Source organism: uncultured Shewanella sp. (assembly GCF_947491715.1).
Classification (GTDB): domain Bacteria; phylum Pseudomonadota; class Gammaproteobacteria; order Enterobacterales; family Shewanellaceae; genus Shewanella.
In genome coordinates, this window is sequence record NZ_CANLKR010000026.1 from 1 (window position 1) to 57,671 (window position 57,671).

The window sequence follows — 57,671 nt, forward strand, 5'->3', positions numbered from 1 at the left end:
AGCCATGATGTGGACGGTACGGTGAGTGTGGAGAGTGTCGGCTACGCGGGCGCCGATGGGGTGTTAGTGCATAATGAAGATGGCTCGGTGACGTTCTCGCCCAATGCGAACTTTAACGGTGACATCACGTTGGATGTAGTGGTTGTGGATGATGATGGCGCGACGGCGAGCACCACGGCGGGGATTGAGACCTTGGCGGTGAATGATACGCCGGTGGTGGAAGGCAACTTGGCTTACAATGTGGATGAAGACGGCAGCATCACCTTTAGCCAAGAACAATTACTGGCCAACGCGAGTGATGTCGATGGTGATAGCCTCAGTGCGGCGAACCTCACAGTGGAAGGCAATGCCACGGTGACGGCCAATGACGATGGCTCGTTCACGGTGACGCCGGAGGCGGACTTTAACGGTGACATTGCGCTGAGCTTTGATGTGTCTGATGGCATAGAGGTGGTGGCTAGCGGCGTGGATTTAGCCGTGAATCCGGTTAATGATGCGCCTGTCATACAAAGGCAAAGTGATGATACCACTGATGCCGTGGTTGATCTTCCTGAGCCGCTTATTGATTTTGAGTCAATGGGCGTGGATACCGATGTTGGGGAGGGGCAGGAATTCTTTGATGGTGCTGAACAAATTAATAGCGGTGTTGCCTCAGATCAAACGGGAGAAACTTCATATACTTTAACAGCTTGGGTTCAGCCTGATGAGGATTCAGCTGGGCGAGAAATGATCATCTGCGGTGATGATATGGGGTACGATTTTAGTTTGCTTGCTAATAACGGACATGCTGCTGTATATACAGGTTCTGGAGTGGTTAGTTTATCGGATAAACTTCCTACTGATGAGATGACCCAGCTAACAGCGGTTTTTAACACTGAAACAGATGAAGTCAGTCTCTTTGTGAATGGTGAGGTAGCACTTACCTCTCCTATCACTTATGAAGGAAGTGGAGGAAATTGGACTCTAGGGGGGCATGCTTCAACAGAGCATTATCATTGGGATGATGCTGAAGACTTTAACGGCATTATTGCTGAAGCGAAAGTTTATGACGAGGTGCTAACGGAAACACAGATAAGCACATTGTATGATATGGGGTCGCAACCGGCTGAGGTTGATGATGTTAATGCCGTCAGTGACAAAGTACTTTTGGAGCCGAGCATTAATGAGGATGGTCTTTTCTCCCTTACTGATGCTGATATTTTAGAGCATGTGACTGATATTGACTCTGATGTAGTGACAGTGAGTGAAGTGAGTTACTCTGGTGATAATGGTGAGCTGATAATCAATGACGATGGGACTTATCATTTTCAGCCTCATGCTGATTGGCACGGTGAAGTTGAGTTAAATATTACCGTTACAGATGATGGTGGCTTGTCCGATTCTGGTCATGTTCGTTTTACGGTCGAGCCTGTCAATGACATTGCGCCAGTGCCGGCGCGGGAATTTGAATTTGATGAAGACGGCACTTTGGTGGTGAGTCAGGCGGATTTGATTGGCAGTATGACGGATGTGGAAGGTGATCACTTGACGGCGAGCGAGCTGGCCACCAATAACCCCCATGTGACAGTGACGGCCAATGAGGATGGCAGCTTTACTTTGAACGCCAGTGCCGATTACAACCATGCCGACGGCATTCCTATGACTTTTAGTGTCAGTGATGGCACGGATGTGGTGGATGGCCATGCGGCGCTGACCATTCATCCTGTTAATGACGTACCTGATGCGCCAGTTCTTACCATGAATGGCGAAGAAGATCAGGTGCTTGTGATTGACCCCGCTTTTATTATTGGACAGGTAACCGATATTGATGGCGATGATATTAGCCTAGAAAGGATTACGGTAAAACATCCAGAAAATGCAACGATACAGCAGCAAGCCGATGGAATGTTTCATATGTTAACCCCACCGGATTTCTTTGGGGCAGTGGCATTGGGTTATGAAGTTTCAGATGGAACGGATACTGTAGAAGGCTCAATCAATGTTGATGTCATTCCAGTTAATGATAAACCTTTTACTGAAGGGAATGCGCACCTTACGACAAAGGAAGATGACGCATTTACATTTAATGAAGCTGATTTATTGAACTTATTTGGTGATATCGATACTGATAACCTTGTGGTATCTCGGATTATTACTACAGAGGGGGAAGATGCTGGTGAGCTTGCCGATGATGGAAATGGAAATTGGACATTTACTCCGGCTCCAAATTTTGCAGGAACATCGGATATACAAGTGATTGTGAGTGATGGTGAGTTTGAAACGACCTTGGACGTGCCAATTTATGTTAGACCCATTGCCGATGGAGTTGTGATCACAACGGATCATGAAGGGCCATTAGTATTCAATGAGGATGAGGTGGGGCATTTAGGGTTAAACATGTTAATGATTGATGAATCAGAAACCTTGAGTAATCTCGTTATTACGGGCTTTCCTGTGGGTTTTGAGGTGTCAGACGGAGAGCACACTATTGTGATCACTTATCCTGGACAAGTGCTCAATGTCACACATTGGAATGTCGATGATCTTGCTTTAAATCCACCGCAAGATTATTCTGGGAACTTCTTTTTAACAGTATCTGCAACAACAGTTGATTATGGTGATGAGCCTTCAGAGCCTGAATCTGCAGAAACCTCCGTTCCATCTGGTGATTTCGAAACCGGACAAGATGAACCTTTGTTATTGACGACAGCAGAACTACTTGAAATGGCAGACTCCGTGGATGCGAATAATGAGGGAGATGTTCATATGGTGAGTTTTGCTAAGTCAAATCAAGGGCTGATTGAGGATAATCATGATGGTACATGGTCAGTGACTCCAGCTGAAGGTTTTACTGGAGAGCTTGATATTGTTTATGTGGTTGAACAAGACGGTATGCTACATGATGCGCAAAGTTCTATTGCCGTGAGAGGAGAAGAAGGCAGTAACCCAACGCCGACAGTCGATGCTATCGTAACAACTGATGTAGAAGAAGGTAATAAACTATTTTTTACTGATGAAGATATGCTGGCCCAATTATCTGATAATGATGAATTACATATCGAATCTGCATTTTTATCCTGGGGAGAGGGATTGTTGGAAGAACATGATGAAGGTGGTTATACCTTTACTCCAGCAGAAGGGTTTACAGGTGAAGCACATATTGCTTTTGTTGCATCAGATGGCGATAACAGTTTAGAAAGCCACTTCAAAGTTAATGTGCAGTCCACTTCAGAAGAACAATCCTTAGTCATTTCTGATGATGGTTCCATTATTGTCCCTATGACGCAAATTGCACAAGAGTTAGGATTAGAATCAGCTGATGTCGTTCATGAGATGCATTATCTCGGAGAACAAGGAACACTAATTGATAATGGTGATAGTGAGACTCATACTTTTTGGCCTGGACCAGATTTTAATGGGGAGTTAGCAATAGAGACCGTATTGCAAAATGGAGAAGTATCAGTTGTCGAGTTTGCGGTTCCATTAGAAAGTCAAACTGAAACCGTTACACATTCATCTAGCGTCACAACGGATGAGATGAGTGTCGAAACCCCTGATGGTGACGTTGCTCCCGACGTTCCCGCAGAGTCCGTAGATGAAGTGCAATCTGATGATCAATTAGAGCCTGATTTCACAGCTGCACCAGGCAGTGATATTAGAGTCAATGTACCTGATGAGGTTATGGAGAATTATGAGAATGTGGATCATGTGCTTATATCTAATTTGCCCAGTGATGTCTCAATAACCGATGGGTTAGAGCAAGCCGATGGCAGTATTATGATGGCAGGGGACTTGTCTCAGAGTATTGGGGTCCATTTAGGAGAGGACTTTTCTGGAGAGGTAGGGCTGCACTTTCAGGCGTATGATGAATATGATAGACCACTAGCTGATGCAAGTAGCGATATTAGTATTGAAGTGAGTGAAGAATATGCGCTTGATCCGAGTCAAACTGATAATGTTAACGGTATTGACATACCGGCAGAAGAAGCACAAGGGTGGACTCAAGCAGATGATAGTGATAGTGGTATCGATGCGATGGATGATAGTACAGGATTAGAGCAAGATCCTATGGAGAGTGGCTCATCTCAAAATGATATCGATGATAATTTAATCTAATATGATGTTTCTTTGATATTGTTGATTCAGCAATATAAAAAAAGCTCAGCACTTAAAGGCTGAGCTTTTTATTTTAGTCATCTACGAATAATGTTCCAATTATCATTTTTTAATTTTGTAAAAAATTGTTTTCATTTTTATCTCAATTTGTTATAAATTAAAACAACTGTTTAAATCTAACGTTTGAGAAATCTTTGTCATGAATCCATATAGCGCCCCTTTAGTTGATATGCAATTTTTACTTGAGCGAGTTTTTGACGCGCCAACCACGTGGTCATCTCTGCCTGAAATGATTGAACGAGTGGATATTGATACGGCTTTGGCTATATTGGCTGAGTCGAGTAAAATTAGCCGTGAGTTAATTCACCCTTTAAATCGCAGTGGTGATGAGCAAGGAGTTGTCCATAAAGATAACAAGGTTATTACGCCAGAAGGGTTTAAAACGGTTTATAAAGAGTATGCCGAAGGAGGCTGGGTTGGATTGTGTGGCGATCCAGAATTTGGTGGTATGGGCATGCCAAAAATGTTAGGTGTGTTGGTTGATGAAATGGCCTATAGTGCATCGAACGCATTTACATTATATGGGTCGTTAACAGCTGGGGCCGCATTATGTATCCATGCTCATGGCAGTGAACTCCTTAAGAATACTTATTTACCCTCTCTTTATAGTGGTGAATGGGCCGGTGCAATGGGGATGACAGAGCCACAATCTGGATCTGATTTAAAGGGGATCCGTACTAAAGCCATTCCTCAAGAGGATGGAAGTTATGCCATTAGTGGCAGTAAAATTTTCATCACAGGGGGAGATCATGATTTAACGGATAACGTGATCCACTTAGTATTAGCAAAACTGCCTGATGCTAAAGGTATCTCACTATTTTTAGTACCCAAAATAACGGTTGATGAAAATGGACAACTTGCCGAAGAAAATGGAGTCTCTGTCGGAGCTATTGAGCATAAAATGGGTCTTAAAGCATCATCAACTTGCGTGATGAATTTCGATAATGCGAGAGGTTACCTCATTGGTGAGCCTAATCGAGGTTTAGCATGCATGTTTACTATGATGAATTATGAGCGATTAGCGATTGGGATCCAAGGCTTGGGGACGTCACAAGCGGCTTATCAAATGGCATCTGAATATGCAAAAGAGCGCCTGCAAGGATTGGCAGCAGGTTCAAAGTCAAGAGAAAAAAGTGATCCTATCATTGTTCATGGCGATGTAAGGAGAATGCTACTCACAGTGAAGTGTTTAACAGAAGCGGGTCGAGCATTATCAGTGTATACCGGACAACAATTAGATTTAGCGAAATATGCACAAGGTGAGGTTCAAAGTAAAGCATTGCAATATGTTGGGTTACTCACGCCAGTCGCTAAAGCTTTTTTAACCGATCGTGGTTTAGATGCTGCCATTATGGGTCAGCAAGTCTTTGGTGGGCATGGTTATATTCGTGAAACTGGGATAGAGCAATTAGTCAGAGATACGCGTATCGCTCAAATTTATGAAGGTACAAATGGTATACAAGCTATTGATTTTCTTGGTCGTAAAGTAACGGGTGATAATGTAGAGGCTCTAAAATGTTTTATTGAAGAGCACCAAGCAAAAATGGATAATATGTTAAATGTTTCACCATATTATAAGAAACGAGTAGCTGACTTATTTGGTGCTTTACTGGATACTGCCATGAAAGTGAATGGATATAAAGTATCGTCTCCTGCTTTGGTTAATGCCTGTGCGGTCGATTTTTTAGATGCTTTTGGCTATATTTTATATGGTTACTTTTGGCTGGCGATGGCAGATGCAGCAGAAGGTCATTCTGATGAAGCATTTGAACAACAAAAACAATACCTCATGACATTCTATTTTGATAAAATGATAGCGAAAGCTGATTTTCATTTAAGTCAAGTTAATACCGGTGATAGTGCAACGATGCTCATGCCTGATTTTCTATTTTAAGATGGAGTGCTGATAGCGATTTATCTTTCACTGATTGATGAATGATAATTGTTATCAGCACGGCTTCATCGAGTCTGTTTTCTATTCTTATAGACCATTTTATTGATTGATGAGTAATTCAGAGAGTTTGGCGTTAAAAGGAATGGCTTTATTTCCTTTTAACGGAGAAACTATGCCATTTTCTAAACTGATCACGAGCAATAATTTTCCTGAGTGGGTTTTAATAAATCCTGCAAGATTATCTACGCCTTTTAGCGTGCCAGTTTTTGCAATGACTCGTCCTTTTAGTGCTTTTGAATTAAAGCCGAGGCGATGTTGTAATGTACCTTTTTCTCCAGATATCGGCAGAGCTTGCATCAGATAGTGAAATCGATTGTCATCGACTATTAATTGAAGCACAGATGCAAGTTGTGATGCGGTTAATAAATTATAGCGAGAAAGTCCAGAACCATCGACGATAGTTGCTTTATCTAAATTAATACCAAGAAAATTGAGTTCTGTTTTTAGTGCTTTTATCCCTTGTTCAAATAAATCTTTCCCATTGTACCTTTGCCCCATCTTTTTGACTAAACTATCTGCAATAAAGTTATTAGATTCAGATAACATCGTTTTAATAAGTTGACTTAATGGTTGTGATGAGTGAATAACCAGTGTTTGTAAGGCTTGGGTGTTTGTCTCTTTTTGAACAAATTGTCCTTTCAGTTCTATTCCTAATGATGACATCACTTTTGCTAAGGTTTGTTCTGCGTATTGTGTTGGATCTGAAATAGCAATTTGCAAATTAATCCCATTGGGTTTAGAGAAACAACCTGAAATATGAAATTGGTTTTCAGGTAATGAAGTGAGGTCAAGATCACATTTCTCCTTATTAGGAGCATAAATAGCATTATTGGTAATATGCACGGGAACGGGCTGTTCAAGATGTAGTTGCGCGACTGCAATGTCTTTACTAGGAGAGAGTTTGGCCTTAATGCAGTTTTGATCGATAGCAAATTGAGATAATGGGGCGGCATAACACAAAGACAAATCCTCCCAACTCCAGCCTGGTGCACGCAAGTGGCTGTCTTCTTTACTGAGTAAATAAAGATCACCTGTGATCGTTGTGAGTCCCATTTTTTTTATGGTTTTGAATAATGTGTAGATATCTTGGTGTGTCAGGCTAGGATCGCCATCAAAAGAGATGAATAGGTCGCCATTAAGAGTACCTTGAATGATAGGCGCATTACTATAAATGATCGTTTTAAAAGTAAAGTTGGTACCCAAATATGAATCGGCTGCAACGGCAGTGAGCAGCTTCATTGTACTTGCGGGTAAAAAATATTTCTTAGGATCTTTTTTGATTAACACCTTTGAAGTATGACTGTTAGGTGTAATGTCTTGGATCCATAAGGCAGTTTGTGAGCTCAAAGGTAACGTTTTATTGATTTGTTCTGTTAAAGGTTCGTTTGCCATAGACTGAGTGGTAAGCATGCCACTAAACAGGATAATTTTGGCGAATTTGTATGTTATAGAGGATGTTATTTTTCTCATATTTTATGCACTTAAATTGGTATATTAGTTTTGGTTGTCATCGTCTTTTTCCATCATTCGATATAAACGAAATGTGATGAAGAGGACTAACATGAGAAATAGAGGAAACAAAAAAATGCCTAATTGGGATTTAAAATGAAATAAAGCCCAGGCTGCTAAGAGCGAAATAAGTATGGAGAACAGTGCTTTCATAGTAATAGCTGCTATTTTAAGAAGACTTAAAGTATATGTTTTATTGCTTATAATACAGTTTACTTGAAAAGTGAACTTCTTTACGCTCTGAAGAAATAATTTATTGAAACTGTGTTTTTAATCACGCTAATAATGAACAAATGTATATGCTATTGGTGATGATTGATAAATGAATAGAATAAGTTGTTTCATACATGTGTTGTTTAGCCAAAGTGTTGTACTTTGGCCAGAACTAGAAGGGGACTTCATTGATTGATGGGCGTATCGAAGGGATAAAGATGTTATGACGCTTGGGCAGTTATGTGTTTCAAATTTACCATGCTCGAAAGCGCATCGGCTAAAGCTAATCTATCATGTAACCCAATGTGGTGTTTACTCCTTAAAGGATAAAAATACATGTTATTTTTCTGCGTTGGACTATCGGCATGACAGAGTATTTTATCGACTATTTCAACACCTAGTAATTGATGACACCAATCTAATTTATCTTTAACACTACAATGACTGATAGGGGAAGGTTCTTTGGTGAGGTTATCAATAAGAATGATTTCAGCTTTAGATTGAGCGAGTGTTTCTGCAAATTGTGGCAGTAATAGAGGAGGCATTATACTGGTTAAAAAACTGCCTGGGCCTAATATGATGAGTTCAGCTTCTTTTACCGCTTCACAGGCTTCTTTGGTTACAGAAACTTGTGGTTCCAGAGATAATGCAATAGGCGTATCAGTCATATTATCGACATTTAACTCTCCTAAAACACGGTTTCCTGATGCCTCGATGGCAACGAGGTGAGTCGGGTGCTCAGACATTGGGATAACGCTTGTTTCAATTTTGAGTAAGCGACGAATTAAATTCACTGCTTCAAGAGGGCGTACACATAATTCATCCAGTGCGAGTAAAATAAGGTTACCTAAATTATGCCCTGACAGTTCCATTTTTCCTGAAAATCGATATTCAAATAATAGCGTTCCCATTGAAGGACGCTCTGCGAGTTCTGAGAGGCAATTGCGTAAATCTCCCCAAGCAATACAATTCTGATCTGCGCGTAAACGGCCTGTTGAACCACCATTATCGGTCGTTGCGACAATGCCGGTGAGACGGTCGCCCAAAAATGAGAGAGATGAAAGGACACGTCCAAGTCCATGGCCTCCACCAATAGCGACTACATGTTTAAAGTGGTTGAGAGCATTATGTTTCATGAATGCCAAGCCTTTTGTGTATTTTTAGTCGTTTTTAAAACATAAAGAAAACACATTATACATGTTTGTTCGATGTTTTAGCGATGAAATCTTAACTAAGCTAGCATATAATAGGGTGAATTTGTCTATCTATTAATGTAATAGATGAGGTTAAAGTAAGGAGTAGACGTGAAAACAGGAAAATTAGGACGTATTACAATTGTATTGGGTTGTGTCATTATTCTGTTTGTTATAGTGCGCTTAATGTTTATTCCCTCTCTGTTAATTCAAGAGCAGGGAGCTCAAAAATTGGAGAAAAATGCGGTACCTGCTTCTAACATTCCTGATTTTGCAAAAATGACAAAGGTGAGTGAAAAAAAGGCGGCTTTCTTTAATTATTTAAGTCCCTTGGTGCATCAACAAAATGCGATTATCGGTGACGAGCGTCAGTTTTTATTGTCAATTCGTTCTGAATTATCACAAGGTAGAAGTTTGACAGAAGCTGAAGAATTTAGGTTAAATCAAATTACTGAAAAATATCAATTTACTTTGAGAAGTCTCACTATTCCCATTATTAATGCGTTATTAGTTAGGGTGGATACCATTCCAGAACCTTTAGTACTTATTCAGGCAGCGAAGGAATCAGGGTGGGGGAGTTCACGTTTTGCGCGAGAAGGGTTTAATTTTTTTGGGCAATGGTGTTATAAAAAAGGCTGCGGCTTAATACCTCGTTCAAGGAGTCAAGGACTTTCACATGAAGTGGCTGTTTTTCCAAGCGTTGAAGCTTCAATAGCTGCTTATATGCGCAATTTAAATACTAATGCCGCTTATCAGTTATTTCGTAAAATTAGATCCGAGTCTCGCTCTAAAGGAGAAACACCAACAGCCAACCAATTAGTTTATGGCTTAATCAATTACTCAGAGCGTCAACAAGCATATATTAATGAGCTACTTAGCTTATTACGACATAATAAAAAATATTTAGTGGATAATTATGAATCAAAACCAGCAGCATAAACGTTTTTTACTGATCAATCTGTTATTGGGGTTTTTTACACTGATGAGCATAGGGGCTTATGCTTCATCGTTTTCATTGGAATATCAAGGATTTTATCAAAGATTGAAAAAGGTGAATCAAGGGCATTTTCAATTGATTGAAATGGCTTTTTTAGTGCCGAATAAGCAAAAATGTCGCATTCAAAGTGGCAATATTACAACTGAAAAACATACATACCCCTTGTCTTATAATAACGAACAGCAACTTTACTTGCCTTATGATGCTAAGTTGAAGACGGACAGGGCATTAATTAATATGGATATTGCTGGTGACGTACAGGATTGTAGTATTATGATGCAAGTTCGTGTAAAGCATCCTAAAAATGCTTATGCCGCTGATGATGTGAAGCAAATTCAAAGCGAGATGAATACTCTTCTTAAGAGCATGCAAGGATTTCCAATGAAATACTTTTTCAATCCTATATCGGGATTGAATATTGAATTTGATGAACCAACCCAAGTTTCTATTGATGGTATTCAAGTCTATATGGGTGAACAATTTCATTTAGGGCAAGCAGAAATTGAGCGCTTATCTCGGATCATATTTAGTCATGAGCCTAAGTTGATTAGCCCTTGGTTTAAAAGTGATAAGGCGTAGTCAATAATGAATAAAGTATCTTTGTTGAATTGAGGATACTTTATTTGAAAGTCAATTTCGCTACCTACATTCTATTTTTTTGTTTTTAATATTCCCATAAAGAAAAAATAAGTCATCGGGCCAAAGTACTTGTCTTTTTTGACGCCTTTCTCTAAAAGGGGTATAAGAGTCGATATCTATCGAGTAAGGGATGAAAAATGAAAGTCACTTTTTCAGCATTTAACCTTCATAAAAGTCTATATTCAAAGCTGATAATCGATAATTGGAAAATTGATGAGGGCAGTTCTTGGGCAGTATTTGCTACTGATCAAGACGTCGGTTCATTACTATTGAAAGTTTTAACAGATAACTTAAAAAAATCAGATGATTATACAGGACATGTTAACAGGACAGCCAGTAAAGTCGCCCATGTGTCTTTAATTGATCAGCAAGATTTACTCGAATCAGAGCTTGCAAAAGATGATACAGATTTCCTTAATAGAGTGGATATTGGAAGCAATGTATATGAACTTATCTTTCAAGAATGTCAGAATGAGATGTTAACACAATCCCTATTGAAAGAACTCGATCTTGGGCATTTACAATCCCATGGTTTTAGACAATTGTCCTCGGGTGAAACACGGCGGATCATGTTGGCGAGGGCACTTGCTATGGAGCCTGATTTTTTAGTGCTTGATAATATATTAACTGGACTTGATATCGCACACCGACAATCAATATCAAGATTACTAACATCGTTATCTTCACGAGACAAAAATCCCATTCAGATGTTAGTTATTTTTTCGAGAGAGGAGGATGCACCAGAATGGATAGAAAATATTGCACTCTTTAGTCAAGGTGAATTTAAAGAAACCATGGTAAAGATGAGCTGGGAGCAGCATCCATTAATAAACCAAATAAAAGAACAGTCTGCTGTACAAAGTCAAAATATAGTCTCCCTTATTCGTCGTCATCAATATCAACCAAATTCAATAGAGCCTATTTTTGAAATTAAGCATGGACAAGTCAATTATCTGGATAATATTATTTTTACTGATATCCATTGGCGCATTGAAAATCGGCAGCATTGGCAAATACAGGGGCCGAACGGCTGCGGAAAAAGTACATTGCTTGGCCTTATTTTTGGCGATCATCCTCAGTGCTACAGTAACGACATTTACATATTTGGTAAAAAAAGAGGAACTGGTGAAACCATTTGGGATATTAAAAAACAAATAGGGATGGTTTCGTCTGCATTACACTTACAATATAGGGTGAGTTGTAGTGCTTTACAGGTTGTATTATCTGGGTTTTATGATTCAATAGGCTTATACACTATACCTACTCGTAAAGAAAGAGAACAGGCTAAAGAATGGTTAGCCATTTTAAATATGAGCCAGTACGAAACAACCAGTTTTAGGCAACTTGATTATAGCCAACAACGCTTACTCTTAATTGCTCGAGCATTGGTCAAACAGCCCAAGCTGTTAATATTAGATGAACCTTACCAAGGGCTCGATTACTTTGGTAAAAGACTCATTCAAACAACGGTTGACTTTATTGCAAGGGAAAACCTAAGTCAGCTTCTTTATGTTTCTCATTATGAAGATGATCATATTGAAAGTATTCAAAATACGTTGGTATTTTATTATGATATAGGTCTGGAATGTTATAGAACAAAAGTAATGAAGCTCTGATAAAGTGTGTCTAGTTCTGAAATAGGTTACTCGGCCTTTTTCTCTTGGATCTCATGGAGCATTGCACTTTCCGCGAATATAGAGACCGTTGGCGCCAAATGATCCAGAAGTGCCGATATTAAATAAAGTCACCAACAATAAATTGATCTACTACAAGGTTATCTTTACAAGAAAGAGCCTCACTCGGATAAAATCATCGAGCGAGGTCAATCATTATAGCACTGTGTGCATTTCGGCTGGCTGAGGGGCTAGGACATTAGTTATATGTCGTTTTTCCAAGTAAAACGTTTCCATATCCATTCAGTTTGACTGCCAGAGAAGGAAAGTGTGTAGAAATCAAGTCCTTCATTGTTGTATTACGGATGGAGTGTAATTCATCCGTTGTCCACCCATGGATTGAATTTTCAAACCAAAATCTATCACCTATTTTACTACGATAAAATTGGTCACCTATTATATAAGCAGATGTTGGACCAACGACGCCAAGATCAGTAAGTTTTTTACCTTTTTTATGGCCTTTTATATCACCATTGTATTGGCCATATTGACAATCTGGGCATCGAGATTCACTTTCGATGATAAGGCCAACAAAAGGGTCAATTAAATCTAGGCGTTTGAATGTATGACGAAGTGCGGCTGCAAAGTTTTCATCTTTGTTATTGGTTAAATAACGAAAACATTCTATAGGATCATATTCCTGATCTACGTTTGGCCTCGGGCATTTTTTTCTACCGTAAATGCTTTTTCCTGTCCAATTTTCGAGTAAAGCATGATAAGACGGAATACCGTGTGTACGGCCGCGGAATACAGAAAAGGCGGGGACACTAATCGCAACATTGCCCGTGAAACAATTGGAAATATCGGCATTATTCATCGATGGCTCAACCAGACGATCAACGGCTTGAGCACGAGAGTTTATAATCCCCGCCATGATGGCGTCATCGGGTGCTGCACCACTAGGCACCTGACCTCCAATAAAGGCCATCATTTCATCAACGGGAGCCATCGAGGTCGACTGCGCCGAAGCAGATAGATGAACCCAAGATACTGAGTTGACAGAGGGGCTATCCAAACCAAAGAAATTAGGTGGTAATTGTTTTTGAATTGTCGGTATTCGTTCAAACGTCACAGGATCGATAGGAAATACGTCTCTGGTTACCATAGAGTGTCCAAACCGCATTGCAGCAGCGAAACTGTTCCCAGTACGAGGATCTGTGGTCGGGTTGTAATCGTCATCCTTATAGTGCTTTTTAAATCCCATACGTTTGTAGGCTTTTTTACCTAAAATCATCGGTAGGAGCTCATTGTAGATAGTGTTTTGATAAACCCCTATGGTCCATGCTCTTGCTTTTTGAAATATTTCTTCATCTGTTAGATCATGTTCCTCAGCAGCTATTCGACGGGCATTCTTATTATGTTCTCTCAACCATAGATTTTGAATAGTAATAATGCCGAGATTCTCTGTAGCGCGAAAGTCACCAGCCGCAAATGCTTGTGCTGGATCAGTCGTAGACGCTAACAGTTCATCAAAAGGAACAGCCGGTTCGGTTTCAGAAATAAACGGCATCCAATCAACACCATCTGGAATAGTCCAGCTAAAACTCGTTCGGCTTGGATCGTTTAATGCCGCATAATCAATAGAGCAGGAGATATTAGGGAGTAACATAGGCGGCGTACCTAGTGCTGGATTGGGGCAGGTATACACACCTGGCGTTGCAGGTACTACACCTATGCCAGGAATAAAGGTTGTCCCAAATGAGGCCGCAGGCGAAACACACTTGCCAAGATGTGGAAACGGCTCAGGTGTAAAACCTGGTGCACTCAAAACAAGTACTTCCTTTGCGTTGGTCAGTCCCTCATTAAAGGCACCAAATGGTTCTCCCGTTGTTGTGTCAATACAATTGCATAAATCGCGAGAAGGGGTATTTCTATGCTTGTACTCGAAAGTTTTTCGTGCTGCGGTTTTGAGTAAACCGCCTTCAAAAGTACGTAAAGCATTACTGATCCTTTCGGTTGGCCCATAGGTTGGCGAGAGATCAAGAAAAGCAGATGCACCATTGATTTGCTGCGGAACCCCAGAATTGTCGATGTAATCATCGCTGCGTAAACCGACAAGAAAGTCGTCGCCACTGGAATTCTTCACTTTACCTACTCCAGCGGTTAATCCTACTGGGTCTATTGAAGGTGCAACGGTTAATGCCATATCGTGCGCGACAAATTGAACCATATAAACAAACAATAAATTGGTATGTGACCACTGTCTTTGCTGGTCTTCATTTATACCCAATATATCAACCGTCGCAATAACTGGGTTTACCGTTTCATCTCTTGGTGAAGTACGGTTTTGTACGTTCGCGTATTCAACAGGTTCAGAAAGACGAGTAAAAATCCCGTCTACTACAGGCTCCCCCCCTAGATCTTGATCAATGTTCCAAGCCACTCCCCAATCAGGATGAATAAGATTGTTACAGCGTCCTGTGAGTGTGCGTCGATCTTCAGAAATGCTATCACACACGTTTGCTACCACTTCTACACTGGTAATCGTCATTAATAAAAAGGATATCAACAATTTAACTTTCATAATATTTTTCCCTTCACTGCATACAACAAGTCTTATCGAGTGCAATGTATCCCCTTTAGATCAATATAAAGGGGATACATGATGAGTTAAGTTAGTTTGTTTCAATCGAAACTATTGCTCGGCCTTTTTCTCTTGGATCATTGCACTTTCCGTGAATATAACGACCATTGGCACCAAATGGTCCAGATGTGCCTATATTGATAAAGTCACCCACAATAAATTGATCTACAACCCCAGTTGTAATAGATACATCAATTAACTGTTTATGATGCTTTTTAGAACCTTTCCCTTTGTGTTTTTTATTATCTACCCACCACATTAAATAAAGATCAACAGGTTCTTCTTCATCAATGAAAAAGAGATCATTGTTATTATAATGTTTTGATAACTCTCCTGTTGGATCAGCTAAACAGGTTTCAAAATCATCAATACATTGAATAACAGAATCAGGGGCTAACAACCAAGCATTTTGTGCAAAACCAGAAGCATAACCAAGGCGGGGATGATGTTTCGAGGGCTCAAATACATCTGGGCGTGTAACACGTAAGCCGTAGCCTGCGGGCAAATTTTCTATAACTTCATCAGGTAAGCGTCCAACGTCTGTTACTGGCTGAAATAGATGCTCTCCACTGCGAGCGTCGAGTAACTCTAATGGCCCAGCATAGGCGTGAGTAACAAAAGTATTTAAATTTTCTTTACAAGCAGGCAGTTGCGCGGCGGCTACAATGGGTTGCTGTCCATATTCGGGTAGATATTTGTATACTCCCCAGTCAACATCATTTTTTCCTGTCAAGGTACTGAAAACGACTGTACTTTCTCTGGGTCTTGGTGCCCCTGGTAGTATAGCGCAATGGGTTGTATCATCTGGACCATCCATACGAGCTTCAATTGGATTTGAGAAAGCTACGTCAAAAGGGTGGTTAGGTACGCCAATATCAACACATTGCCCTTCAACTCCTCCAGGTCCTCCAGGTAAAAACGCTGAACATTGGCTGTTGTTTTCACATGGAATATAGCCTTCTTCTAAGGTTAAGCCTAAATCTCTTGGATCAGGTGAGGGAGCCCGGCCAGTTTCAATGATATCCACCGGAAATTGGAAGCTCCAATCATCTTGGCTAGTGTAATTACAAAAGAAATTTGGAGGGGTATTCCCCATGCCCAGATAAATGTTAGCAGAACCTGCGTTTGGATCGGTTTCTCCATTTGCGAAGAAATCACATACCCCTCGAACAGGTTGTGCAAAACCATTGTCGGTAAAGTGGTTGTCATTACGAACCCGCTCTCATTCATATGCAGGTAAATGTGCCAGAGAGCGGCTTGAAAAGGCCCAGAGCATTACAAAGCTCAATAGGTACGCGATTGCTCTTATTTTATCTTGTCTTTTCATAATTTTTCCCTTTTGATATGATTCATTTTCAAATAAAGGAAAAGTTAATCTCATATAAAGTATTCATTACAAAATCACTCAACTTCTTTATAGAAGCTAGATACCTTTCCCGATACATAGGCGTTCATTAATCATACTAACTAACATTCATTAATATTGAGTGGGTCATTAGTATGATACTTATCTAATCGAACGACTATAATTTAGAAACCGACTAATGCTTTCGTGTCGTTTGAGTGTTATTTTGGTGAAAAAATGATGAGGAGAGCATAGTCAATAATCGTTCGATAAGTTACTGATAATGTGTTTGAAAAGTAAACTCATGTATTTGGGCTACGATAAAGGTGTAGCTGGGGACAAATTAAATCTGGCTTATATTCGTCAATTTTATCTGTTGGTGGTTTATGGTAATCATTAAGTGGAGTGATTTTTAGCTCTTTTTTAGAAAAAACGAGTACCGGAGTGGTAGCACTGCACTCTTTTGGGCGAAGTTGACTACTGAGATCTGAACCATATTCATTTTTATAAGAAAGTTTTATCATAGGCTTAATTCGAATAGGGCGGCGGATCACTAATTTATCATTGTAAGTTTGTAATTGATTGATTTGCGACCTTATTGCTAAAATTTTTCCCTCTGACTCTTCTAATAAAGAGGCTTGATGTAATAACTTCTCGAGTTGATTCATTGCTTGTTTTTTAGTGATTTTTGGTGAGCTCATTTTTTTTGCCCAATAAAAACGTAAGCGATCTGGGCTTGTTGGGGTATCTGCAATCATTATTTTTCGTTTTAACTGATGTGTCATAATACGCTTAAAAAGAGAATGTATGAGATCCCATTGTTCTTGGTGATCTTTAGTATTCGATTTTAAGATATGAATAAAATCTCCTCTTGTATCATTTAATTGTCGAATGCACTTTTCAATGTGTGTTGGGCAAGCTTCGACATCAAATTGCATAAACCCAGGATAACGTCTGACCAACCGTGTGCTGTATTCTTTACCAAGAGTGTTATCTTTCGCATAGTAAGCAGTCAGTGAGTGAAGCGCTTCGTTAAAGGCAGTTTGTCCCATCAATGGGGTCACTGAAATAGTTTCTGGTTGCTCAAGTTCGTCTTCTTTTTCAAATGAGGGTAATAGGAACAATTGACTTTCTTTCAAAGGTAATTGCAGCAATTCTGTTTTGAGTTGATCTGACAGTGACTGTATGGTGTTCATTTTTTGCCGAAGCTTTGCTTTAACGTTAGGTTTTATGTCCACAATATACGGCCTATTTTATACAAGGTGAATTAAAGGTGATAATAAAATAATAATCTAAATAGTAACTTTAATACAATAGGTTATGTATTATTTTTATGCAAAAAGTCATTATAATTGTAACCATTTTTCAGTGGTTCCTCATTATAGAAGGAAATGGTTATTTACCGATATTATTATTAATACGACTCTTGCCAGAAATTGTGTTTTTTATCTTCTTTAAACTCTCTTGGGTCCCTTCAAAAGTGATTGTAACTGGAATGGTATTGTGTTTAATATTAACATTTTTTATTTCATGGATGGATTCTAAGTAATTTACTTTATCAATGACGGCTTTTGGATACGCTTTGTTACCAATGAGTTTAATTTCGTAAAATTGAAATTTATCCTGCTCTGTACACATTAATACAGGAGAGAATACTAATAAAAATACACCTAAAAATTTGCTCTTCATATTAGCGCCTATAAATTGAATATTAAATTACTGGTAAAGATCCATCCAGTAGTGAATTGTACTGTATACTTCATAGGTAATTTTAGTCCCACAATTGCGAGAACTTGACCCTGTTGTATGTACTCCCCGAATGTAATGTTGGCTGTCGACAATAGCACTTCCACTCACTCCATTGGAAGTATCTATTTGGTAGCATAGCCGATAGGTGGTGGAGGTCACTGGGCCTTCGTCTGTCCACATGGTTGCGTAGGGCTTTTCACTGGCATAACCCGTTATACTGTGTTCTCCTGAAACAAAAGGACCAAAACCTAGCCAGCCCCCATTGGCAATACAATCTAAAATAATGAGTCCATAGTCAAAATTGGAATCACTATTTCTATGCCATGCTTCAGTGGTAATTGCAGTTTTCCAAGCACATTTTTTCCATGGAATATAAGTTCCATTTTGCGCTACAGTAAAATCTAAGTTGTTATACCAAATACCATCTCCATTAGAAATGCAATGTCCTGCGGTTATTACAACATTGTTACCAATCAAGGTGCCCGTACAACCAATATCAAGTTTTCCAATATGCCAAAAAGGACTGCTTACTACGGTATTGGTAACTTGTTTTCGATTGTCACTTCCCATGACAATCATAGGTTTTATGGCATTCTCAATATCTAATATTTCAGCATAATGGGCAAGTGGATGGTTAAAGTCATTGCTGTATTGCTCAATAGCCATCGTTGGACTAAATTGTTTTAGTTGACTAATGCTGATAGAAGAAGAGAACTGATCACCATTTTTTGATACAGCAATAGCGGTTAATGCATGAGCCAGTTCTTCATCAGTATAGGTATTGGATTGCTCAACATCCGATATGGTATTGACAGTTCTATTTTCCACTTTCATGTCGTAAATAAAATCTGCAGTAGCTTGTAAAGGTTGAATGGGTAAGGACAAAACTTTCGAATTATTAGGTGTAGCATACAAATTGGGGGGGGTAAAAATGTAAACGATTAATACAAACAAAATGTCGCGGGGGCTTATTTTTCCAGGCAGTGTTTCCATTGTCATACTATAACCATTATTAATCATTTAGTTATAAATATAGACAAAACAACTAATAAAGCTAATTTACATTTCTTCCATTCCGCCATATAAGCAAAAGGAATACCACCAGCAAATAGTAAAGATAACTTCATAATAGCAAACTCATGGTCGCCTTTTAAAAAAGTGGTGATTTATTTTAGTCACCTTAAATGATTTTTACAGGTTACTTTGTATTTAATAGAGGTTAAGTTTGACATTTTTATATCACAGATTTAGGCACTTACTCGTTCCAGTGCTGTTAACCATTTTGGCATTAACATTAAGCCAATTATATCAAGCCAATTTAAACATATGGGCTGAGATCATTGCGGCGCTTCCTTATTGGCTATTGATGATAACAACACTTATAGCACTACAATTTAACCGTAGCCGTATCGCTTTTTTATCTTTGTTGTTTATCGCTTACTATGCTCTATATCAAAATAATCTATTTGCATTATCATTAGATATGTTTAGCGACAAACCCATTGTTATAGCAGGTTCTCTGGTGATCAGCTTATTTGCCATGGTAAAAGATAGGGGGGTGTTATCAAGTCATGGTATATTGCGGATCCTTTCTATTACTCTATGCTTGAGTTTAGGTTTTTTGTGGTTTTGGGCGCTCAATCATTATGAACAACAAATCAGTACATTACTAACAACGAGCCTAAAACCTCAATACCAGCTGTTAATTCCGATGATGATGTGTTCTTTTTTAGTAAGCTTTAATGCTATCCGGCATACAAATTTAGTCAATTCTGCCATTTTCATTTCTTTGGCTATTTGGATTATGCATTATTATCAACCTCAATGGTTACCTTTATCATACTTACTATCCATTCTCGCTGTTGTTTATTTAATCACCATTCTTGTTGACTCCTATTTTTTGGCTTATCGGGATGAGTTAACGAGTCTGCCATCAAGAAGAGCGCTGTTTAATTTATCATTGTCATTAGGTCGAAAATACAGTGTGGCCATGTTGGATATAGATCATTTTAAAAAGTTTAATGATACTTATGGCCATGATGTCGGCGATCAAGTATTAAAGTTAGTTGCGTCTAAATTATTGAATATTTCTGGAGGAGGGAGGGTATTTCGCTATGGTGGAGAGGAGTTTACCATCATTTTTCCCCGAAAAGACACTCACTTTGTCCTGCCGCATCTAGATGCTGTGAGGCAAACGATCCAAGACTATAATATCGTGCTCAGAGATGAAAAACGTAAAACACAAACGAAAGCGAAACGTAAAGCACATTCTTCTACAAAAAAATATAAAACAGTTAAAGTCACTATTTCCATTGGCACTGCTGAACGATTGACGGGGCAATCTTTTACCCAAACATTAAAAAAAGCTGATGAAGCTTTATATAAAGCAAAGAAAAAAGGCAGAAACCAAGTTTGTCATTAATATAACGGATCTGTTCTCTGTCTTCATTAAATTTTCATGATGACAGAGATAGCCATTCAATCAATGTTGGATCTTACAAAATGGAGGCTAGAGCACCAAAACCCATTTTGTTTTTATAAAAAATCTCACTAATCTCCTAAAAACTACGATTCATATCGATTTAAGTTAAATTTAAGTTAAATTTAAGTTTTATTTATCACAGTATGCGAGTAGAATTACTGCAAACCAAGCAAAAATGTAACACTATGTTTCATAACAAATGAAAACGAGTGCTAGAGCTCTGCGCTTAATCGTAATATAAATTTAATTTCAATATGCGATCCTCATTACATCCCCATAAGAATAATTCACTTATACGGGGAGGAACATGTATGTCTTAATTTTAGAATATCAATATAGGGAAAATATCGAATGAAATTTGCATTAAAAGTAACTTGTCCGTTACTTATCAGCATACAAGCTCTGCTACCTGTCCACGCATTTACTCAAAGCGGCGCGAGTGTCGACTTTATTGGTAGTGGGATCCCGATGGGGCATGAATGGTTAACACGAATGTCGGCATTTGAAGTAATAGGAAACGATCCTATTATGAATACAGATCCAGACGATCCAAGAAGCAGTTGGTCAGCAGGCCTTTCTTATAATACCGAGCTTGATAGCAATGCACTCGATGAAGTCAGCCAATTAATGGCAACAACGTTGAGTGATACACGTTATGAATCAACATACCAATTTATTCATTCAACAATATTAGGTCAACGTTGGGTCGATTTAGGTGGTTTTAATGTGACATCTTCAAGTTTGGGTAACATTAATTGCTTTGATGTCGTTTCGCAAGAACCCGCTGAATTACAAAAAGATCACTATATGCGCCGTTATGATGATTTGGGTAATCAAGGTGGAATAGAAGCTGCGGTTCGTTCACAAAGTCGCTTTATTGAACATTTTGTTGATGCAGCAATGGCAACTGATCAACAAATAAAAGTGTGGGATGGCGGAGCATATTCAGCTCAAGAAAATGTTAATTATCAATATTTCTTATTTGGAAGGGCAGTCCACCTGTTTCAGGATTCTTTCAGTCCAGAGCATACCGTAAGACTGAGCAATGATAATTATGAGACTGTTTATCAAGTAAAAAGCTATTTATGTGCGGAAGGCTCAGAGCAGCACACACACGATTCAAAGAAGGTACTGGATTACAGCAGTGATGATGTTATTTGGAAACAAGGCGTACGTTTTCAATCCGGTTGGGACAGTTATAAAGCCAGTAATATGAAAGAGGTAGCTTTAGTTGCCACCGAAGCAAGTAAAGATTTATGGGCAGCCTTTTTCAGAACCATGGGCACTCCTATTGAGGAAAGGGAAGCCGTAGCTTTAATAGAAGCACAAACATTAGTGGATAACTGGTTAGCGATTGATACGTTATCAGCTTTGTCTTGGTATGATGAAAAAACGAATCAAGATGGCACTTATGTGGCTATGTTAGATGCGCTTGACCCTCATTACACTCAAGAACAATGTATGATCGATATTGGTGTTGAATCTGGAGATCAACAAGAAAAAGTCGAACAATTAGAGGAAGATCGATTAACTTGTATGTATAACATGGAAGTCGAGTCAGGCTATGAAGATGTTAATGATCCTCATATGGATATTCCATATAATTGGAAATGGAAAAATGCCACAACTTGGTTAACGCCTGATAGTGATTGGTTACCTGAAGAAAAAGAAGCCGATGCAGGTAAACTAGTGAATATCATTAGCGCTGTCAATAATGAGGCGATGACACTTGATTCAAAGGCATTAGCAGATAATGCGACAGTTTATGTAGAGCAAGGTGAGCCATTAGATCTTGTTCAAGTTAACACTGATGAAGAAGATGTGGCTTATTTTAGAGCAAAAGATAATCCAGATCTGTTTCTAAGCTATGCCACCTTTTCTGGCAAAGTGAAGTTAGCTGATACCCCCATCAATGCTAGCTATGAAATACAAACTGACTCAGGAAGCAGTACATTACTCAATCAGCGCTGGAATGATTATATGTGGTTCTATGAAAGAAATGGCACTGTATATGTCAGTGGTGATGCAGAAAAAAATGATTTAAAATCAATATGGTATATTGAAATGGTTGCAGCAAATTAATCTGAGCTATGTCTACTTCTATCAATAAGAGATTAAAGAGCAAAGTCAAAAATTGCTCTTCATCTCTTTAATCTGATAAGCCTTGACTACCTAATCTTTCGGTTTTAAATAATGCTTAAGCGATCGAGGATCATTATGCCCGGTTCGAGACATGATGTATAAATGATCTTTATCATTCTCGTAAAGCTGTGTTACGCAACCACTGCGTAGACTATGTGCACCAAAGAAATCAGCATTCAACCCCGCTTTTTGACAATATTTCTTAATCACTTGATAAATATCATCCCCTCTAAGAAAGCCTGACTGACGAAAGTTACCATGATTTCCGTCCAATTTATCTTGAACCTGATAGTTCCTTAAGCTTCTCCCGTCCCTAGAAAGAGAACGAAATAAATGCCCACTTTGGATCTCTGCTAATGATATCCAATCTTTCACGACATCGTAAGCGGCAAACGGTTCTGATTTAGGTAAGACTTTCCATTCTTTCTGGCCTTGTTGATTGCTTTTTGAATAAGGTAGACGAACTCGGAGTTTATCGCGTAAAAATGCAACATGACTGACTTCAATATTCGCCAACTCTGAACGACGAAATCCACCTTGTAGCCCTAATTGTAAAATGGCTTTATCTCGAGCTCGCGTTAATATTTGAGGTTGTTGATCAATCACTTGAATTAATAATTCTAATTCATCATACATGATTGGCTGCTGATCATATCCACTCATCTGTCGATGTTGATTACGACTCAATCCTCTCATGACACGTAACACTAAAGGATGCTCACTAGGAGAGTGAAAACCGGCTTGAATATGGAAAAAGCGAATGGCCGCCAAACGGGTATTGAGTGTTTGTTTTGATAGCTGTTTACCGGTTGAGGCTTGGATCATTTCTTTTTGCTGGCCAATGAAAGAAATCACTGTTCTTGGATCCGCAGGCAAAGGACTCAATTGGTGTTGCTGGCAATATTGTTCAAAAATAGAAAAGCTGGATTGATAAATGCGACGAGTATTATTTGATATTTCATAGCGTGTTTCTTGAGCTGCATTTTGGTAATCGTCCAGTATCGATAAAGGAAGGTGACTTTCTTTATAGAACTTATTTTTATCTGAAATCAACTCTGTACCGCTAGAGTTTTCATTTTCTGATGAATAAGTATGCTCAATTGGATTTGTCATTAAAGGTGTTTTCATTAATATAAAGTATCAAAATGATGTTTAACAAGACAGTATTAATCCGATCCACTTTAATATCGGTCTATATATAGTCTCTTTATTAATCAATATTATAGCATATTCGCCAATCTCTACCAGTGATAATTGTCATTATCACTGGTAGAGATTGATTCCTGTTATACAAAAAGCACTTGTTACAAGATTGCCTGCAATGACAGGTCAAAGGCTTGTCAGCATAAAAATGCATTAAAGTGCTTATAATCAAAACACTACTATTTAGCCTAAAGCTACTTTTAGCCTTTAGTGAGTTGATAATATGCGAGTGGACTGACTGCTTTATAGCTTGTATTCAATGACTAAACACACTAAAGACCCGCTGTAAACAATTACAGGATTTCATGGTTAACCACTTTATTGTGGCGTGATATTTATAAAAAAGAGTAATTCGTCAAAACTCACGGTTAAACATTTCATTAGTTCACAACTTATCAGATCCCAACACCTCATAAATTAATAAAATGGCTAACCACTCTATTAATTTGTGAGGGTTAGTCAATAAATGATCCGAAGTAATTAAACCTATTGATGAACAATAAAAGGGAGGGCTTCATGTGGCAAAGAGTAAAATAGATTGGCTTGAGAAAATTAAGTCTTTATACACTTGAGCCTGAATTGAATCACATGTGCAGTTTTAATTTTTACCAATCCTATAGTGTGAATAATAGATGACTTATTAAATTGAATTTTTTCTAAACCAAAAGCTACATAAAAAATATTATCTGACGTTGAACCTTTATCTTAATCATTCACCGTAATTAATCAGTATTATATCAATTAATTTTACTTTTCATTGTTGATTATTACTTAAATGTAAATATAAATAAATCAATGACCATATTCATTTTTGTTTCTATATTGTTTTATTTAAATATATAAATACAATTATTGTTAATTATATTTATTGCATTTAAAGTGTAAATGTTTATGAAATAAAATCTTAATAAACCCAAGAATGACAAAATAAGCTTATTACTCAGACAGTTAACAATTTAACCTTGTCAAATTAAATTACGTTAATGTTGTTCGTGTTGTAGATTGTTGCATCAATAAGAATAATAACACCATATAAATACATAGTTGATAAAATATTAAATTGATTGAAAATAACAATAAGGAGGTGTGAAAAATAAAATTACCTATTACACCCTATATAAAAATAAAGCGTTAATGATGTTAATTATAAATATAAAATGGAGTTAAACATGATTATTAATGATTCAAAAAAATTACTGTTTTTTTCAATTGGATTTTTTATGGTAAGCCAATCTGTGATAGCTGCAAATGATAGCCCAATCAACCTTGAGAATAAGAATATTTTACAGATTGGTACAAGCCAAAGCTATTTAAAGAATGCGTTAAAACAATATAATCACATGACCCTAGCAAAGGACTTTTCCTCGCTAGAAAATCAAGAATATGCCATGACTTCTTCACAGTCTAGTAGCAATGCAGATGAGATTAAAAATCAAGTCAACTCTGCTGATATGATATATGTTGACTTTAAAAATAATAACAGTGAATTTGATGTCTATATATCTGAAGCAATAAAACAAAATAAACTGCTTGTTTTTGAAAACATGTCCGGGAACAAGCTAACAAGTTTTCCAATTAATGTTGATACTGAAGTCGTCATTATCAAACCAAACTCAAATAACCCCGATGACATTGTCACTTTTGGCGGTCAAGAACCGACAGTCGAGCAAAATATACAAGCTGTGGATAAACAAGCAGAAACGGCTGCGGTATACAGCCCGATTAATAGTCGATATGAAGAAAACCCTTCTATGTCTTCACAACGACTAGACGACATGATTGACTATCAAAGAGAGCAAGCTTTAAACAATATAACACAAGAAATCAATAAACTGCTGGCTCCGACAACAGCCTTAATGCAAGTAAACAGTTCAAGTTCAGGGGGACAGATTGGTTACCCTTGTCCAGTTGAGGCAAAAGAAGAACATCTTTGCTACTCAGCCATTGTGACTAATAATGTTTATACTTTTGATGATGGTAGCGCAAAAATCAATGTGATCCATGGTTTCTCCTATGCTGCTTATCGTACCGATTTAGGTACCAGTATATTTGTTAGCCCATGGGGCAGTGCTAATCCTACACTTAATAATAATTCAAGTTCACATCGGGGATTTTATTTAAAGCAAGTGAGACCTGAAATTACTGTCGACCAATCAGATGCTGCAGGAATGGTTTTGTTTAGGAGAACACCTGAGAACCAAAATGGGTCAACCAATGTATCAACGACATCAGGTATGAGCTATGACATTAGCGCTACTGCGTCTGAAAAACCCTCAATGGGAGGCAAAATATCTTATTCGACAAGCCAGTCACAAAGTACAAATCTGAGTGATTGGGTAACAAATACGACATCAGATACGGGTTATGATGCTGATTGGAATTACTCGCTTAATAAATACAAGTCAATTGGGGATTGGGTTAGTCAGAAAATATTTGAAACGGCAAAGTTAGGCTCCATTCCTTCCATTTCTGCAAATGGTCTTCAATACTCTTCTGAGGCCATTTGGTTTGGAAGCCCAGGAAATGTGAACGGTTTTTTCAACTTTGATATAACGACTTATGTCGTCAATGAAGAGATCTACTTTACTGATAATACTATTTTTGGTTGGTCAGCGAGATCAAAATGGTGGACACACACACTGTATACAGGATGGAATATCTCATTTTATACTAAGTGGTTAAAACCACTATAATCTATTTTGATGTCTCATTTTATAATAAGCAAAGTTATTCATTTAGCTTTGCTTATTCTTCACTGTCTTTAAGTGAAAATCATAAAAAATTTAATTATCGCTAAAACGATTAACTGTCAATACCCACTATTAATGTTCTTTTTTCATATACTAAGATCGATACTTAATTAATTAAGTGTCGGAAAAAATACTTTATTGATGTTAAGCCATCTAACTGTTTAATTTTAACTTTATACTCTTAAATATAAAATTCAATAAATAGTGTTAAATATACTCAGCAAGGGTTCAGTAATAATCATGATAATACCCCTAAGATAACTTGTTATTGCATTTTTTATGTAAATAAAAAATTTTATAAAGTCATATAAAAGGGCATGGCAATAAACTTATCGTTATCTAATTGGATTTAACTTAAGCATATTAATAATAGGGAATGATTGATGAAGATAAATAAAAAAATACTCTCATGTATTGTTGCTGCATCTTTTAGTGCACAAGCAAATAGTATTATGCCAGAACAAACAGCTAATGTCCTGATGGGATATTGGCATAATTGGTGTAATAGCCAAGGCTACCAAAGCGGTATCGCAGCTTGTATTTCATTAACCGATATTAATAGCAAATACAATGTAGTTGCAGTATCTTTTATGACAGCGAGTGGAGATTCTTCTATACCTACTTTTACATTAAGTTCCGATCTTAAATCAGAACTGGGTATAACTGAAGATGACTTTATTCAACAGATCAGTGATCTTAATGAGCAAGGTCGCAGTGTTGTATTGTCATTAGGTGGTGCAGATGCACACATAGAGTTATCTAGCGGTGATGAAACAGCATTGGCAAATGAGATCATTAGGCTCGTTGATACTTTTGGCTTTGATGGTATTGATATTGATTTAGAGCAATCAGCGATCAGTGCAGGAGATAATAGTACTGTTATTCCTCAAGCACTTATTCAAGTCAAGGAGCACTATAAAGAACAGGGCTTGAATTTCATGATCACGATGGCGCCTGAATATCCTTATTTAAGAGATGGCGGAGCTTACGTCACTTACATTAAGCAATTAGAAAACTATTATGACTTTATTAATCCTCAATTTTACAATCAAGGGGGAGATGGTATTTGGGTCGATGGAAAAGGCTGGCTGGCTCAAAACGATGATTCAGTTAAAAGCGATTTTATTTACTATATTGCCAATTCACTTATTAATGGTACAAATGGCTATACACAAATAGATCATGACAGATTAGTCTTTGGCCTACCAGCGAATGTTGATGCTGCTAATAACGGTTATGTCTCTAACCCTCAAGATCTATATGATGCTTTTACTCAATTAAGTGACGAGGGGCATGCACTTAAAGGGATCATGGGGTGGTCTGTCAATTGGGATGTTGGCAAGAATATCAGCGGCAAAAGTTATAATGATCAGTTTGCTAGTGATTATGCGTCATTCATTTTAGATGATCAGGAAAATAATGATGATAACAACATAACATTTTCTGGTATTTATGATCTGCGTGTCCAAAGGGGAGAAAACTTTAATGCACTTGATGGTATTAGCGCAATAGATGTTGATGGCAATGATATTACCAGTAGTATTACGACATCTGGTACCGTTGATATATTACAAGAAGGCCTATATACCGTTTATTATACCGTCACTGATAGTGATGGAAATAAGTTAGAAGCAGAGCGAATAATCACTGTCTATAATGACGCGCCTGTATTGACTGGTATTAACGATACAACAGTCAGTATTGATAGTGATTTTTCTCCCTTAGATGGGGTAAGTGCAACAGATTCACAAGACGGTGATTTAACGGATAAGATTAGTATTCAAGGCGACGTTAACACCAGTGTTGAAGGTCACTATACACTCACTTATACCGTTGAAGATCAATGGCAAGCAAAGACTCATTTGTCACGAGTGATCACAGTGACTAGCGATGAGGTGACTGAGTGTAGCGCCGAAACTTGGTTGAGCACCCGCATTTATAACCTAAATGATACTGTCTCACATGCAGGGCAAACTTGGACAGCACAGTGGTGGACACAAGGAGAAGAACCTAACACCACAGGAGAATGGGGGGTTTGGAAAAATGTAGATAATTGCACTGGAGATAATGGAGAGCAAGATAACCCTAATACACCGAACGGATCACAAATTTGGTCTAACAAACAAGTCTATTTTGCCAATGACACAGTGACATATAACGATGTGATCTGGACAGCACAGTGGTGGACTCAAGATGATGAGCCTGGTACCACTGGTGAATGGGGCGTATGGCGTGTAGCACAATAATGATATCACACCCTCACATTTATTAATTTAAATACTGTCTAAAGCGTACGAGTCAATTCATACAGTATTGCTTCACTCTTTTTTTAGGGAAAAATCATGAACAACAAAAAATCACTTACACTATTAACTCCTGCACTACTTTCTTCATTAGTCTTTAGCCAGTTTGCGCAAAGCCACGGCTGGGTAGAATTCCCCAGTAGTCGGCAAAATACTTGCTATAATGATGGCGGATTTTGGAATAATTCTATTCCAAATAAAGCTTGCCAATTAGCACATGAATTATCCGGCCCTTACCCTTTTGTACAACGTAATGAAGTGGCTGCTAATGTCATTGATTATAATAAGGACAATCAAGAAAAAGATCTGAATGCAGTAAAAGCGGTGATCAAAGATGGTTCGCTTTGTGCTGCTGGAGACAATGATAAAGCAGGGCTTGATATACCTTCTCAAAATTGGCAAAGAACACGCGTTTCCTTAAATGGTAATAATGAATTTGAATTGGTATTTACCGCAACTGCACCTCATAACCCTTCTTATTGGCAGTTTTATTTAACCAATGAAAATTACGACTCATCAAAACCATTAACCTGGGGTGATTTAACGTTAATTGATACTGCTGGTAATATCTCAGTTAATGGTGACAAGCAATATAAGATTAATGTGGCTGTCCCTCAAGGTCGAACTGGAGATGCTATCTTGTATACTCGTTGGCAGCGTGATGATGCTGCGGGTGAAGGATTTTATAACTGCAGTGATATTACGTTCAGCGACCATGATGATCCAACCGATCCAGAAGAACCGACCGATCCAAGCGATCCAAATGAAAATCAGCTTGTTTCTCTTGGATATTTTCTCAGTACTGATTTTACTGGTGTAGAAGTGGATGATACTGTTCGTTTTCGCACATTTAATAAAAAAGGAGATGAAACAACTGACGTTCAACTTGTGATTAATGATGCCAATTTATCAACTTGGCCAGCAGTACTTGCTGGTCAATTTAATGACAATAAAGCAGGAAAATGGTACATCGGTATTTGGAGTGAAGACATGCAGCACTACATGTTCGATACACAAAATATACATGCTAACAAGGTATTTGCTCAGTCAGTAAACCCCAGTTATCAACTTTCATTGATAAAAAATAAAGACACTGATGAAAGGTTGTGGGATCAGCAAACTGTTTACATTCAAGGAAATAAAGTGAGCTATCAAGGCTGTACTTGGGAAGCACAGTGGTGGACAAAAGGCGAAGAACCTGGTGACAATGAAAGTGGTGTATGGCGTACATCTGGTGGAAATTGTGCTGAAGGTGAAGAAGGATCAACTGATTATTCTCATAGTACAATATACCATCAAGGTGACACTGTGACATACCAAAATTGTGCTTGGCAAGCCCAGTGGTGGACACAAGGTGAAGTGCCGGGCACAACGGGTGAATGGGGAGTGTGGCGTACAAAAGATGAAAATTGCGCTAATTAATTAAACTGTAATCAAAAGATGGCTAAAATAATGCCTTTACTATTTTTAGTCATCTTTTGCTATAAAATCCAATATCATCATTGCTTTACATTTCACTTTTAAATAAAATGGTTATACCATAAATAACAAATTACTGAATATTGAATGTCAGAATACCAATGGCGATACCATGGGGAAGCACCAAAAGCAGGTCGAAGGCTCGTTTTACTTAAACCTGATGAGTTACATCTTGCCTTACCCTTAATTTATCGCCGCATAAAAGCTAAAAATATATCGCTTCAACCGACCTGGTTTAATCAAGAAATCAATAACCAAGAACAAGCTTATTTTGCACTTGAACCTTTACTCACTGAACTAGTGCAACAACGAAAAATGAATGAAGATATTGTTCCGCTGCTAAAAAAGGTGAATGTGTCACTGAATGCTTATTTTAGTGATCTAGGTTGGCGCATGATCCGAAAAGAGCTGTCACAAATAAAAAAACGCCAAAAAAAATCACATCTAGAAGTCAGTAACGATATCATCTTCAAACTTAAACATTATATGCAAAAACAACAATTTGATAGTGTAGATCAAGCTATTGATAACTTATTATCTGAACATGATGCTATAAAATAATGATACAACCACCTTTTATTTTTTACGTTGCGATACAAAAATAAACTCTCTTTGTATCGCTTGTCGACGTAAAAAGAATGCCCCTTATTTCCCCCTTGTTCATATTGCATTAAATCGATCACAACATTTGAAGCAATAGCATGAACTCACTTCCTATGGGCGGCCATTCCACTTTCCCAAGTGTTAATATACTCTGGCGTATCCGATTATTAACTTCCACATTCTCATCAATATAAGCATCAAGGATAAGGATCCTTATAACTGATCCCGTCATTCCTATATTGTATGGGATTAGACAATTGATAAGGGGGGATTTTAATTTTCATAGTTATTTAATTTATTTAGTATAAAAGTCGCATTGTTTATATGAGTGCTAACTGATATACCAGTATGGCTTATTTGTTTTTATTAATAAAAGCGGATTATAAAAACGCTTAAATATAGCTTAACTTCATAAATTCAATAAGATATTGTAAAGGAATAACATGAAACTGATACCAAGTTTAACCTTAACTTTAGCGTCAATAGGTTTATTTTCTACATCATTACAAGTTGTTGCAAATGAATCTAAAGCTAAAGTTTCCTCCCTATATCAAAAAGAAGTATTATCAACATCCATAGCCCATGAAAAAAGAGTTATTTCAAAGGAACTTGCTCTTAATTATAAACACTACCGCCGTCATTTAAAATCTCAAGTTAATCAGTATCAACTCAGTGTCAACCTTGAAAATTTTCATTATTTAGATAAAAAAACAGCTGAGACGATTCAACACCTCAATCAAAATATTAGACAGTTAAAAGGGATCACAAAGTATAACAGCAACATTATCGATTTACGGTTAGCAGATACAAAAATGTTAGGCCAATGGCAAGCAGGTCAATCGCCATTATTTGCTTATGCTCCAGAAGGCAATGACACACACTGGACTTATATTGAAGCCTTTGATGAAGCAGGTAATATCCATTTACTCGATGCCCATGTCGTGCCAGATAGGCCTGTGTTCATTATTGAACTGAATAATGAACAAACATTGAAAGAAGGCATAGAAACGATGCGATCCCTGTTTAATGCCGCTAAAGTCAGTAACAGCATAACGACAATGAATAGTGATTTTTCTACAACAGCAGATGAGCCATTATCGACGACCGCTATTAAAAATATTAAACTTAAAAATGTTGAAGAATCATGGATATTGGGTGATGCAGAAGTCTATGCTATTGTATCTGGAATAAGCCCTGAAAATACCGATATTGCCCCTCAACTCGATATTTTAGAATTTCCCTATTTAGATGAAGCCGACACGAGTTACTCTCCGAATCAAATTATTGTGCAATGGGAAAATTATCGTTGGCAAGCTGTCGATATTCTTCTTATGGAAAACGATGACAATACAAACTATAAAGATCTTGCTGGGACTATCTTAGAAGCTGCAGAAGCCGTATTAAGACTCATTCCAGATCCAACAGTTCAAGGTTATGCCATTATACCGCAGTTAACGAATGCGATTATTCAAGCGATGCCGGATTCATGGTGGACAAATGATGATGATTACCTAGATGTATTTTACACCATCTTTGAAAATCAAACCTATACAAATCATAAAGGTGCGAGTAACAATGCCACCGTTGATTTAGAGCCATTGATTATTCAACCAAGAAACTAATTAATGTAAACAGGAATATAAATGACTCATTAAATAAGTAATGAGTCATTTATATTATTAAAGTTCGTCATCAAACTTTAAAGAGCTTTCAGCATTAATTTTGCTGCTTTTAATTAATGAGGAAATAACGCAAATTAGGGTTATTCGTCCTCAAATAGCGAAGAATAATGCGATAAAAGGGACAAGGCATTCTGGGTGATCTTTTTACTAAAACCATTGTTTTTAGGGTGGTTAATGGACCATCCCAATAAAAACCGTTGAAAATCGGCCCAAGCGATAACAAACAAATGACGCCATTCGCGCTCAAGCTGCTCAATATCAAGTTGTGGGTGAGCGTCACAGACCGCTTTTTTTAGCTCAATAAAATAATGCTTGAGTAATGCTTGTGTGTGCTGATCACATTCATCTTCTGTCAGGCAACTTCCTAAGAAATACGCCACATCTTTCATTCCACAACCTGCACCGATATACTGGAAATCAACCGCTGCAACTTGATTATTATTTGCAAAACAAAAATTGGCAATTTTAGCATCACCATGGACCAAGGTTTGAAATCGACAAGCATTCAACAGGCGATCAATTTTGCTCGCCGCTTGTTTCAGGAGCGAGGAGGGCATGTTTTCAAATTCCTCCAATCTTGTCGCTAAATGCCAATAGGTGCCCGTTTGCCAAAGTGCTTTCATCCAATCATCTTCAGGGTTTTCCTGTAAAAATTGTCCATGAAAGTGGGCGAGCCAGGTTAAACAGGCTTTTGCCTGTTCAAGGCTGGCGTGTTGATGACGCAATGAAAAGCCCTGCTCATCTAAATCACTCAATAAAATGATTTTTTTCTGTTCACCTCCTGCTTCCAAGTTATCAGTGAAAACACCATAACATCTTGGTATTGTTGTCTTATTTGTGCATAAATGTGCCCAATCAGTATACCAATGTGCTTCAACATCATAAGACATGAGCTTACGTTGAAAAGAAGCCTGCGTATTCCACCCTCTAGGGTGATTGCTTTTTAATGGAGGATGAATGTGTTTAATAATAACAGAACGAGGCTGTTGAGCTTGTTGAACAATAGAGGAATAGGCTAAATGATAACGACTAATTTCACCATAACCACTCCATAAAGGCTGTATAACAGCCACTTTATCCACGTTTGTGGCATTGAACTGTTTTAATAAAATAGACTCAATATTCATGTGTCGCTTATTGCTGAGATCGAGGAACAAGTTAAATGAAAACAGGCATAATAACAGAAGTCAACAAAAGAGAAAGGCTCAAAAGAGCCTTTTTTTAAACTGGTTTTATGCACTTATTTTTAAAGTATCATCCTTTAAGGTTTAAAGCTCACAAACCCAAAACGTGATGTCGCTTTATTCCCATTATTATCATAACATTCAACTAACAGCTTTCCTGAAACACTGTTAGATTTGCAATAGCGCTGATCACCGGCTGGTGTGATGACTGTTGCATAACTTAAATAATAATAATTTTCTCCAGTGATACTGATCTCATAGCGTGTATAAGTTGCATTATAACTGGATGACCAATTCGCACTGCCTGCGTATTTAGCCCCACTAGAAAGCACGGTGCCATAAGCAACAGGACCCACACTTGATATACCATATTGTTCATGATCTTGAGCAGCTTTAGTCAATTGCTGGCTATCTGTTATTGCATCAAGTTCATTAGCATGAACAGTTGAACATAATAACAAAGGCAATAATAAGACGCTTGATTTTAAGTATTGCATAACATCTCTCCTTGATAATGGTTTAAAAATAAAACATGCAAATAACATAAACCATCATTAGCATAGAAGATAGACAACAAGTTTCAAGTTAAAAAATATTGACCAAATAGAGAAAAAATAAACTTAATGGAGTACAACATTCCCATGCAGAGAAAGCCTGCATGGGAAAATCGTTTTTCAAATAATAACTCGACCAACAAGCTTTAATTGCTCGATAAGATTAATCCCAACGATTAAAAATCATATGAACACTATGATCCGCGCCTGTCACAAAAACAAAGTAACCCGCATTGGTATTAGGTAAAGAACAATATTGTGTTCCAGAGGTTAATTTTGAACATTGCATGTTCGATGCTGGCTCTTCTGTTGTTCGGTAGTAACAATAATCATTACGATTGGCGATTTCTCTCACGGTATCGCGAGTCGTTCTGGCTAAAACATAACGAAAATCACCAAAATAACGGTAACTACTGGCATCCACTAAATAAGATTGCGAGTCCATTCCACCTTGCAAGAGCCCATCATAGCAATAGCCAGGATTTGGCACGTACAAGGGCTCGGCATCATTACTATTGTGAATGGCTGGCCAAGTCTCATTACCATGTTTGCTCAGCACAATATTGCTGGCATCCACAAAATCTTTAACGATAACAAAATCACCCGTATCACTTTCAAGGGTACAAATGCTTGTGCCACCAATTTGAGCTTCACATTGGATGTCATCCATACTCGCTTGCGCATATTGCTGACACATTGAGTCTTCAGCGGCAAATTGCTGCGTTAATTCAGTCAATGCCGCTAATGCGTATTCCTTAGGATCTGTGTATTCATAATAGAAATCAGAGTACACATTAAAGACTTGGCTATTGCGAGTATTACTCTGTGTTAATTCAGTATCACATTGGCTAAATACAGGCACTTTGATAGTATCCGCTGACGCATTTGCTTGAAAAAACACGCCAGCGACTACAGGCAAAAATGCACTTCGAATCAATACGTTTAACATAAATCCTCCCTTGATCTATTTAAAGCAGGTTAACCTCTTCCAGCCATTAATGGACTGTAACCTTAGAGGGAAACGCTAGTTTTTACATAAAATCACAATTGAATAATAAAACTTAACAAAAGTAATTAGGCGGCACAGTAAAAAGGGTTTTAAAGTTAAAGTCAAAGTTAATCGATATAAAATCAATTTTCTGCTTATTTTGTCACAAAAATGGTGGTTTTTTACCGTTCTATCCCATTAAGGTAGGGTTATATATAAATTTAAAAGCAACATGCAGTTGACTCCATTTAAAGGAAAATGAATTGTACCTCAGTCATTCTCTTCTTTTATGTATCAACATAAACACGATCAAACAAACACCTGTTAAATATATGTTTTTAATTTGTTGCAACACAGCTAAAGCTAATGTAGTCTTTTTTATCTGCTCAAAAAGAGCACAGCATGATTTAAGTAGAATAAAAAACAATCACTTTCCTGTGACTTAAGCCACTCTTTCATATTGGTGAGAAGAAGTGGCCAAGGGGCATAGGCATAAAGCAGAAAGAAAGGATTTCATTTTTATGATCAAAAAGAACATTTTGTCTCTTGCTGTGGCATTAGCTATCATTCCAAGTGCTGCCATTTCAGCTCCTCATACTCTATCATCAACACCATTAGATATGGTCATTGCAGACGAACAACGTCTCATTGACATGCTAAAAAAATCGGGAAAAATTGCCCATAACGCTTCTATTTCAGAAGCTGAAATCGCGCTTAAAACTTATTTGAATTCACGTCAACAACAAGAAAAACAGAAACGCCGTTTACGTCAAACTGAAGAAACAGATCTGTTTGACATGGAACCCAAAGTGAGGCAAAAACGTAAAAACCCCCATCGACACTCTAGCATGGATGGGAAGTTGAGCTCTGGGCGTCAATATCGCCCAGAAAATATGGTCGAAGAGCGCTATGAGGGTGAAACACGTGAAGGCCGTGTGCTTGCCATTTTAATGGAGTTTCCTGATTTTCCGCATAACAGTATTCTGCCTGAAGACAGCAATATGTATTATGAAGATTACAATCAAGATCATTATCGCCAAATCTTATTTGGTGAAAATGGCTGGATTGCACCAAATGGTTTCCATGCCAATTCTTTTAATCAAATGTATCAATCACAATCAGGTGGCAGTTATTCCCTCACAGGTGATGTGGCTGGATGGTATATGGCCAGTCAACCCGCCGCCTATTATGGTAACAATATCGATGGTGATGCAGCGAGTTTAGTGCGGGAAGGACTGGCAGCTGTTGGCATGGATCCAAGTGTCGATTTAAGCCAGTTTGATATTGAAGACAGGTATGATCTTGATGGTGATGGCGATCTCTGGGAGGCTGACGGTCTGGTTGATCATGTCATGGTATTTCACTCGAGTGTCGGTGAAGAAGCAGGTGGCGGGCAAATCGGGGAAGATGCCATTTGGGCACATCGCTCAAATTTAAGAAATGTGTTTGCCATCGAAGGCACAACGACTGATATTCCTTATTGGGGTGGCTTAATGGCCGCTTATGATTATACCATTGCACCTATAGATAGTGCTGTTGGTGTCATTAGTCATGAATATGCTCACGATTTAGGCTTACCTGATGAATACGACACGAACTACACAGGGAAGGGTGAGCCTGTTTCCTATTGGTCATTAATGTCTTCAGGAAGCTGGGCAGGGGAGATTGGTGGTACTCAGCCAAGCGGCTTCAGTGCCTACGCCAAAGAAATGCTGCAGCATAGTTTGGGGGGAAATTGGTTAAAAGGAGCCAAAATCGATATTAACGATATTCCCCAAAATGGCGTTATCGGCTTACTTGACCAAGCGGTCAGCAAAGGCACCAACTTCGATGCGATTCGTATCGATTTACCTCAAAAAGAAACTGTTATCACCACCCCTGTCAGTGGTGAGTATACTTACTTTAGTGGTGCCGATAATGATTTGAATAATGAAATGTGGACATCGGTTGATCTTAGTGATGCTACATCGGCCATTGTTAAATTTAAAACTTGGTATGATATTGAAATTGATTATGATTATGCTTATCTCGTGATTGAAACCAGTGAAGGAAAAACCTACATTGAAGGCAACTTGACGACTAATGACGATCCAAATGGTGCCAATAACGGCAATGGGATCACAGGTCAGTCAGAAGGCTGGGTTGATGCGGAGTTTGATTTAACGGCTTTCGCAGGCCAACAAATACAATTAGGACTATTGTATCAAACAGATGTCGCTGCCATTAATGCGGGAATGTATATAGATGATGTCATTGTCGAAACCAATAATGGCGTTATTTTACAAGCCAATGCAGATGACAGCGACAATGAAGCCTTCTCCTTCGCAGGCTTTAGTGCAGATACAGGGATTCAATTATCTGAGCACTATTATTTACTGGAGTGGCGTACACATCAAGGCGTAGACAGTGGCTTAGGGCATCTTAATGTGCGCGGTGAAACCATGCGTTACGAAGAAGGTTTATTGGTTTGGTATGTTGATGGTCAATATCGTGATAACTGGGTCGGCATTCATCCTGGCGAAGGGTTCTTAGGCGTCGTTGATATGGATCAAACACCCTTATTTTGGAGTGATGGCGAAGTGGCTGATACACGATATCAAATCCATGATGCCACATTAACGATTAGTCGCCATGAAAGGTTATTTCTTGATTTAGATGAGGTTCTGGGTAAAACAATGCGAGATAATCATATTAGTGCAAAACGGAGCTTTAAAGATCACCGAGATTATGTTCATGCAGTGATCCCTGATGCAGGCCGAAATGTACCTCAATACGGATTAACCATTCGTTTATTAAATCAAAGTGCAGATAAGAGTGTTGCCGCAGTTTATTTATCTCGCTAATCATTAAGAGGTGACTTTGTAAGTCGAAGAACATGTTACAATCTAATAAGATGCTGAGTTTTTTGTAGCATGTTCTCATTTCTCCCTCTCATAAAAATACGTTTTAAAATGGTATTTTTATGCAGCTAAAGTTATTAAAAAATAAGAATGTTAAACTGAAACTCCCTTTTAGAGGCGCTGACTGCTTACCCTTAACCCATTATCAGTGTACTCTTTTTATCCACTTGGTTCTCATCATCGACCAAGTGGATTTTTTTATTCATCGTCCATGATATATTCAATCTACTAGGTATAGAAAATATATCACCAAATATACGACAAAACGCTATACGACTTAAGTCTTTCAGGTGTTAACCTGATGGTGATAAGAATATAATTAAGGTCTAATACACGTCCTTACTTTGAGTGCACTATTTTTCAGCACCTCTTTTTACGCTCAGTCGTTTTCATCACCGACTGAGCGTTTTTTTTGCGTTTTTTTCTATCATTATTATCAAGATGACAGCACTGAAGTCACAAAAAGCGTTAGCGATGCGGTATTGGCTGTCAGAAACGAAGGCCATAATCATGCGGTAGAACGCCCAGAGATGTGTATGCATTACAAGACATGTACCAGCAAATGGTTGCATAACGATCTGTTGCATAACGATCTCAAGCCCAAGGATGGGAAAGGATAACAAGGGAGAAGGATGCACAAAATCATTTTATGAGAGCGCAATGTTTATGAACGGTTAGTTTAGAGACGCATATAAACTTACTGACTTCTAACCACGCTCTATTTAACATAATATACATTGTGCGCACAATGTATATTAGCAATAAAGAGTCGTTAAAACAGGTATATGAATATCATTGAGCTTCACTATAACTATTATAAATGACAATATAATACATGGATCAATACTTGATTCATGTTCGGTTGATGACTCAGCCAATCGATGTTAGCTTCAAGTATATTGATAACAACTTTGCAGTCTCTGTTCATTTATACGCGATGTGACTATCAATGCATTCTAATCAAAAGAATGATCCCACGAGCCAATGCTTCATTCATATAGCTAGACAAAGATATGGCGCCATCATTTAATTTTTAAACATTCGTGTAGATGTAGATATTGAGAGTAAATTATTTTTCCTTGAAAAATATGTACCTAAAACCTGTGGCTTGTCCATTAAACGCGTTTTTATTAATTCAAAAGAAATCGAAACTAATGATAACGAAGCTAGGTTCAATTGTATTTTAAGAGCAGATCCCTGAAACTGATGAAGCTCATCATGATCCAATACCAAGAGCACGTTTATTCATCGATACCATTCTGTGCCATTAGGTGTTATCGGTACTAGAGCCAAAAAGCATAATTACAAATGCTTTCATGTCTTTCTATTCTTTCACTAGCATCTCTTGATATATAGAGTGTAATATGCTGAATAAAAATTCAATATATTAGCATAAACAGCACAAATATTGGTAATATCCTTAAACCAATTCATTATTGGATTTAATGCCGATAATGATACTTATCGGCATTAAAAGATCATGTTAAAGCAACGCCAATTTATTCAATGCCATCGAGGTGATTTAACGGTTTATTCATTGCGCTTTCATGACGTTCAGTTTTTGACGTGTGTAAATATTGAGATGTGGTATCAATACTTTCATGACCGGCATCGGCCTGAACATGAGATAATGGCCTGTGATTTAAATTAATATCGTGAGTGATCCCTGTATGACGAATATTATGCACCGTTAACGTGCGCATATCGGTTGCATCATCATCAAAGCCTTCACTCTCGGCTTTATCGGCCGCTAAATGAATGATATTTTGCACTTCATCACGTAAATGCCGAATGCCGAGGTTAGCACTTAAAATACCACTGTCTCGTCCCCTACCCGCCGCTTTATGTCGAATAAACAATGGCTGCGTTTCACGCGGGCTGGGGTAATCACTTAAACCTAAATACTGACGATAACTCACTAATGCGTTTAATAATGCATGAGAAATGGCAACACTTCTTTGTTTACCCCCTTTACTTTGAGGAATATAAAAACTCCAGATCCCTGTTTGCCTATCTTGCTGAAACTGGCTCATCATGGGGGAATACCCTGCCCTTGCTGCTACTTCAGAAATACGTAAATAGCAAGAATATATGAGTTTGATTAAAAATAAGTTCCTTTGGTATATGTTCGGTTGTTCTATCGCTAATTCTTCTATAGTTGAAATAACATAAGACCATTGTAATTCTGTAAAGGCTAATTGAGATATGTCTTCTGGATCCCGTTGATATTTCTTCTTTGAAGAAAACCGGCTCTTATTAAGCCAAGCTTGTGCTGGGTTGCGTTCACAATAGTCTTCACTCATCAAATACCCATAAAATGAAGATAAAATAGCCATTTTAGTTTTTAAGGCATTATCACTTAACTGATAAGGTTGAATATCTCCCATTTTTTTCTTGCCTAAAAAAGGCCGCCATTGAGGATTTGGTACACGCTCCTTCTCCCCTGCCTCTATTTCATCAAGTTTGAATTGCGGAACATTATAATAAGCAATTAAAGCTTCTGGTGGATGTTGGCAATATTCTACATATTGATGAATTTCTCTGCGACCTATCAATATTGGAGATCGTTTCAATACATCAAAACACCAATGAAAATAAGTGGTTAATTCACTACGGTACGCTTTATAATTATTTTCATTGTATTTCTGCTCGTATAGCCAATCACTGGCATGTTCAACTAGAATTCCCGCATCGTGTACATGATGCAGAGAAACCTGAGTAATATGTTGATTAACAATAGCGTTTCCCGACAATAAAAAATCATGACTATCGAAAAGAGGCATGACAGGTGGTAATTCCATAGGCAGTATTGCTCATTAGATTTTAAAAAGGAGTAACTTTATTATAGAATTTAAACCGTTAAAGTAATAGTGTTATAGCAGCTTATTTTATATTTTTTCCATATAAAAACAAAAAGTTAATTAAAAACTACTGGCATGCCATTACAGTACAAAATACCATCTATGTGACTATTTTTTTGATCTCCACTATAGAAGACATAATACTTATTTAAACGCCCTCTTAACATTGACATAAAATGGCAATAGGACTTCTATGACAGGCATTATTTTTATTGAACTGATAATCGTTATAAAAACCAATTTTGGCATCGAACTATACGAGGCTATGAAAGAAGAAGCTAATGAAGATGGCCTCTTCATTAAAACCGAAAGCTATTCTCATCATCGGCTTTTCAACATGATCAATTCTCTGAGTCGGCTCACGCGCATTTCCCCTCAAGATTTATTAGAACTTACGGGTCAACAGGTCTTTTTACCACTGCTTTCTAGCCTACCGATTAAAACAGGTAGCATAAACAATACTATTGATTTTGTTATTCATGTTGAAACCTACATTCACCACGAGGCACAAAAATTGTATCCTCACGCCACTATGCCACAATTTAATTTCATTTTTATATCTTCGAATCAATTAATTATGGATTACCTCTCCCCTCGCTGCATGGGTTATATTTGCTTTGGGTTATTAAAAGGATGTGCCGAGTATTTCAATGAAAAAATAGCGATGACACTACAGATTATGGACGATAAAGGGGCACATGTGCGCTTTACTCTGAAAAAGTAAAACAATTTGAATATTTCTCTTAGAAGGTTGAGCATTGACGTCCATTATTTTGCCAACAATACTTAAGTCATGTTTTATTATGAAATATGTTTAAAAGGAGTTTAGAATGAAAGGACTCATTTTTACCGAGTTTTTTGAAGTGGTAGAAGAAGCATTCGGTTTAGAAGTCTGTGAAGAGATGCTTACTCAAGCCGATGACGATGGTGTTTACACGAGTGTAGGCAGTTATGATCATAAAAAATTAGTCAAAATGATTATTATACTCAGTCAATTAACTGATGTCCCAGTTGGCGACTTACAAGAAGTCTTTGGACAAAAAGCCTTTACGACATTGATGCAAGGCCTGCCTATTCCAACTGATAATATCACCAATACGATTGATTTTATCCAACATGTTGAAACTTTTATCCATGTTGAAGTCAGGAAACTCTATCCTGATGCTACCTTGCCCACTTTTGAGTTTATCTCTGTATCCCCTACTCAACTTATTATGGATTACCTTTCACCACGTTGTATGGGCCACGTTTGTCTCGGTTTAATTAAAGGTTGTGCGGCACACTTCAACGAAGAAATAGCAGTCGATATGGTCCCGGTTGATGAACTGGGTTCCCACATGCGCTTTACCGTTGACAAACTGTCAGTTTAGTAAAATGGATTTAGAAAAAAATAACGCATTACTGAATAAGAAAATTGCTCGAGAAAAAGCGGCAAGAAAAGCTGCCGAAAAATTATTAGAAGCAAAAAGTCTAGAGCTTTACAATGCAAATGTACAATTGCAAGAAGCCTTAAATAACGCAGAAATAAAGCTGGAACATGATTCAACATTACTCGCTTTTAAAGCCAAAATGGACAGCACCTTACTGCACTTTAGTCGGCAGTTTTTAACGCATTCTCCCACGCCTCAATTATTACAGACTCTTATCGACAAATTAGTTGATGAAGAATCAATATCAGGAATGCATATCCATATTAAGTTAAAAACCAATGACATTATTCATTTTGAGCATAGCTGCAGTGCCGGGCGCAAACAGACTTGGGCACTGCCTGATAGTGTGATCACCGAAAGCCCTTATTGGGATAAAAATAATCAATTATTTTGGGTGGCGTTAGACAATCAAGTCGATTCCTATATGGGGTGTCGGATCGCAGTGACAGAGAGCTGGTTAACACCAGTTCAAAAAATTTTATCCCTGATTGGTGAAACCCTTACCGCAGCACTCTTACGCCACCTGACTTTGATTGAAGAAGTCAATGCTAGAAAACAAGCAGAAGAATCAGAAAAAGCAACACAAAGCTTTTTAGCCATGATCAATCATGAACTCAGAACACCGTTAAATGGCTTGCTTGGTAGTGCTGAGTTATTGGCAGATACATCACTGGAAAATAATCAAAGAAAACTACTTTCAACCTTAAACAGCTCAGGAGAATTACTCAGAAATATCATTAACGATTTACTCGATTACAGTAAAATGAATGCGAATATGTTTGAGCTTATTGAAGGTGTGTTCAAGGTACAAGAAGTCGCCGATTTATTGCTGTCGATTTTTAATCATTCCACAGAAGATAAAAGGCTCAAATTTGTTGTTAATTGTACTGAGAATATTCCAATATGGCTCATTGGTGATGTCGATAGGATTAAACAGATCTGTGTCAATTTGATTGGTAACGCAATTAAATTCACCGAAAAAGGCAGTGTAAAGGTGGAGTTTGACTGGCAAGAAGATCATCTCATCTTTGCTGTTACCGATACAGGTTCTGGCATTCAAGCCTCCGATCTGGATAAATTATTCAAGCCGTTTAGTCAAATTGACTTATCCAGTAAAAAAGCCCATGAAGGCACCGGCTTAGGTCTGTCTATTTGCAAAAAGCTGTCTCAACTCATGGGAGGAGATATTCATGTCAGCAGTCAATTAGGTAAAGGCTCCACGTTCAGTGTCAAACTCCCCTTAGCGATTGCCAATAAACAAGATAAAAATCATCATCAGGAAAAAACAACCGACACCTCTTTACAAGGAATGAAAATTCTTGTCGTCGAAGACGTCAAAACAAACCAAATGATCATTAATTTGATGCTAAAAAAGCTCAAACTCACACCTCAATTTGCCGATAATGGCCTAGAGGCATTAGAACAACTCAAATCAGATAACTTTGACATTATTTTAATGGATTGTCGTATGCCTGTTATGGATGGCTTTACTGCAACAGAAGCCCTACGTCATCAAGGCTATAATAAGCCCATCATCGCCCTTACTGCGGGGACAACATCGACTGAGCGTGAACAATGTATCAAAGCAGGTATGGACGATATTTTATTCAAACCTTATAAGCTACAAGATATTCAAGATACATTGTGTCATTGGCGTCAATCTACATCATAATTTATACAGTCAAACTTTACTTTACATTATCCGCTAAAATGGCAAAAAGCACCTCATGATGTCGGCCTAAATAATTAAATGTTACAATGGCATTCCAAACCATATAACCACTACTGCAACTCCCATACAATAAATGACCAGAATAATCCTTATCACTTATTTGAGTCAGTCTTATCGGGATCACTCCCATAAACATATCTCTCCCTTCTAAACGCATAGTCACATTTTCCACAACTTGGTTAGTGGATAAGCTGAATTCAAAAGGGGTTTCGCTTGGGGCATCAGGCCTTGATAATATTAATGTCAACGCGACGGCAATATCATCAAGGCTTTTCTGACAACCAGATGTTTGGAAATGGCATACATCAGGATCAGGCTGAAAAGTCACCGTTGGATTTTCTTTATCCTTACAGGCTAACAACAAGAAACAAACTGTCGTAACAATAACCAATTTCATTAAAATATTATCAAACCTCGATGGTCATTTTTCATCTCAATTGATGAAATGGATAACATTCTATTGAGTAGCTTGATCCAGATCAACTTTTAACACCCCCTAATTCCTATCTTTTTTAACATGGCTACAGTATCATGAGCGCACCCTAAGGGCTAATTGTAAACCTTAGGTTACACTCTGGCATAATTGAAACTTTTTATTAACTTTTAAGTGTTAATTTTGTCATTTTTTACCGAATTGAGCTCGTCTCTATTCTCACAATAAATAATAAGTAATAAGCAGTGGAAGCAATATGATGAACCATTCCCAGCCTAAAGGCGCTGATTACAATTACACCGTCGTCAGACAGTTTGCCCTAACCACAGTGTTATGGGGAATTGTCGGCATGTCTGTCGGTGTGTTAATCGCAGCTCAGCTAATCTGGCCTCAGCTAAACTTTGAAACACCTTGGTTGACCTATAGTCGACTCCGCCCACTTCATACCAATGCCGTTATTTTTGCATTTGGTACCTCCGCGTTATTCGCAACCTCTTACTACATCGTACAACGTACCTGTCAAACGCGTTTATTTGCGCCAAGACTGGCCGCTTTTACGTTTTGGGGGTGGCAAGCCATTATTATCGCAGCAGTGATCACATTACCTTTAGGATACACGCAAGGTAAAGAATATGCTGAATTGGAATGGCCCATTGATATCGCCATTGCCATAGTATGGATTTCTTACGCTACGGTTTTCTTTGGCACCATTATTAAACGCACAACATCACATATTTATGTGGCCAACTGGTTTTTTGGTGCCTTCATCATTACAGTTGCAGTGCTTCACATAGTGAACTCTATGGCTGTCCCACTGACATTATGGAAATCTTATTCCTTATACAGTGGTGCCGTTGATGCGATGGTTCAGTGGTGGTATGGCCATAATGCCGTCGGGTTCTTACTGACAGCAGGCTTCTTAGGTATGATGTATTATTTTGTACCTAAACAAGCGGGTCGTCCTATCTACTCTTATCGTTTATCGATAGTGCATTTTTGGGCGTTAATTGCTTTATATATCTGGGCCGGCCCTCATCACCTTCACTATACTGCTCTACCCGATTGGACACAGTCACTTGGCATGGTGATGTCACTGATTTTATTTGCACCTTCTTGGGGCGGAATGATCAACGGTATTATGACCTTATCAGGTGCATGGCATAAACTCCGTACCGATCCCATTCTTCGCTTCTTAGTTGTCTCACTCTCTTTCTACGGAATGTCGACGTTTGAAGGGCCGATGATGGCCATTAAGACTGTCAATGCCCTGTCTCACTACACTGACTGGACCATTGGACACGTTCACTCTGGTGCATTAGGTTGGGTAGCCATGATCTCTATTGGTTCCTTGTATCACCTGATTCCTGTTTTGTTTAATCATGGTCGCATGTACAGCACGAGTTTAATCAATGTGCATTTCTGGTTAGCCACTATTGGCACCGTTTTATACATCGTTTCCATGTGGATTTCAGGTGTCATGCAAGGGTTAATGTGGCGTGCAGTGAATACTGATGGCACATTAACTTACAGCTTTGTTGAAAGTTTAGAAGCCTCTTATCCCTTCTATTTCGTGCGTTTCATCGGCGGCTGTTTCTTCTTAACGGGTATGCTCATCATGGCATATAACGTTATTCGAACGGTTAAGGCGCCTAAAGATTCTTTACCCGCCTTGGCTGAAGCCAAAGCTGTTTAAGGAGAGATTTGATGAAATTCAATCATGAACTCGTAGAGAAAAATATCGGTTTATTAGGTATTTTTACCGTGATAGCCATCAGTTTTGGTAGCCTTGTCGAAATTACACCGCTGTTATTTCAAAAGGATACCACTGAGCCGCTTGACGGACAGATCCCTTATACTGCGTTGCAAATAGAAGGTCGTGACATCTATGTCCGTGAAGGTTGTTATAACTGTCACAGTCAAATGATCCGTCCACTACGCGCGGAAACAGAACGTTATGGACATTACTCTGTTGCGGCAGAATCGGTTTGGGATCACCCCTTTCAGTGGGGTTCCAAACGTACGGGTCCAGATCTGGCTCGCGTTGGGGGTCGTTACAGTGATAAATGGCATGAAGTGCATTTAATTGATCCTCGTGCTGTGGTGCCCCAATCAAATATGCCTGGCTTTCCTTGGCTTGCAGAAAATACGTTAGATGGTGAATTAACCGGTAAGAAAATGAGTATCTTACGCAGTTTACACCCTAACGATGATATGTATACCGATGAAGAAATTGCCAATGCAAAACAAGCTGTTGAAGGTAAGACAGAGCTACAAGCTCTGATTGCTTACTTGCAATCGCTTGGACACGCATTGAAATAAGGAGCGAATAATGGATTACGGTACATTACAGGGGATAATTACTCTGGTTGTTATGTTGACCTTTGTTGGCATCTTTGCTTGGGCATACAGTTCACGTCAAAAGTCCGCTTTTGACGATGCTGCTAACCTTGTTTTCTCTGACGAAGAAACAATAAGTGAACCAAGCCAAGCGACAAACGCAGGGGAGCATAAGTAATGGCAGATGTAATGACAAACTTCTGGAGTTTGTGGGTTTGTATACTCACAACAGTGGTGATTTTAGGCTGTATCTTTTTATTGCGTGTGTGTACTAAAAACACCACAGGCGTAAAAGAAGGTGAGTCGATGGGTCACTCTTTTGATGGTATTGAAGAGCTTAATAATCCACTACCCAAGTGGTGGAGCTATATGTTCTACATTACTATTGTTTTCAGTGTAATTTATTTAATCCTTTACCCTGGTATGGGGAACTATAAAGGCTTATTCAACTGGTCTAGCGCTAACCAAAGTGTTCGTACTCTTGAAGAGTCAAAAGCTGCTGTTATCCAAGCAGCGAAAGAAGGACGTTGGGTACAGTACGATCAAGAAGTTAAGCATGCTGATGAACAATTTGGCCCTATTTTCCAAGCTTATGCCGATACGCCGCTTGAAGAATTAGTCAAAAATAAAGAAGCCCTTAAAGTTGGTGGTCGCCTTTTCTTGCAAAACTGTGCCATGTGTCATGGATCGGATGCGCGAGGCAGTAAAGGGTTCCCTAATTTGACCGATGACTCTTGGTTATATGGTGGTGATTTAGCCACCATTAAAACCACCATCATGAATGGCCGAAACGGTATGATGCCTCCTAAAGGCGGACTGCCAATAGAAGATAGTGAAATTAAAGGCTTAGCCGAATACGTGGTGAAGCTATCCGGTCGTGAACATGATGCTGCTCTGGCTGCACAAGGTCAAGGTTCTTTCATGAAAGGCTGTTTTGCTTGTCACGGAATGGATGGTTCGGGTAATAAATTCATGGGAGCACCTAATCTCACTGATAACGCTTGGTTATATGGTGGCAGTCGAGGTGCCATTGAACAAACCATTAAACACGGTCGCACCGGTGTGATGCCAGCGTGGAAAGAGGTATTGGGTGAGCAAAAGGTCCATGTGATCACCGCTTATGTTTACAGCTTGTCACATCAAGATGATAAAGAGTAACTAAGGCGCATTTTTATTTACGCCAAAGGATAAGGCCTTCGACATGACGTCGGGGGCTTTTTTTTAAGCAGCCGTTGTTATCAACATGCTGTTTTATTTGATATATATATTAATTATATCTTTGTTTTAACGTTATTTATAGAAGGATAGTATCATGTCATCACCACAAGCCTGGTATAAGCAGTTCTGGCCTTGGTTTCTTATTGTTTTACCTTTGTGTGCGGTTGTCGCGAGTATTAATCTCTTGATGCTGGCTATTGATAATAAAGATCCCTTAGTGTCGGATGACTATTATAAGGAAGGAAAAGCGATTAATTTAGATTTACGTAAAATTAAGCAAGCACAAAAATTAGGCATGAACTATGCCCTTAGATTTGATGATGAATATGTTGAAATTAAGCAAGAAGGTGGCGAGCAGTATTTAGCAGCCTTAAGTGTCGGCTTTTTTCACCCTACTATTGCCTCAAAAGATTTCAGTGAAATAGTGACTCCCGATGCGAATGGTATTTACCGTATTGAACTTAAACAAAATATTTCAGGCCCTTGGGAAGTCAGATTAGAAGGTTATGATCAATCATGGCGCATTCAAAAACGCTTAACCTTGGTTGATGATTCTGACTATTGGTTGAATTAATATGACGACACAGACTCGCTGTTTTCACTGTGGTGAAGCCGTATTATCAGGCAAGCCGTTATATACCCGTATTCAACATAACGATGAAGCCATGTGCTGTCTTGGTTGCCAAGCTGTATCCCAAGCCATTGTTGACGCGGGTCTGTTAAACTATTACCAATTTAGAACAAAGCTTGGTACATCACAACAAAGTTTGATCCCCACCGAACTTGCTCAATTTAGTGCGTATGATTTAGAAGAAGTACAAGAAGAATTTGTTTATCAACAAAATCAATTGAAACAAGTCTCTTTGACCATTGAGGGGATCACTTGCGCCGCCTGTACTTGGCTCATTGAACATAAACTCAAACAACTTACTGGTATTAAAAGTGTTTCAGTCAACTCCACCACAGAGCGAGCGCTTATATCTTGGGATCCTAAGCTGCTACAGTTAAGCGATATTTTAAACCAAATCACGTATATTGGTTATCAAGCTTATCCATTTCAAATCGATGAACAAGAAGTTAACACCCAAAAAGAGAGTCGACAGTTTTTACTGCGCATAGGGCTAGCTGGTTTTGCCACTATGCAAGTGATGATGTTTGCCCTCGCCTTGTATTCTGGTTTTTTTACCGATTTAGACAATGAGTTTAGAGATTATTTTCGTTGGGTGAGCATGCTATTTGCCGCACCAGTTGTCTTTTATTCTGCTCAACCTTTTTATTTTAGCGCCATTCGTGCACTACTCATTGGTCGCGTGAATATGGATGTCTCTGTTAGCATCGCCATTTGTGGTGCTTACGTAGCCAGTTGCATTGAAACGATTAATGGCAGCGGCGAAGTCTATTTTGAATCTGTCTCCATGTTCACCTTTTTCTTATTGCTTGGGCGGTATTTTGAGCAACATGCTCGGCAAAAAGCCTCGGTCAATGCCAGTAATTTGCACAAGCTCACACCACTTACCGCCAATAAGGTGAGTGATAATATAGTGACAGAAATTCCGGCTAAAAAATTAATATTAGGTGATATCATTTTAATAAAACCGGGTGAAGTTGTCGCAGCAGATGGCAAGGTTACCAGCGGAAGCAGTAGTATTAATGAGTCCATGTTAACGGGTGAGTCCCTCCCTGTCATCAAAAAAAGAGATAGTCATGTTTTTGCTGGCACCATTAATATAGATCACCCTCTACACGTTGAAGTCACAGCGATTGGCCAAGCACAATTAGTTGCTGACATTATTCGTCTACAAGAAGTCGCCAGTAACAATAAGCCCAAAATCGCTTTATATGCCGATATGTTTTCAAATTATTTCACTGCAGGCGTATTAATCCTTGCTGGATTCAGTTATCTCTTTTGGTCCTTTTATTCGCCCAGTGATGCGTTTTGGATCACGCTTTCTGTATTAGTAGCAACTTGCCCATGTGCCTTAGCTTTAGCGACGCCAACTGCCATTACCTGCAGCACGTCAATATTGACTCGAATGGGGATCATTAGTCGAAACAGTGATGCACTAGAAAAACTACCGCTCATCGAACATGTGGTCTTTGATAAAACGGGTACCTTAACTTGTGGCACATTTTCTATTGATTCTGTAACACTGATTAACCAAGAAGACAGTACTATCCCCTCTTATGAAAAAGAAGATATTTTACACATTGCAGCGGCATTAGAAGCTCATTCATTACACCCTATTGCTTCTGCGTTTCGACCTTTTCAGCAACAGAATATTATCGCGAGTCAATGTGAAAACACAGTGGGTCTGGGTATTTCTGGGTCCATCAATGGTAAGTATTTCAAATTAGGCAGTGCTGAATTTGTAGGTGCTCAACAAGAGTCAAAGACGTTAGAAACAGGCCAAACTATCTGGCTGAGTAAAAATCATCGGCTGGTGGCATCTATTGTCCTGAGTGACACCTTACGAATTGATGCAATCGACACCATCAAACAATTGAAGCTTCTAGGTTGCAAAGTCAGTATGGCCACTGGCGCTGATGGCCCACAGGTAAAGGTACTTGCAGAAAAATTAAATATTACGGATGTGCATCAAGGATTAAAGCCTGAGCAAAAATTGAAGTTAGTGCGCAAGTTTCAACAAGGAGCTCATGTCGCCATGTTTGGCGATGGAGTCAATGATGCGCCGGTATTAGCGGGCGCCAATATGTCCATTGCAATGGGCAGCGGCGCGGCAATCACTAAAAGCAGTGCTGATTTGATCCTGTTAGGCGATCATCTTTCTCGTTTTAATGATGCCATCAAGGTGGCTAAAAAAACCAAAACCATTATTCAACAAAATTTACTTTGGGCATTGGGTTATAATGTCCTCATTATTCCGCTTGCATTATCGGGCCACCTCCTTCCCTATGTGGCAGCTCTTGGTATGTCAGCCAGCTCCCTGATTGTTGTGTTTAACAGTTTGCGATTATTAAAGGCTAAAGTATGAGTATTATTTATGTGTTAATTCCCATTGCGATTATTTTTGTTATTATTGCGATATGCGTCTTTTTTTGGGCTGTACGTTCCGATCAATTTGACGATCTAGAAAAACAAAGTGTATCGATCTTATTTGATGATGAGCCGACTAAAGTACACTCAGAGCACGATGATATCATTCAATCCCTTAAAAACATCGAGGGAGAAAAGACTTAATGAATGAGTATGGTATTGCCGCTGCTTTCATCGTCGGACTCATGGGAGCGGCCCATTGTGTCGGAATGTGTGCTGGTATTGTCGGAGCACTGTCTAGCCAACAAGCCAAACATAACACCTTAAGCGGTTCACTCAATCATCGCAAACCATCTAGCTCACCTTTTGCGAGGCAATTAAGCCTTGTATTAAGTTATAACTTGGGGCGGATCGGCAGTTATACCCTTGCAGGTGCTGTTGTTGGTGGATTTTCCAGTGGCCTTGGATTGCTCTTTAATATTGATGCATACCTGCTCTTTTTACGCGCCATTGCAGGCTTGATGATGGTAGCCACTGGGCTTTATATTGCTCAGTTTTGGACTGGCGTGATGAAAGTGGAATATATCGGAAAATTTATTTGGCGAGGATTAGCACCCATTGCACAGAAATTTATTCCTGTTCAGACTCCGCCTCAAGCTATTATTGCTGGAGTGCTTTGGGGCTGGCTGCCCTGCGGATTAGTCTATAGCACGTTAACATGGTCTGTTGCCGCCAATTCAGCCCTTGAAGGCGGGCTTATTATGCTGGCTTTTGGGCTTGGTACCTTGCCGGCTTTACTGAGTATGGGGATGGCGGCAAAACAACTCAGTTATTGGGTTCAACAAAAATCAGTCCGAAGACTCAGTGGGATCATACTCATGGTATTTGGTGCACAGACCTTATATATCGCTTTGGCACAATATCTTCATTAGTTTCTTCATTAATTGTCCTGCTTTCAAATTCTTTGCACGTCTACCAATGTCTATTTCCCTAGAGTAACTGAAGGTTCTACCTTTGGTTACTCTAGGCTAGCTTTAGGATACTTCCCTATTTTTCATTATGCTTACTTTTGAAGCGATCAATATCACACTATCCTTATAAAAAGTAGGGTATTATGGAATAATGATGTTCAATGATAAAATTTACGGATGTAAGTTAATGAAAACTGCCAATAATCAAGCCTGTCGAAAAGCCACATCGACCTTACATTGCCATGATTGTAGTATGGCTGAATTGTGTATTCCTTTTAGCTTAAATCATCAAGAACTCGATTTACTTGACAATATTATTGAACGTAAAAAGCCCATTCAAAAGGGCGAACAGATCATAAAAGCAGGAGAGCCTTTACGGTCTTTATATGCTTTACGTTCAGGTACATTAAAAAGCTACACCATAACAGAACAAGGTGACGAACAAATCACAGGATTTCATCTTGCAGGCGATGTCATCGGTTTCGATAGTATTTATTCAGGTATTCATCAAAGTTTTTCACAAGCACTCGAAACAGCGATGGTCTGTGAAATCCCCTATTCGACCTTAGATACATTATCGGGTACGCTACCTAAACTGAGACAGCAAGTGATGCGATTAATGAGCAATGAGATCCAAAGCGATCAAGAAATGATTTTATTGCTCAGTAAGAAAAATGCCGAGGAACGCTTAGCCACCTTTTTAAGTCAGCTTGCTCGACGTTTTAGCGAACGTGGCTTTTCTCAAAAAGCCTATCGTCTAGTTATGACAAGAGGTGATATTGGTAATTATCTTGGCTTAACTGTTGAGACGATCAGCCGTCTCCTTGGCCGCTTCCAAAAAGCCAATATGCTTCAAGTCCAAGGAAAAGATATCTCAATCATAGATTTCGATGCACTCAATAAACTTGCTGGAGACAATAAAAGATAAGATAAAGCACGCAGAAAATGGATCTCAAGCTTAGCTTTATCTACAGTAATATCATTCAAACTCGATTTAATCACGCTATGACAGCGCAGCTTAGGAGGAAAATATCATGACGGAATATCAAAAACTTCTCGTCGTTATCGATCCAACCACGGATACTCAAGTCGCGCTGGCAAGAGCGCTTGAACTTTCTACCCCTAATTCAGCCAGTATTACTGTTTTTCTCTCTATTTACGATTTTTCCTATGAAATGACCTCCATTGTCTCTCATCAAGAGAGAGAAGCAATGAGAGCTGGGGTGATCAGCCAACGTAAAGCTTGGTTAGAAGGTATACTGACGCAATATCATCAAGAAGGGATCACAATTAACACCAATGTGGTTTGGCATAATCGTCCTTTTGAAAGCATTATTCTTTATGCTATTCAAGGACAATATGATCTTATCGTAAAAGGCACCCATGAACACGACAAATTTAAATCGGTGATTTTCACTCCTACCGATTGGCATTTAATGCGTAAAGCCCCTATTCCTGTATTATTGGTAAAAGATCATGATTGGCCTGTTCAGGGAAAAATTTTATGCGCAATTAATGTCGGCTCTGAAGATGAGGCTCATCAAGCGCTGAATAATAAAATTATTGAACATGCCAACCAGCTAGCTGCGCAATTTAATGCTCAAGTCCATCTCGTCAATGGTTATCCAGGCACACCGGTCAATCTGGCAATAGAATTGCCGGATTTTGACAGTTATGCTTATACTGAGACTCTACGTATGCAGCATGAACAAAGAGTTCATTTCCTTGCCAGTCATCATGCCATCGCAACGGATTGTTGCCATGTTGTCGAAGGGTTAGCTGAAGATGTGATCCCCGATATTGCTAAGCAAATTGATGCCGAGTTGGTCATATTAGGCACCGTCGGGCGAACAGGCTTTTCAGCGGCCCTGATTGGTAATACGGCGGAACATGTCATTGATAGCTTAAATTGTGATTTATTAGCCATTAAGCCAGATGGTTATCGCTCACCTTTAGCGGATGATTAAATAACGCGCCGAGAAGGGCTTTCCCCCTCTATAAAGCCCTTCTATCCTACTCCCTCAAAGACTCACTGATTTCATCCTTCGCTGGTGGACGAGCAAAAAATGAAAACAAAATAGCGATATTGGTCTCTTCTGGCCCTTTCATTTTCGACAGATTTTCAACGTAAAGGCATTAAAATCTGTTTTACATGAGATAATAGTGCTTGTGGGTGTTTATCGATAAAGAAATGATCACCTTGAAGATATTGTAATGTCGCCTTAGCACTCGTTAATTCTTGCCAAGCAAGTAGCTGATGTTCGCTAATATCATCATCACATCCACTGAAAATATGTATTGGACACATTATTGCTTCACCGTTAGCGACATAAGACTCTGCAATCGAAAAATCGGCCTTAAGCATAGGGTATAAGAATGACATAAGCTCTTCATGTTGCAACACTGCACTAGAAGTGCCATTTAATTTCTTTAGTTCATGCACAAATTCAGGTTGTTCAAGGTGGGCGATATTGGGTTTATGACTCAACACATGGGGCGCTCGGCTGCCCGAGGCTATCAACGCCTTAGGCAAAGGCTTATCCTGTACTTGTAGTTGTAAAGCCAATTCAAAACCCACTCGACTACCTAAACTATGGCCAAAAAAAACATAAGGTTTTTCAGTTAGAAAATGAATATTTTTCATCAGTTCACTGATTAAGTGTTCCATTTTTACCAACAGTGGCTCATCAATACGTGTGGCTCTCCCAGGCGGCTGAAAATACACTAATTCAATGTCATTCGGTAAAAAATATTGCCACTGCTTAAAGATTGCGGCGCTACCGCCAGCATAAGGAAAACAAAACAGTCTCAAACGCGCATTTGGCCGACTATGGGGTAAAATAAAACAAGACTGTGACACCAAAACACAAACCTTAATCATGAAAAGAGATAAAAAATAACCTGAGAGACTGATTTAAACAAGCATAATGGCTTTCTCATCGATTAAAAATAATTTATTTTCTATAAACTCATTCGCTTTTAGGAAAAATCAAAAGTAAAAAGTCATTAAGCTTTACCCTTAAGCTTGAAACTGGAATAATATGCGCCTTAAATTGACCGCAATGAAGTATGTTTTATGTCTGAAGAAAAATCACCCAAGCACATCACTCGAATCAATAAGTTGCGTAAACGTTTACGTCGTGAAGTGGGCAATGCTATCGCCGATTACACTATGATTGAAGAGGGAGATACGGTTATGTGCTGCCTGTCTGGCGGAAAAGACAGTTATGCGATGCTAGACATCCTACTGAATTTGCAAAAGCGGGCCCCAATTACATTCAATATTGTGGCAGTCAATTTAGATCAAAAGCAACCAGGTTTTCCTGAAGAGGTATTACCTCGCTATCTAGATGCATTAGGTGTGCCTTATCATATTTTAGAAAAAGACACTTATTCTATCGTCATGGATAAAGTACCAGAAGGTAAAACAACCTGCTCATTATGCTCACGTTTACGCCGTGGAACCTTATATGGGTTTGCTCAAAAAATTGGCGCCACAAAGATTGCCCTTGGGCATCATCGAGATGACATTATTGAAACCTTGTTTTTAAATATGTTTTTTGGTGGAAAGATGAAAGCCATGCCACCTAAGTTATTGTCTGACGATAAAGCCAATATGGTGATCCGCCCCTTAGCATATTGCCGTGAAAAAGACATCGCAGAATATGCCGAATTAAGTGAATTCCCCATCATTCCCTGTAATTTATGCGGCTCACAAGAAAACCTTAAACGAGCAGCCGTTAAGGATATGCTTAAACAATGGGATAAAGATCATCCCGGCAGAATTGAAACCATATTCACTGCCATGCAAAATACCGCACCTTCTCAAGGTGTTGATAGAGAACAGTTTGATTTCCTAGCACTCAAACGAGATGATAGCATTGTCGCTTCTGGTGATGTTGCTGAAGCTTCGCTTCCTGCTTTTGATTTTCTTGACGTATCCAACAGCGGCCACATTAATCTTGATAAACATGCTGGCGAACGAATTGATACTGTTAACACTTACACACCTAAATAACGATAGCGCTCAAACAGCATTATCAACAGAACTTAACATCTTTTTAAGTTCTGTTAGGGGTCAAAAATAAACCTGTTGTCCCATGCTTAGCTGCTTATATATATTTTAAGTAAAAATTAGAATGTAGGTAGCGATTTTATGTGTGGCACGAGCCATAGCCAAAAGAAAGTATTAGCTATCGTAAAAATAAGCCCAAAATTTAGCATTAAACTCTTCTGATTTAGCCATTCTGTTGAAGTAATTATTGTAAAGCATCCACATATCTTTCTTCTTTACTTTAAATAAACCACTTTGATAATGATTAAACAGATGCTCTAATGCGTTGGGTGAAAGATCATCGATAAAGCGAGCTAACGCCTGTTCAATCTGCACTTTCAATTGCTCGTTATTTATCGCTTGAAGGGAAGAGGTGTAACCCGCACTCTGCAAATAACCTATTTTGTTTTCCGTTAACGGTGGGAACGAGAGAACCTGATTTTCTGAAATGAAAGACGCTCCTATCTCTTCCTTATTAAGCTGTATCGCATCGCTATGTGTTACATGGGCTTCTTGATGCCTCTCATTTTCTTGAAAAACAAATTCAGATGTTTGCACTTGGCTTTTAAAAGGATCAGGACTGATCTCATCAAAATTAAGAGAAATATCTTCTTTACTCTTGTTTGAAACAGTATGTTTATTAGGTTTAATAAAAGGATCGACTTGCACTTGATGATCGACATCATTTGCCGGTTCATTTACCCCCTCCTCTTGCTGCTGTTCATTGCCTATTGAACCTGATACATTATCCTCATCATCAAGTTGCATAAAGGGATCACTGTAAGATTGGAGATCAGAGCGATCGATTACAGGCCTATCTCTAACATCAAGTTTATGTTTAAATGGATCCTCAACTTTGCCATTTAAGGGCTTTTCTAGAGGTTTTGCTTCACTGAGTTGAGGATCAAAGCAAGAAACTAATAAGCGATAACCCCCAATATCCAACAGATCACCATCTCTGATCAATGCTTCATTTTGATAACCAACAGGGTTTTCCGCTCCATTAATGACCACACCAGACTGGCTAATATCCTCCAAGATATACTCACTGTTTTCTTTCCGAACTAAAGCATGAACAGATGAAATGGTTTCGGTTTCATCGGGTAACATAAAGCTATTGCTCGCCCCTCGACCGATACTCCCTCCTTCTTCTGGTAAAAGAAAACTCATACAACCTAAAGCTTCAGTATCTGGTGCGACAATGACATGAAAAGAGATCGCCATAACTACTCCCTTTTAATTTCCAACCCAATTCCACAAATTCAATGACACTTATTTGAGTATAAACCAACAATTCAGCTAACACCCAAAAGAACTAGGAATAAAATTAAACATTATGACTTTCACCCCCCTTTAAGG

The 57,671-nt window shown here is 38.6% G+C and carries 42 protein-coding genes; 27 read left to right on the top strand and 15 right to left on the bottom strand.

Annotation, left to right across the window (positions count from 1 at the left end; translation table 11 throughout):
- Together Q0779_RS16540 and Q0779_RS16545 are read left to right on the top strand one after the other, a co-directional pair.
- Positions 1-4,095, top strand: a 4,095-nt coding sequence (locus tag Q0779_RS16540) for a tandem-95 repeat protein (protein WP_298774201.1), incomplete at its 5' end; no start/stop codon positions are given.
- Between the two features lie 199 nt (positions 4,096-4,294).
- Positions 4,295-6,049, top strand: coding sequence for an acyl-CoA dehydrogenase family protein (locus Q0779_RS16545; RefSeq protein WP_298774202.1), 1,755 nt, complete (start codon positions 4,295-4,297; stop codon positions 6,047-6,049).
- Between the two features lie 99 nt (positions 6,050-6,148).
- Here Q0779_RS16545 and dacB read toward each other — a convergent pair whose 3' ends face one another.
- The gene (dacB, locus tag Q0779_RS16550) at positions 6,149-7,579 is read right to left on the bottom strand and encodes a D-alanyl-D-alanine carboxypeptidase/D-alanyl-D-alanine-endopeptidase (protein ID WP_298774203.1); all 1,431 of its coding nucleotides are present in this window, start codon (positions 7,577-7,579) and stop codon (positions 6,149-6,151) included.
- A gap of 473 nt (positions 7,580-8,052) precedes the next feature.
- Positions 8,053-8,967 (bottom strand): uridine diphosphate-N-acetylglucosamine-binding protein YvcK, encoded by a 915-nt coding sequence (gene yvcK, locus Q0779_RS16555; protein WP_298774205.1) that lies wholly within the window; start codon positions 8,965-8,967, stop codon positions 8,053-8,055.
- A gap of 168 nt (positions 8,968-9,135) precedes the next feature.
- Between yvcK and Q0779_RS16560 the strand changes: the two genes are divergently transcribed.
- From Q0779_RS16560 to Q0779_RS16570, 3 genes are all read left to right on the top strand, one after another.
- Positions 9,136-9,963: a glucosaminidase domain-containing protein gene (locus Q0779_RS16560; RefSeq protein WP_298774206.1), complete on the top strand. Its 828-nt coding sequence runs from the start codon at positions 9,136-9,138 to the stop codon at positions 9,961-9,963.
- Entirely contained in the window at positions 9,941-10,600 is a 660-nt protein-coding gene (locus tag Q0779_RS16565; RefSeq protein WP_298774208.1) for a DUF2987 domain-containing protein, read from the top strand. The genes Q0779_RS16560 and Q0779_RS16565 overlap by 23 nt, the downstream gene beginning before the upstream one ends.
- Before the next feature lie 197 nt (positions 10,601-10,797).
- Positions 10,798-12,276 carry an ATP-binding cassette domain-containing protein gene (locus Q0779_RS16570; RefSeq protein WP_298774210.1) on the top strand — a complete coding sequence of 493 codons (1,479 nt, stop codon included), beginning with the start codon at positions 10,798-10,800 and terminating at the stop codon, positions 12,274-12,276.
- Positions 12,277-12,532: 256 nt separating this feature from the next.
- On the opposite strand, the gene Q0779_RS16575 is transcribed toward Q0779_RS16570, so the two are convergent.
- The 5 genes from Q0779_RS16575 to Q0779_RS16595 form a co-directional block, all read right to left on the bottom strand.
- Complete coding sequence (locus Q0779_RS16575) at positions 12,533-14,857, bottom strand: peroxidase family protein (RefSeq protein ID WP_298774211.1); 2,325 nt, start codon at positions 14,855-14,857, stop codon at positions 12,533-12,535.
- Positions 14,858-14,948: 91 nt separating this feature from the next.
- Positions 14,949-15,944 carry a hypothetical protein gene (locus Q0779_RS16580; RefSeq protein ID WP_298774212.1) on the bottom strand — a complete coding sequence of 332 codons (996 nt, stop codon included), beginning with the start codon at positions 15,942-15,944 and terminating at the stop codon, positions 14,949-14,951.
- Between the two features lie 620 nt (positions 15,945-16,564).
- Positions 16,565-17,500 carry a DNA replication terminus site-binding protein gene (locus tag Q0779_RS16585; protein WP_298774213.1) on the bottom strand — a complete coding sequence of 312 codons (936 nt, stop codon included), beginning with the start codon at positions 17,498-17,500 and terminating at the stop codon, positions 16,565-16,567.
- Positions 17,501-17,657: 157 nt separating this feature from the next.
- Entirely contained in the window at positions 17,658-17,951 is a 294-nt protein-coding gene (locus Q0779_RS16590; RefSeq protein ID WP_298774215.1) for a hypothetical protein, read from the bottom strand.
- A 27-nt stretch (positions 17,952-17,978) separates the two neighbouring features.
- Entirely contained in the window at positions 17,979-19,010 is a 1,032-nt protein-coding gene (locus tag Q0779_RS16595; protein ID WP_298774217.1) for a trypsin-like serine protease, read from the bottom strand.
- A gap of 226 nt (positions 19,011-19,236) precedes the next feature.
- Here Q0779_RS16595 and Q0779_RS16600 point away from each other — a divergent pair, with 226 nt between their 5' ends.
- Both Q0779_RS16600 and Q0779_RS16605 read left to right on the top strand, forming a co-directional pair.
- A complete protein-coding gene (locus Q0779_RS16600; RefSeq protein WP_298774218.1) occupies positions 19,237-20,433 on the top strand; it encodes a diguanylate cyclase in 1,197 nt (398 codons plus the stop codon).
- 411 nt (positions 20,434-20,844) lie between these two features.
- A complete protein-coding gene (locus Q0779_RS16605; protein ID WP_298774219.1) occupies positions 20,845-22,575 on the top strand; it encodes a hemolysin D in 1,731 nt (576 codons plus the stop codon).
- A gap of 90 nt (positions 22,576-22,665) precedes the next feature.
- On the opposite strand, the gene Q0779_RS16610 is transcribed toward Q0779_RS16605, so the two are convergent.
- Entirely contained in the window at positions 22,666-23,748 is a 1,083-nt protein-coding gene (locus tag Q0779_RS16610; RefSeq protein WP_298774220.1) for a tyrosine-type recombinase/integrase, read from the bottom strand.
- A 1,259-nt stretch (positions 23,749-25,007) separates the two neighbouring features.
- Between Q0779_RS16610 and Q0779_RS16615 the strand changes: the two genes are divergently transcribed.
- From Q0779_RS16615 to Q0779_RS16635, 5 genes are all read left to right on the top strand, one after another.
- On the top strand, positions 25,008-26,531 hold the full coding sequence (locus Q0779_RS16615) for a hypothetical protein (RefSeq protein WP_298774221.1): 1,524 nt from the start codon (positions 25,008-25,010) through the stop codon (positions 26,529-26,531).
- A 440-nt stretch (positions 26,532-26,971) separates the two neighbouring features.
- On the top strand, positions 26,972-28,834 hold the full coding sequence (locus Q0779_RS16620) for an immunoglobulin-like domain-containing protein (RefSeq protein WP_298774224.1): 1,863 nt from the start codon (positions 26,972-26,974) through the stop codon (positions 28,832-28,834).
- Between the two features lie 96 nt (positions 28,835-28,930).
- On the top strand, positions 28,931-30,313 hold the full coding sequence (locus Q0779_RS16625; protein WP_298774225.1) for a lytic polysaccharide monooxygenase: 1,383 nt from the start codon (positions 28,931-28,933) through the stop codon (positions 30,311-30,313).
- Positions 30,314-30,457: 144 nt separating this feature from the next.
- A complete protein-coding gene (locus Q0779_RS16630; protein WP_298774226.1) occupies positions 30,458-30,931 on the top strand; it encodes a hypothetical protein in 474 nt (157 codons plus the stop codon).
- A gap of 485 nt (positions 30,932-31,416) precedes the next feature.
- Positions 31,417-32,595, top strand: coding sequence for a DUF3103 family protein (locus tag Q0779_RS16635; RefSeq protein WP_298774227.1), 1,179 nt, complete (start codon positions 31,417-31,419; stop codon positions 32,593-32,595).
- Between the two features lie 140 nt (positions 32,596-32,735).
- Here the strand turns inward: Q0779_RS16635 and Q0779_RS16640 are convergent, their stop codons facing one another.
- The 3 genes from Q0779_RS16640 to Q0779_RS16650 all read right to left on the bottom strand — a co-directional run bounded on the left by Q0779_RS16640 (position 32,736) and on the right by Q0779_RS16650 (position 35,342).
- A complete protein-coding gene (locus tag Q0779_RS16640) occupies positions 32,736-33,782 on the bottom strand; it encodes an oxidoreductase family protein (RefSeq protein WP_298774228.1) in 1,047 nt (348 codons plus the stop codon).
- A gap of 134 nt (positions 33,783-33,916) precedes the next feature.
- The gene (locus tag Q0779_RS16645) at positions 33,917-34,336 is read right to left on the bottom strand and encodes a hypothetical protein (RefSeq protein ID WP_298774230.1); all 420 of its coding nucleotides are present in this window, start codon (positions 34,334-34,336) and stop codon (positions 33,917-33,919) included.
- A gap of 220 nt (positions 34,337-34,556) precedes the next feature.
- Positions 34,557-35,342, bottom strand: coding sequence for a hypothetical protein (locus Q0779_RS16650; protein ID WP_298774232.1), 786 nt, complete (start codon positions 35,340-35,342; stop codon positions 34,557-34,559).
- A 560-nt stretch (positions 35,343-35,902) separates the two neighbouring features.
- On the opposite strand from Q0779_RS16650, the gene Q0779_RS16655 reads away from it, so the two are divergent.
- Positions 35,903-38,224 carry an immune inhibitor A domain-containing protein gene (locus Q0779_RS16655; RefSeq protein ID WP_298774234.1) on the top strand — a complete coding sequence of 774 codons (2,322 nt, stop codon included), beginning with the start codon at positions 35,903-35,905 and terminating at the stop codon, positions 38,222-38,224.
- A gap of 1,556 nt (positions 38,225-39,780) precedes the next feature.
- Here Q0779_RS16655 and Q0779_RS16660 read toward each other — a convergent pair.
- On the bottom strand, positions 39,781-41,082 hold the full coding sequence (locus Q0779_RS16660; RefSeq protein WP_298774235.1) for a site-specific integrase: 1,302 nt from the start codon (positions 41,080-41,082) through the stop codon (positions 39,781-39,783).
- Positions 41,083-41,335: 253 nt separating this feature from the next.
- On the opposite strand from Q0779_RS16660, the gene Q0779_RS16665 reads away from it, so the two are divergent.
- From Q0779_RS16665 to Q0779_RS16675, 3 genes are all read left to right on the top strand, one after another.
- Entirely contained in the window at positions 41,336-41,866 is a 531-nt protein-coding gene (locus Q0779_RS16665; protein ID WP_298774236.1) for a heme NO-binding domain-containing protein, read from the top strand.
- Between the two features lie 106 nt (positions 41,867-41,972).
- Positions 41,973-42,512 carry a heme NO-binding domain-containing protein gene (locus Q0779_RS16670; protein WP_298774238.1) on the top strand — a complete coding sequence of 180 codons (540 nt, stop codon included), beginning with the start codon at positions 41,973-41,975 and terminating at the stop codon, positions 42,510-42,512.
- Positions 42,513-42,516: 4 nt separating this feature from the next.
- Positions 42,517-44,244 (top strand): ATP-binding protein, encoded by a 1,728-nt coding sequence (locus Q0779_RS16675; RefSeq protein WP_298774240.1) that lies wholly within the window; start codon positions 42,517-42,519, stop codon positions 44,242-44,244.
- A gap of 16 nt (positions 44,245-44,260) precedes the next feature.
- Here the strand turns inward: Q0779_RS16675 and Q0779_RS16680 are convergent, their stop codons facing one another.
- Positions 44,261-44,701 (bottom strand): hypothetical protein, encoded by a 441-nt coding sequence (locus Q0779_RS16680; protein ID WP_298774242.1) that lies wholly within the window; start codon positions 44,699-44,701, stop codon positions 44,261-44,263.
- A 292-nt stretch (positions 44,702-44,993) separates the two neighbouring features.
- Here Q0779_RS16680 and ccoN point away from each other — a divergent pair, with 292 nt between their 5' ends.
- The 10 genes from ccoN (at position 44,994) to uspE (ending at position 54,225) form a co-directional block, all read left to right on the top strand.
- Positions 44,994-46,430: a cytochrome-c oxidase, cbb3-type subunit I gene (gene ccoN, locus Q0779_RS16685; protein WP_298774243.1), complete on the top strand. Its 1,437-nt coding sequence runs from the start codon at positions 44,994-44,996 to the stop codon at positions 46,428-46,430.
- Between the two features lie 11 nt (positions 46,431-46,441).
- Positions 46,442-47,056 (top strand): cytochrome-c oxidase, cbb3-type subunit II, encoded by a 615-nt coding sequence (ccoO, locus tag Q0779_RS16690; RefSeq protein WP_298774244.1) that lies wholly within the window; start codon positions 46,442-46,444, stop codon positions 47,054-47,056.
- Positions 47,057-47,066: 10 nt separating this feature from the next.
- Entirely contained in the window at positions 47,067-47,252 is a 186-nt protein-coding gene (locus Q0779_RS16695; RefSeq protein WP_298774245.1) for a cbb3-type cytochrome c oxidase subunit 3, read from the top strand.
- A gap of 11 nt (positions 47,253-47,263) precedes the next feature.
- Entirely contained in the window at positions 47,264-48,232 is a 969-nt protein-coding gene (gene ccoP, locus Q0779_RS16700) for a cytochrome-c oxidase, cbb3-type subunit III (RefSeq protein ID WP_298774287.1), read from the top strand.
- 154 nt (positions 48,233-48,386) lie between these two features.
- Positions 48,387-48,866, top strand: a complete 480-nt coding sequence (locus Q0779_RS16705) for a FixH family protein (RefSeq protein ID WP_298774246.1) — start codon at positions 48,387-48,389, stop codon at positions 48,864-48,866.
- 1 nt (position 48,867) lies between these two features.
- Positions 48,868-51,285: a heavy metal translocating P-type ATPase gene (locus Q0779_RS16710; RefSeq protein ID WP_298774247.1), complete on the top strand. Its 2,418-nt coding sequence runs from the start codon at positions 48,868-48,870 to the stop codon at positions 51,283-51,285.
- A complete protein-coding gene (gene ccoS / locus Q0779_RS16715) occupies positions 51,282-51,491 on the top strand; it encodes a cbb3-type cytochrome oxidase assembly protein CcoS (protein WP_298774250.1) in 210 nt (69 codons plus the stop codon). The genes Q0779_RS16710 and ccoS overlap by 4 nt, the downstream gene beginning before the upstream one ends.
- Positions 51,491-52,219 carry a sulfite exporter TauE/SafE family protein gene (locus Q0779_RS16720; RefSeq protein WP_298774251.1) on the top strand — a complete coding sequence of 243 codons (729 nt, stop codon included), beginning with the start codon at positions 51,491-51,493 and terminating at the stop codon, positions 52,217-52,219. Before ccoS ends, Q0779_RS16720 begins: the two co-directional genes overlap by 1 nt.
- Positions 52,220-52,445: 226 nt before the next feature.
- On the top strand, positions 52,446-53,186 hold the full coding sequence (locus tag Q0779_RS16725; protein WP_298774252.1) for an FNR family transcription factor: 741 nt from the start codon (positions 52,446-52,448) through the stop codon (positions 53,184-53,186).
- Positions 53,187-53,292: 106 nt separating this feature from the next.
- Positions 53,293-54,225, top strand: coding sequence for a universal stress protein UspE (gene uspE, locus Q0779_RS16730; RefSeq protein WP_298774253.1), 933 nt, complete (start codon positions 53,293-53,295; stop codon positions 54,223-54,225).
- A gap of 155 nt (positions 54,226-54,380) precedes the next feature.
- On the opposite strand, the gene Q0779_RS16735 is transcribed toward uspE, so the two are convergent.
- The gene (locus tag Q0779_RS16735) at positions 54,381-55,118 is read right to left on the bottom strand and encodes a thioesterase II family protein (RefSeq protein WP_298774254.1); all 738 of its coding nucleotides are present in this window, start codon (positions 55,116-55,118) and stop codon (positions 54,381-54,383) included.
- A 216-nt stretch (positions 55,119-55,334) separates the two neighbouring features.
- On the opposite strand from Q0779_RS16735, the gene ttcA reads away from it, so the two are divergent.
- Positions 55,335-56,276: a tRNA 2-thiocytidine(32) synthetase TtcA gene (gene ttcA / locus Q0779_RS16740; RefSeq protein ID WP_298774255.1), complete on the top strand. Its 942-nt coding sequence runs from the start codon at positions 55,335-55,337 to the stop codon at positions 56,274-56,276.
- Positions 56,277-56,447: 171 nt separating this feature from the next.
- Here ttcA and Q0779_RS16745 read toward each other — a convergent pair whose 3' ends face one another.
- Positions 56,448-57,536 (bottom strand): FHA domain-containing protein, encoded by a 1,089-nt coding sequence (locus tag Q0779_RS16745; protein ID WP_298774257.1) that lies wholly within the window; start codon positions 57,534-57,536, stop codon positions 56,448-56,450.
- Positions 57,537-57,671 lie beyond the last annotated feature (135 nt).

Bases quoted from the DNA above. Each gene is read 5' to 3' on its own strand.
- Q0779_RS16575 (WP_298774211.1), bottom strand. From the start codon at position 14,857: ATGAAAGTTAAATTGTTGATATCCTTTTTATTAATGACGATTACCAGT.
- Q0779_RS16590 (WP_298774215.1), bottom strand. From the start codon at position 17,951: ATGAAGAGCAAATTTTTAGGTGTATTTTTATTAGTATTCTCTCCTGTA.
- Q0779_RS16595 (WP_298774217.1), bottom strand. From the start codon at position 19,010: ATGACAATGGAAACACTGCCTGGAAAAATAAGCCCCCGCGACATTTTG.
- Q0779_RS16655 (WP_298774234.1), top strand. From the start codon at position 35,903: ATGATCAAAAAGAACATTTTGTCTCTTGCTGTGGCATTAGCTATCATT.
- Q0779_RS16745 (WP_298774257.1), bottom strand. From the start codon at position 57,536: ATGGCGATCTCTTTTCATGTCATTGTCGCACCAGATACTGAAGCTTTA.
- Q0779_RS16570 (WP_298774210.1), top strand. From the start codon at position 10,798: ATGAAAGTCACTTTTTCAGCATTTAACCTTCATAAAAGTCTATATTCA.
- Q0779_RS16705 (WP_298774246.1), top strand. From the start codon at position 48,387: ATGTCATCACCACAAGCCTGGTATAAGCAGTTCTGGCCTTGGTTTCTT.
- Q0779_RS16615 (WP_298774221.1), top strand. From the start codon at position 25,008: ATGATTATTAATGATTCAAAAAAATTACTGTTTTTTTCAATTGGATTT.
- Q0779_RS16610 (WP_298774220.1), bottom strand. From the start codon at position 23,748: ATGACAAATCCAATTGAGCATACTTATTCATCAGAAAATGAAAACTCT.
- yvcK (WP_298774205.1), bottom strand. From the start codon at position 8,967: ATGAAACATAATGCTCTCAACCACTTTAAACATGTAGTCGCTATTGGT.
- Q0779_RS16625 (WP_298774225.1), top strand. From the start codon at position 28,931: ATGAACAACAAAAAATCACTTACACTATTAACTCCTGCACTACTTTCT.
- Q0779_RS16650 (WP_298774232.1), bottom strand. From the start codon at position 35,342: ATGTTAAACGTATTGATTCGAAGTGCATTTTTGCCTGTAGTCGCTGGC.
- Q0779_RS16675 (WP_298774240.1), top strand. From the start codon at position 42,517: ATGGATTTAGAAAAAAATAACGCATTACTGAATAAGAAAATTGCTCGA.
- Q0779_RS16665 (WP_298774236.1), top strand. From the start codon at position 41,336: ATGACAGGCATTATTTTTATTGAACTGATAATCGTTATAAAAACCAAT.
- uspE (WP_298774253.1), top strand. From the start codon at position 53,293: ATGACGGAATATCAAAAACTTCTCGTCGTTATCGATCCAACCACGGAT.
- Q0779_RS16725 (WP_298774252.1), top strand. From the start codon at position 52,446: ATGAAAACTGCCAATAATCAAGCCTGTCGAAAAGCCACATCGACCTTA.
- ccoS (WP_298774250.1), top strand. From the start codon at position 51,282: ATGAGTATTATTTATGTGTTAATTCCCATTGCGATTATTTTTGTTATT.
- Q0779_RS16680 (WP_298774242.1), bottom strand. From the start codon at position 44,701: ATGAAATTGGTTATTGTTACGACAGTTTGTTTCTTGTTGTTAGCCTGT.
- Q0779_RS16645 (WP_298774230.1), bottom strand. From the start codon at position 34,336: ATGCAATACTTAAAATCAAGCGTCTTATTATTGCCTTTGTTATTATGT.
- ttcA (WP_298774255.1), top strand. From the start codon at position 55,335: ATGTCTGAAGAAAAATCACCCAAGCACATCACTCGAATCAATAAGTTG.
- Q0779_RS16670 (WP_298774238.1), top strand. From the start codon at position 41,973: ATGAAAGGACTCATTTTTACCGAGTTTTTTGAAGTGGTAGAAGAAGCA.
- Q0779_RS16545 (WP_298774202.1), top strand. From the start codon at position 4,295: ATGAATCCATATAGCGCCCCTTTAGTTGATATGCAATTTTTACTTGAG.
- Q0779_RS16695 (WP_298774245.1), top strand. From the start codon at position 47,067: ATGGATTACGGTACATTACAGGGGATAATTACTCTGGTTGTTATGTTG.
- ccoP (WP_298774287.1), top strand. From the start codon at position 47,264: ATGACAAACTTCTGGAGTTTGTGGGTTTGTATACTCACAACAGTGGTG.
- Q0779_RS16660 (WP_298774235.1), bottom strand. From the start codon at position 41,082: ATGGAATTACCACCTGTCATGCCTCTTTTCGATAGTCATGATTTTTTA.
- Q0779_RS16605 (WP_298774219.1), top strand. From the start codon at position 20,845: ATGAAATTTGCATTAAAAGTAACTTGTCCGTTACTTATCAGCATACAA.
- Q0779_RS16720 (WP_298774251.1), top strand. From the start codon at position 51,491: ATGAATGAGTATGGTATTGCCGCTGCTTTCATCGTCGGACTCATGGGA.
- ccoO (WP_298774244.1), top strand. From the start codon at position 46,442: ATGAAATTCAATCATGAACTCGTAGAGAAAAATATCGGTTTATTAGGT.
- Q0779_RS16640 (WP_298774228.1), bottom strand. From the start codon at position 33,782: ATGAATATTGAGTCTATTTTATTAAAACAGTTCAATGCCACAAACGTG.
- dacB (WP_298774203.1), bottom strand. From the start codon at position 7,579: ATGAGAAAAATAACATCCTCTATAACATACAAATTCGCCAAAATTATC.
- Q0779_RS16635 (WP_298774227.1), top strand. From the start codon at position 31,417: ATGAAACTGATACCAAGTTTAACCTTAACTTTAGCGTCAATAGGTTTA.
- Q0779_RS16620 (WP_298774224.1), top strand. From the start codon at position 26,972: ATGAAGATAAATAAAAAAATACTCTCATGTATTGTTGCTGCATCTTTT.
- Q0779_RS16630 (WP_298774226.1), top strand. From the start codon at position 30,458: ATGTCAGAATACCAATGGCGATACCATGGGGAAGCACCAAAAGCAGGT.
- ccoN (WP_298774243.1), top strand. From the start codon at position 44,994: ATGATGAACCATTCCCAGCCTAAAGGCGCTGATTACAATTACACCGTC.
- Q0779_RS16710 (WP_298774247.1), top strand. From the start codon at position 48,868: ATGACGACACAGACTCGCTGTTTTCACTGTGGTGAAGCCGTATTATCA.
- Q0779_RS16565 (WP_298774208.1), top strand. From the start codon at position 9,941: ATGAATCAAAACCAGCAGCATAAACGTTTTTTACTGATCAATCTGTTA.